The organism is Virgifigura deserti (assembly GCA_003576685.1).
GTDB lineage: Bacteria > Pseudomonadota > Alphaproteobacteria > Dongiales > Dongiaceae > Virgifigura > Virgifigura deserti.
Window position 1 is genome coordinate 170923 of record QOZR01000009.1, and the last position, 54629, is coordinate 225551.

Annotated in this window: 60 protein-coding genes and 1 pseudogene (1 of these 61 running past the window's edge); 30 read left to right on the forward strand and 31 right to left on the reverse strand. The window is 66.2% G+C overall.

Features of this window, described 5'->3' with window-relative positions:
• From ccrA to DT069_RS16620, 9 genes are all read left to right on the forward strand, one after another.
• Positions 1-148: the 3' end of a crotonyl-CoA carboxylase/reductase gene (ccrA, locus tag DT069_RS16580; RefSeq protein WP_119461420.1), read on the forward strand. It extends 1136 nt beyond the left edge of the window; the window shows 148 of its 1284 coding nt (coding positions 1137-1284); the start codon falls outside the window, past its left edge; the stop codon is at positions 146-148.
• A 90-nt stretch (positions 149-238) separates the two neighbouring features.
• Positions 239-1906, forward strand: a complete 1668-nt coding sequence (locus tag DT069_RS16585) for an acyl-CoA dehydrogenase family protein (RefSeq protein ID WP_119461421.1) — start codon at positions 239-241, stop codon at positions 1904-1906.
• A gap of 67 nt (positions 1907-1973) precedes the next feature.
• Positions 1974-2966: a chymotrypsin family serine protease gene (locus DT069_RS16590; RefSeq protein WP_119461422.1), complete on the forward strand. Its 993-nt coding sequence runs from the start codon at positions 1974-1976 to the stop codon at positions 2964-2966.
• A gap of 25 nt (positions 2967-2991) precedes the next feature.
• Positions 2992-3216 carry a hypothetical protein gene (locus DT069_RS16595; RefSeq protein WP_119461423.1) on the forward strand — a complete coding sequence of 75 codons (225 nt, stop codon included), beginning with the start codon at positions 2992-2994 and terminating at the stop codon, positions 3214-3216.
• Between the two features lie 55 nt (positions 3217-3271).
• Positions 3272-3466, forward strand: coding sequence for a twin transmembrane helix small protein (locus DT069_RS16600; RefSeq protein WP_119461424.1), 195 nt, complete (start codon positions 3272-3274; stop codon positions 3464-3466).
• A gap of 6 nt (positions 3467-3472) precedes the next feature.
• On the forward strand, positions 3473-4039 hold the full coding sequence (locus DT069_RS16605) for a cob(I)yrinic acid a,c-diamide adenosyltransferase (RefSeq protein ID WP_119461425.1): 567 nt from the start codon (positions 3473-3475) through the stop codon (positions 4037-4039).
• A gap of 185 nt (positions 4040-4224) precedes the next feature.
• Positions 4225-4974: an electron transfer flavoprotein subunit beta/FixA family protein gene (locus DT069_RS16610; RefSeq protein ID WP_119461426.1), complete on the forward strand. Its 750-nt coding sequence runs from the start codon at positions 4225-4227 to the stop codon at positions 4972-4974.
• Entirely contained in the window at positions 4974-5906 is a 933-nt protein-coding gene (locus DT069_RS16615; RefSeq protein WP_119461427.1) for an electron transfer flavoprotein subunit alpha/FixB family protein, read from the forward strand. Before DT069_RS16610 ends, DT069_RS16615 begins: the two co-directional genes overlap by 1 nt.
• Before the next feature lie 42 nt (positions 5907-5948).
• A complete protein-coding gene (locus DT069_RS16620; protein WP_119461428.1) occupies positions 5949-6821 on the forward strand; it encodes a 3-hydroxybutyryl-CoA dehydrogenase in 873 nt (290 codons plus the stop codon).
• Here the strand turns inward: DT069_RS16620 and DT069_RS16625 are convergent.
• Complete coding sequence (locus tag DT069_RS16625; protein WP_119461429.1) at positions 6818-7453, reverse strand: TlpA family protein disulfide reductase; 636 nt, start codon at positions 7451-7453, stop codon at positions 6818-6820. The genes DT069_RS16620 and DT069_RS16625 overlap by 4 nt on opposite strands.
• A 76-nt stretch (positions 7454-7529) precedes the next feature.
• Here DT069_RS16625 and argH point away from each other — a divergent pair, with 76 nt between their 5' ends.
• From argH to DT069_RS16640, 4 genes are read left to right on the forward strand one after another with little or no spacing between them, the layout of a single operon-like run.
• Positions 7530-8897: an argininosuccinate lyase gene (argH, locus tag DT069_RS16630; protein WP_119461508.1), complete on the forward strand. Its 1368-nt coding sequence runs from the start codon at positions 7530-7532 to the stop codon at positions 8895-8897.
• Positions 8894-9061, forward strand: a complete 168-nt coding sequence (locus DT069_RS24675; protein WP_162913234.1) for a hypothetical protein — start codon at positions 8894-8896, stop codon at positions 9059-9061. The genes argH and DT069_RS24675 overlap by 4 nt, the downstream gene beginning before the upstream one ends.
• A complete protein-coding gene (gene lysA, locus DT069_RS16635; RefSeq protein WP_119461430.1) occupies positions 9058-10353 on the forward strand; it encodes a diaminopimelate decarboxylase in 1296 nt (431 codons plus the stop codon). Before DT069_RS24675 ends, lysA begins: the two co-directional genes overlap by 4 nt.
• A 55-nt stretch (positions 10354-10408) precedes the next feature.
• Positions 10409-12898 (forward strand): TIGR02302 family protein, encoded by a 2490-nt coding sequence (locus tag DT069_RS16640; RefSeq protein WP_119461431.1) that lies wholly within the window; start codon positions 10409-10411, stop codon positions 12896-12898.
• Between the two features lie 84 nt (positions 12899-12982).
• On the opposite strand, the gene DT069_RS16645 is transcribed toward DT069_RS16640, so the two are convergent.
• From DT069_RS16645 to DT069_RS16650, 3 genes and pseudogenes are all read right to left on the reverse strand, one after another.
• Positions 12983-13369 (reverse strand): response regulator, encoded by a 387-nt coding sequence (locus DT069_RS16645; protein WP_119461432.1) that lies wholly within the window; start codon positions 13367-13369, stop codon positions 12983-12985.
• 443 nt (positions 13370-13812) lie between these two features.
• Positions 13813-14364 (reverse strand): DUF3426 domain-containing protein, encoded by a 552-nt coding sequence (locus DT069_RS25010; RefSeq protein ID WP_425450328.1) that lies wholly within the window; start codon positions 14362-14364, stop codon positions 13813-13815.
• A 6-nt stretch (positions 14365-14370) separates the two neighbouring features.
• Positions 14371-14469 (reverse strand): annotated as a pseudogene (locus DT069_RS16650) (MJ0042-type zinc finger domain-containing protein); the annotation flags it as partial.
• Between the two features lie 133 nt (positions 14470-14602).
• Here DT069_RS16650 and ftsE point away from each other — a divergent pair.
• The 6 genes from ftsE to DT069_RS16680 all read left to right on the forward strand — a co-directional run bounded on the left by ftsE (position 14603) and on the right by DT069_RS16680 (position 20529).
• Positions 14603-15304 (forward strand): cell division ATP-binding protein FtsE, encoded by a 702-nt coding sequence (gene ftsE / locus DT069_RS16655; protein WP_425450310.1) that lies wholly within the window; start codon positions 14603-14605, stop codon positions 15302-15304.
• Positions 15304-16182: a cell division protein FtsX gene (locus DT069_RS16660; RefSeq protein WP_119461434.1), complete on the forward strand. Its 879-nt coding sequence runs from the start codon at positions 15304-15306 to the stop codon at positions 16180-16182. Before ftsE ends, DT069_RS16660 begins: the two co-directional genes overlap by 1 nt.
• Before the next feature lie 18 nt (positions 16183-16200).
• Positions 16201-16881 carry a YdcF family protein gene (locus DT069_RS16665; protein ID WP_119461435.1) on the forward strand — a complete coding sequence of 227 codons (681 nt, stop codon included), beginning with the start codon at positions 16201-16203 and terminating at the stop codon, positions 16879-16881.
• A gap of 67 nt (positions 16882-16948) precedes the next feature.
• Positions 16949-17659, forward strand: coding sequence for a lysophospholipid acyltransferase family protein (locus tag DT069_RS16670; RefSeq protein ID WP_119461436.1), 711 nt, complete (start codon positions 16949-16951; stop codon positions 17657-17659).
• Between the two features lie 271 nt (positions 17660-17930).
• Entirely contained in the window at positions 17931-20288 is a 2358-nt protein-coding gene (locus tag DT069_RS16675) for an adenosylcobalamin-dependent ribonucleoside-diphosphate reductase (RefSeq protein ID WP_119461437.1), read from the forward strand.
• A 34-nt stretch (positions 20289-20322) separates the two neighbouring features.
• Positions 20323-20529: a hypothetical protein gene (locus DT069_RS16680; RefSeq protein ID WP_119461438.1), complete on the forward strand. Its 207-nt coding sequence runs from the start codon at positions 20323-20325 to the stop codon at positions 20527-20529.
• Here DT069_RS16680 and DT069_RS16685 read toward each other — a convergent pair.
• Together DT069_RS16685 and DT069_RS16690 are read right to left on the reverse strand one after the other, a co-directional pair.
• Positions 20519-21118: a gamma-glutamylcyclotransferase gene (locus DT069_RS16685; protein WP_119461439.1), complete on the reverse strand. Its 600-nt coding sequence runs from the start codon at positions 21116-21118 to the stop codon at positions 20519-20521. The two genes, DT069_RS16680 and DT069_RS16685, sit on opposite strands and share 11 nt — an antisense overlap.
• Complete coding sequence (locus DT069_RS16690; protein ID WP_119461440.1) at positions 21115-22002, reverse strand: DMT family transporter; 888 nt, start codon at positions 22000-22002, stop codon at positions 21115-21117. Before DT069_RS16690 ends, DT069_RS16685 begins: the two co-directional genes overlap by 4 nt.
• An 80-nt stretch (positions 22003-22082) precedes the next feature.
• On the opposite strand from DT069_RS16690, the gene DT069_RS16695 reads away from it, so the two are divergent.
• Both DT069_RS16695 and DT069_RS16700 read left to right on the forward strand, forming a co-directional pair.
• Positions 22083-23129 carry a DUF2125 domain-containing protein gene (locus tag DT069_RS16695; protein WP_119461441.1) on the forward strand — a complete coding sequence of 349 codons (1047 nt, stop codon included), beginning with the start codon at positions 22083-22085 and terminating at the stop codon, positions 23127-23129.
• 126 nt (positions 23130-23255) lie between these two features.
• On the forward strand, positions 23256-23723 hold the full coding sequence (locus DT069_RS16700) for a CreA family protein (RefSeq protein WP_119461442.1): 468 nt from the start codon (positions 23256-23258) through the stop codon (positions 23721-23723).
• A 33-nt stretch (positions 23724-23756) separates the two neighbouring features.
• Here the strand turns inward: DT069_RS16700 and DT069_RS16705 are convergent, their stop codons facing one another.
• The 7 genes from DT069_RS16705 to DT069_RS16730 all read right to left on the reverse strand — a co-directional run bounded on the left by DT069_RS16705 (position 23757) and on the right by DT069_RS16730 (position 30573).
• Complete coding sequence (locus DT069_RS16705; protein ID WP_425450311.1) at positions 23757-25181, reverse strand: homospermidine synthase; 1425 nt, start codon at positions 25179-25181, stop codon at positions 23757-23759.
• 56 nt (positions 25182-25237) lie between these two features.
• A complete protein-coding gene (locus DT069_RS16710; protein WP_119461444.1) occupies positions 25238-26371 on the reverse strand; it encodes a type III PLP-dependent enzyme in 1134 nt (377 codons plus the stop codon).
• 96 nt (positions 26372-26467) lie between these two features.
• The gene (locus tag DT069_RS24680; protein WP_162913247.1) at positions 26468-26623 is read right to left on the reverse strand and encodes a hypothetical protein; all 156 of its coding nucleotides are present in this window, start codon (positions 26621-26623) and stop codon (positions 26468-26470) included.
• Positions 26624-26834: 211 nt separating this feature from the next.
• Complete coding sequence (locus DT069_RS16715; protein WP_119461445.1) at positions 26835-27599, reverse strand: MOSC domain-containing protein; 765 nt, start codon at positions 27597-27599, stop codon at positions 26835-26837.
• A 48-nt stretch (positions 27600-27647) separates the two neighbouring features.
• Positions 27648-28535, reverse strand: coding sequence for a prephenate/arogenate dehydrogenase family protein (locus DT069_RS16720; RefSeq protein WP_119461446.1), 888 nt, complete (start codon positions 28533-28535; stop codon positions 27648-27650).
• Positions 28532-29656, reverse strand: a complete 1125-nt coding sequence (gene hisC / locus DT069_RS16725) for a histidinol-phosphate transaminase (protein WP_425450312.1) — start codon at positions 29654-29656, stop codon at positions 28532-28534. The genes DT069_RS16720 and hisC overlap by 4 nt, the downstream gene beginning before the upstream one ends.
• A 23-nt stretch (positions 29657-29679) precedes the next feature.
• Positions 29680-30573: a chorismate mutase gene (locus tag DT069_RS16730; protein WP_119461448.1), complete on the reverse strand. Its 894-nt coding sequence runs from the start codon at positions 30571-30573 to the stop codon at positions 29680-29682.
• A 142-nt stretch (positions 30574-30715) separates the two neighbouring features.
• Here DT069_RS16730 and metX point away from each other — a divergent pair, with 142 nt between their 5' ends.
• The 3 genes from metX to DT069_RS16745 all read left to right on the forward strand — a co-directional run bounded on the left by metX (position 30716) and on the right by DT069_RS16745 (position 33318).
• Complete coding sequence (gene metX, locus DT069_RS16735; protein WP_119461509.1) at positions 30716-31879, forward strand: homoserine O-acetyltransferase MetX; 1164 nt, start codon at positions 30716-30718, stop codon at positions 31877-31879.
• 16 nt (positions 31880-31895) lie between these two features.
• A complete protein-coding gene (gene metW, locus DT069_RS16740) occupies positions 31896-32513 on the forward strand; it encodes a methionine biosynthesis protein MetW (RefSeq protein WP_119461449.1) in 618 nt (205 codons plus the stop codon).
• 100 nt (positions 32514-32613) lie between these two features.
• Entirely contained in the window at positions 32614-33318 is a 705-nt protein-coding gene (locus tag DT069_RS16745) for a hypothetical protein (protein ID WP_119461450.1), read from the forward strand.
• A 44-nt stretch (positions 33319-33362) separates the two neighbouring features.
• On the opposite strand, the gene DT069_RS16750 is transcribed toward DT069_RS16745, so the two are convergent.
• Positions 33363-34112: a class I SAM-dependent methyltransferase gene (locus DT069_RS16750; RefSeq protein ID WP_119461451.1), complete on the reverse strand. Its 750-nt coding sequence runs from the start codon at positions 34110-34112 to the stop codon at positions 33363-33365.
• Positions 34113-34222: 110 nt separating this feature from the next.
• On the opposite strand from DT069_RS16750, the gene gloB reads away from it, so the two are divergent.
• Both gloB and DT069_RS16760 read left to right on the forward strand, forming a co-directional pair.
• Positions 34223-34993 carry a hydroxyacylglutathione hydrolase gene (gene gloB, locus DT069_RS16755; RefSeq protein ID WP_119461452.1) on the forward strand — a complete coding sequence of 257 codons (771 nt, stop codon included), beginning with the start codon at positions 34223-34225 and terminating at the stop codon, positions 34991-34993.
• Between the two features lie 28 nt (positions 34994-35021).
• Positions 35022-35630, forward strand: a complete 609-nt coding sequence (locus tag DT069_RS16760) for a glutathione S-transferase N-terminal domain-containing protein (RefSeq protein ID WP_119461453.1) — start codon at positions 35022-35024, stop codon at positions 35628-35630.
• Here DT069_RS16760 and yddG read toward each other — a convergent pair.
• From yddG to DT069_RS16780, 4 genes are all read right to left on the reverse strand, one after another.
• Positions 35627-36541, reverse strand: coding sequence for an aromatic amino acid exporter YddG (gene yddG / locus DT069_RS16765; protein WP_119461510.1), 915 nt, complete (start codon positions 36539-36541; stop codon positions 35627-35629). The two genes, DT069_RS16760 and yddG, sit on opposite strands and share 4 nt — an antisense overlap.
• Positions 36542-36817: 276 nt before the next feature.
• Positions 36818-37540, reverse strand: coding sequence for an acetoacetyl-CoA reductase (phbB, locus tag DT069_RS16770; protein ID WP_119461454.1), 723 nt, complete (start codon positions 37538-37540; stop codon positions 36818-36820).
• A gap of 139 nt (positions 37541-37679) precedes the next feature.
• Positions 37680-38855: an acetyl-CoA C-acetyltransferase gene (locus tag DT069_RS16775; RefSeq protein WP_119461455.1), complete on the reverse strand. Its 1176-nt coding sequence runs from the start codon at positions 38853-38855 to the stop codon at positions 37680-37682.
• A gap of 115 nt (positions 38856-38970) precedes the next feature.
• The gene (locus tag DT069_RS16780) at positions 38971-40272 is read right to left on the reverse strand and encodes an alpha/beta fold hydrolase (RefSeq protein ID WP_425450313.1); all 1302 of its coding nucleotides are present in this window, start codon (positions 40270-40272) and stop codon (positions 38971-38973) included.
• Between the two features lie 342 nt (positions 40273-40614).
• Between DT069_RS16780 and phaR the strand changes: the two genes are divergently transcribed.
• Complete coding sequence (gene phaR, locus DT069_RS16785) at positions 40615-41232, forward strand: polyhydroxyalkanoate synthesis repressor PhaR (protein WP_119461456.1); 618 nt, start codon at positions 40615-40617, stop codon at positions 41230-41232.
• Between the two features lie 15 nt (positions 41233-41247).
• Here the strand turns inward: phaR and DT069_RS16790 are convergent, their stop codons facing one another.
• From DT069_RS16790 to DT069_RS16810, 6 genes are all read right to left on the reverse strand, one after another.
• On the reverse strand, positions 41248-41745 hold the full coding sequence (locus tag DT069_RS16790) for a c-type cytochrome (RefSeq protein ID WP_119461457.1): 498 nt from the start codon (positions 41743-41745) through the stop codon (positions 41248-41250).
• The gene (locus tag DT069_RS25015) at positions 41742-41873 is read right to left on the reverse strand and encodes a hypothetical protein (RefSeq protein WP_425450314.1); all 132 of its coding nucleotides are present in this window, start codon (positions 41871-41873) and stop codon (positions 41742-41744) included. Before DT069_RS25015 ends, DT069_RS16790 begins: the two co-directional genes overlap by 4 nt.
• Before the next feature lie 45 nt (positions 41874-41918).
• Positions 41919-42353, reverse strand: a complete 435-nt coding sequence (locus DT069_RS16795; protein WP_119461458.1) for a DUF411 domain-containing protein — start codon at positions 42351-42353, stop codon at positions 41919-41921.
• Between the two features lie 31 nt (positions 42354-42384).
• Positions 42385-43839, reverse strand: coding sequence for a multicopper oxidase family protein (locus DT069_RS16800; protein ID WP_425450315.1), 1455 nt, complete (start codon positions 43837-43839; stop codon positions 42385-42387).
• Positions 43840-43930: 91 nt separating this feature from the next.
• The gene (locus tag DT069_RS16805; protein ID WP_119461459.1) at positions 43931-44299 is read right to left on the reverse strand and encodes a hypothetical protein; all 369 of its coding nucleotides are present in this window, start codon (positions 44297-44299) and stop codon (positions 43931-43933) included.
• Positions 44300-44371: 72 nt separating this feature from the next.
• On the reverse strand, positions 44372-46093 hold the full coding sequence (locus tag DT069_RS16810; protein ID WP_119461460.1) for a putative bifunctional diguanylate cyclase/phosphodiesterase: 1722 nt from the start codon (positions 46091-46093) through the stop codon (positions 44372-44374).
• Positions 46094-46352: 259 nt separating this feature from the next.
• On the opposite strand from DT069_RS16810, the gene DT069_RS16815 reads away from it, so the two are divergent.
• Complete coding sequence (locus DT069_RS16815) at positions 46353-46790, forward strand: hypothetical protein (RefSeq protein ID WP_119461461.1); 438 nt, start codon at positions 46353-46355, stop codon at positions 46788-46790.
• Between the two features lie 34 nt (positions 46791-46824).
• Here the strand turns inward: DT069_RS16815 and DT069_RS16820 are convergent, their stop codons facing one another.
• Both DT069_RS16820 and tmpA read right to left on the reverse strand, forming a co-directional pair.
• The gene (locus DT069_RS16820; protein ID WP_119461462.1) at positions 46825-47373 is read right to left on the reverse strand and encodes an HD domain-containing protein; all 549 of its coding nucleotides are present in this window, start codon (positions 47371-47373) and stop codon (positions 46825-46827) included.
• Positions 47370-48521, reverse strand: a complete 1152-nt coding sequence (gene tmpA / locus DT069_RS16825) for a 2-trimethylaminoethylphosphonate dioxygenase (RefSeq protein ID WP_425450316.1) — start codon at positions 48519-48521, stop codon at positions 47370-47372. Before tmpA ends, DT069_RS16820 begins: the two co-directional genes overlap by 4 nt.
• 128 nt (positions 48522-48649) lie before the next feature.
• On the opposite strand from tmpA, the gene DT069_RS16830 reads away from it, so the two are divergent.
• Complete coding sequence (locus tag DT069_RS16830; RefSeq protein WP_119461464.1) at positions 48650-49549, forward strand: LysR substrate-binding domain-containing protein; 900 nt, start codon at positions 48650-48652, stop codon at positions 49547-49549.
• Here the strand turns inward: DT069_RS16830 and DT069_RS16835 are convergent.
• Genes DT069_RS16835 through DT069_RS16855 form a run of 5 tightly spaced genes read right to left on the reverse strand, consistent with a single transcriptional unit; the run spans position 49530 to position 53716 of the window.
• A complete protein-coding gene (locus DT069_RS16835; protein WP_425450317.1) occupies positions 49530-50222 on the reverse strand; it encodes a fumarylacetoacetate hydrolase family protein in 693 nt (230 codons plus the stop codon). The two genes, DT069_RS16830 and DT069_RS16835, sit on opposite strands and share 20 nt — an antisense overlap.
• Positions 50223-50277: 55 nt before the next feature.
• Positions 50278-51030 carry an ABC transporter permease gene (locus DT069_RS16840; RefSeq protein WP_119461466.1) on the reverse strand — a complete coding sequence of 251 codons (753 nt, stop codon included), beginning with the start codon at positions 51028-51030 and terminating at the stop codon, positions 50278-50280.
• Positions 51031-51052: 22 nt separating this feature from the next.
• On the reverse strand, positions 51053-51859 hold the full coding sequence (locus tag DT069_RS16845) for an ABC transporter ATP-binding protein (protein ID WP_119461467.1): 807 nt from the start codon (positions 51857-51859) through the stop codon (positions 51053-51055).
• Positions 51860-51871: 12 nt separating this feature from the next.
• Positions 51872-52699 carry an ABC transporter permease gene (locus tag DT069_RS16850; RefSeq protein ID WP_119461468.1) on the reverse strand — a complete coding sequence of 276 codons (828 nt, stop codon included), beginning with the start codon at positions 52697-52699 and terminating at the stop codon, positions 51872-51874.
• A gap of 24 nt (positions 52700-52723) precedes the next feature.
• Positions 52724-53716, reverse strand: coding sequence for an ABC transporter substrate-binding protein (locus tag DT069_RS16855; protein ID WP_425450318.1), 993 nt, complete (start codon positions 53714-53716; stop codon positions 52724-52726).
• 174 nt (positions 53717-53890) lie between these two features.
• Between DT069_RS16855 and DT069_RS16860 the strand changes: the two genes are divergently transcribed.
• The gene (locus DT069_RS16860) at positions 53891-54601 is read left to right on the forward strand and encodes a FadR/GntR family transcriptional regulator (RefSeq protein ID WP_119461469.1); all 711 of its coding nucleotides are present in this window, start codon (positions 53891-53893) and stop codon (positions 54599-54601) included.
• Positions 54602-54629 lie beyond the last annotated feature (28 nt).

A 54629-nucleotide genomic window follows, 5' to 3' on the forward strand; every position in this document is an offset into this window, starting at 1 on the left:
CTGCATGTCGGAGGTCTTCGCCTGGGCCGACATCCCGCGCGCCCACACCAAGATGATGAAGAACCAGCACAAGCCGGGGAACATGGCCGTGCTGGTCCAGGCCAAGCGCCCCGGTATGCGCACCATCGAGGACGCGGTCGAGGCTTAGATCAGAAAGACAACCACAGAGGCACAGAGACACAGAGAAAAGCACCGAGGACAATTCAATCCTCTGTGTCTCTGTGGTCGTTTTGCTCTCATGACTCAAGCCATTGAATCATCGCTCCTGCTTCCCGATCTGCTGGCAACCTGTGGCGAGGCTCTATCGGCTGCCGAGAGCGTCACCGAGGCGGCGCGGGCGACAGTGCTTGGACTGGTCGGCCCGAGCGGCCGGATCGATGCGCAAGCCTTCGAGCGCGAGCAGTTCGCCGCGCATGGCTATGCCTGGCTCGCGACCTATGCCATGGCGCTGCGACAGACCCTGGCCTGGGCCGAGCGGCTGCAGGCGACCGGCCGTCTCGGCGAGCGGGAGGCGCTGATCTGTCAGGCAGCCTTCGGCGAGTATCTCGCTCAGATCCAGGGCGGTATCGCACTGAGCCAGGGTGAGATCGTGCGGCTCGCCGATCTCGGCGTCGACGCCGAGGCGACGGGCTTCGCCGACAGCAAGCCGGTGCGGGCGCTGATCGGACGCGGCCATACCAGCGCGGTGCGAATGCGCCTTGCCGAACTCATCGCCGAGGGCGATTTCGGCGAGGCGGGGCTCGACGACGAGACGCTGGCGATGATCCGCGACCAGTTCGCCCGGCTGGCCGCGGCTTACCGCGAGGCGGCGCATGAGTGGCACCGGGCCGACGTGCTGATCCCGATCGAGGTGATCGAGCAGCTCGCCGAGCTCGGCATCTTCGGCCTGACGATCCCTGAGGACTATGGCGGGCTCGGCCTCGGCAAACTGGCGATGTGCGTGGTGACCGAGGAGCTGTCGCGCGGCTATATCGGCCTCGGCTCGCTCGGCACCCGCTCCGAGATTGCCGGCGAGCTGATCCGCCTCGGCGGCACCGAGGAGCAGAAGCGATCCTGGCTGCCGCGGATCGCCAGCGGCGAGATCCTGCCGACCGCCGTCTTCACCGAGCCCGGCACCGGATCGGATCTGGGCTCGTTGAAGACCCGCGCGGTACGCGACGGCGAGGTCTATCGGATCACCGGCAACAAGACCTGGATCACCCACGCCGCGCGCAGCGACGTGATGACGCTGCTCGCCCGCACCAATGCCGACGAGCCCGGCTATGCCGGCCTCTCGATGTTCCTCGCCGAGAAGCCGCGCGGCACGGATGCCGCTCCCTTCCCCGCGCCCGGCATGAGCGGCGGCGAGATCAAGGTCCTGGGCTATCGCGGCATGAAGGAATATGAGCTCGCCTTCGACGGCTTCGCGGTGAAGGCGGAGAGTCTTCTGGGCGGCGTCGAGGGCCAGGGCTTCAAGCAGCTCATGGCGACCTTCGAGTCAGCCCGCATCCAGACCGCGGCGCGCGCGGTCGGCGTGGCCCAAAACGCCCTGGAGCTCGGCCTCGCCTATGCCCGCGAGCGGATCCAGTTCGGCAAGCCGATCTACGCCTTCCCGCGCGTCGCCGGCAAGCTAGCCTGGATGGCGGTCGAGACGATGGTCGCGCGGCAGCTCACCTGGTACGCGGCGCGGCAGAAGGACTCGGATCGGCGCTGCGACATCGAGGCCGGCATGGCCAAGCTGCTCGCCGCCCGCGTCGCCTGGTCGAACGCCGACAATGGCCTGCAGGTCCATGGCGGCAACGGCTATGCCGAGGAATATCCGATCTCCCGTGTGCTGTGCGACGCCCGCATCCTGAACATCTTCGAGGGCGCCGCCGAGATCCAGGCGCAAGTTATCGCACGGGGGCTGCTGTCGGGGCGGAACTGAGCCGGCCGTCGCCTCATTCCCTTCCCCCGTCTCCGCGTACAATCACCCCGACGCAGGGAGAGCTCTCATGGAAATCGATTCCGCACGCGAATTGAAGGCGCGCATCGATCGGCTGGTGTTGGCGCCCTTGGCCCGAAGGGAGGGACGGCGCATCGACCTTGCGGCGCAACCCTTCGGCACCACGGCCGAGCCGCATCGAACCGTCGCCGTCGGCATCGCCCCTTGTGCGGAGACAGGCTTCAGGCTGGCCGTCCGCATCCAGCGACGCGAGATGGAGGGCGGGATGCAGATCGAGAGGATCCGGAGTCTCGCAAAGGGTGAAATCGACGTCCGCTATATCGGGCGGATCGTCAAGCGCGTGCTGCCCTGGCATCGACGGCGCAACCGGCCGCTGCGCATCGGCGGATCGATCGGGCATTACGGCATCACGGCGGGCACGCTCGGCTGCTTTGTCCGGCGGCGCAGCGACGAGGCCCCAATGATCCTGTCGAACAACCATGTTCTCGCCGACGAGAATCGGGCGGAAATCGGCGACGCGATCCTCCAGCCCGGCCGCTATGACGGCGGCCGGCGCGGCCGCGACGCGATCGGCTATCTGGCGGACTTCGTGCGCCTGAAGCCGCGCGCGGCGAACGCGATGGACTGTGCCGTCGCCAACCTGAAACCCCGACTGGATTTCGACCCTGTGAAGCTGACCGGCCTAGGGCGGCTCGGCGGGCTCGCCGGCGACGGCCCGCCGGAAATTGCCGAGGTCGCCAAGGTCGGCCGCACGACCGGCCTGACGCGCGGCCGCATCACCGCCTTCGAGATCGACAATGTGATCGTCGGCTATGATTCCGGAAACTTGCGCTTCGACGACCAGATCGAGATCGAGGGCGCCGGCGACGGCCCATTCAGCGACGGCGGTGACAGCGGCTCGTTGATCGTCGACGCCGAACGGCGTGGCATCGCCCTGCTGTTCGCCGGCAGCGATCAGGGCGGCAGCAACGACCAGGGGCTGACCTACGCCAATCCGCTGCCCGCCGTGCTGCGCCGGCTGCGCGTCGATCTACTCACCTGACATCCCGCAACCTATATTGAGCGGCATGACCGCCGTTTCGATCGATCAGGCGCGCGCCGCCAAGGAGAAGGCGAAGGCGGCGTTCGCCCCGATGGCCACCGTCGTCGGCATCGGCATCGCCCGCTTCGAGGACGGCTATTGCCTCAAGGTCAATCTGCGGCAGGCGCCGGCCGATGACGTGATCCTGCCCGATGCTATCGACGGCGTCCCCGTTCGGTTGGAAATCGTCGGCCCGATCCGCAAGCGGTAACATCCGGGCGCAATTTCCGCTGGTCTCGGCCTTTCGGCTCGCTATATCGTAGCGAATGGATATTCTCTTCATTCTCGTGATCGTCGCCATGATCGCGACCCTGGGAGCCCTGTTCCTCGGTATGTTCAGCATGGCGCGCGGCGGCGAGTTCGCCCGCCGCAACAGCAACCGGTTCATGCGCTGGCGCGTCATTCTGCAAGGGACGGCGATCGGCCTGTTCATCCTGTTCGTGCTGCTATCGCAAGCGTAAGGCGGCATGGTTCAGCTCACCCGGATCTACACGCGCGGCGGCGACAAGGGGAAGACTTCGCTCGGCAATGGCCGGCGAGTGCCGAAGCATGACTCGCGCGTCGCCGCCTACGGCACCGTCGACGAGGCCAATGCGGTGATCGGCATCGCCCGCCTGCATACCGTGGAAGAAGCCGACGCGATGCTGGCCCGCATCCAGAACGATCTGTTCGATCTGGGGGCCGACCTCTGCACGCCCGAGGCGGAAGACGAGCAGCCGGGCGCGGCCCTGCGCATTGCGGCCGGCCAGGTCGAACGCCTGGAGCAGGAGATCGACCGCATGAATGCCGCACTGCAACCGCTGAACTCCTTCGTCCTACCCGGCGGGACGGCTGCGGCGGCGCAGCTCCACTTGGCCCGCACCGTGATTCGGCGTGCCGAGCGGGAGATGACCGCGCTGGCGGGCGAGCAGCCGGTGAATCCGCTGGCCATCCAGTACGTCAACCGGCTGTCGGACCATCTGTTCGTAATGGCCCGTCATCTTAATGACGGCGGCCGCGCCGACGTGCTATGGAAGCCCGGCGCCAATCGCTGAAGGCCTAATGGTTACGGCGGTTTGCCCCAGTTTTGGGCACGGTTTGGCGGCGTTGACACGTCTATGTCATCTACCTATTGTGCGACCGCACAATTTGAGAGCAATTCGGACGGCCGCCGAGCATTCGGTCGCGCCCCGCTACAGCCGCGGGATACCGTCCGTCAGGAGATCCGGGCAGGTTTGAGATGAAGGTCCTCGTCGCCGTCAAGCGGGTCATCGACGCCAATGTGAAAGTCCGCGTGAAGGCGGATGGAACGGGCGTCGAAACCACGAACGTCAAGATGTCGATGAACCCGTTCGACGAGATCGGGATCGAGGAGGCGATCCGCCTCAAGGAGGCCGGAAAGGCGACCGAGGTGATCGCCCTGTCGGCCGGCGTTCAGCAGTGCCAGGAGACGCTGCGCACCGCGCTGGCCATGGGTGCCGACCGCGGCATCCTGATCCAGACCGACGCCGAGCTGCAGCCGCTGGCGGTGGCCAAGCTGTTCAAGGCCGTCGTCGAGAAGGAGCAGCCGCAGCTCGTCATCCTCGGCAAGCAGGCGATCGACGACGACTGCAACCAGACGGGGCAGATGCTCTCGACGCTGCTGGGCTGGGCACAGGGCACCTTCGCCTCGAAGCTGGAGCCGAACGGCGACAGCCTGACCGTAACCCGCGAGGTCGATGGCGGGCTCGAGACGGTGGCGCTGAAGATGCCGGCGGTGATCACGACCGACCTGCGGCTGAACGAGCCGCGCTATGCCTCGCTGCCCAATATCATGAAGGCGAAGAAGAAGCCGATCGAGACGCTGACGCCGGATGAGCTGGGCGTCGACGTCAGCCCACGGCTGAAGACGCTGAAAGTGGTCGAGCCGCCGCCGCGCAAGTCCGGCGTGCGGGTATCAAGCGTGGCCGAACTGGTCGACAAGCTGCGCAACGAGGCGAAAGTAATCTGATGAGCGTCCTGGTCGTCGCTGAACACGACAATACGAACCTGAAGCCCGCCACCCTGAATGCGGTGACGGCGGCGGCGAAGCTCGGCGATGTGGCGGTGCTGGTCGCCGGATCCAACTGCCACGGCGTCGCCGAGGCAGCCGCGAAGATCGGCGGCGTCGCCAAGGTTTTGCTGGCGGACGATCCCGCCTACGAGCATCGCCTGGCCGAGAACCTCGCCGCGCTGGTGGCGAAACTGGCGCCGGGCTTCACCCATGTTCTCGCCACGGCGACGAGCGCCGGCAAGAACGTCATGCCGCGGGTCGCGGCCCTGCTCGACGTCGCGCAGATCTCCGACATCAGCGCCGTCGAAGGCGCCGACACCTTCGTGCGGCCGATCTATGCCGGCAACGCGCTGGCGACCGTACAGTCGAGCGACCCGATCAAGGTGATCACCGTCCGCGCGACCGGCTTCGATCCGGCGCCGGCCGAAGGCGGCTCCGCGGCGATCGAGACGGTTGACCCGGCCGGCGACAGCGGGCTGTCGCAGTTCGTCGGGCAGGCCCTGAGCAAGTCGGAGCGGCCGGAGCTGACCTCTGCGCGGGTCATCATCTCTGGCGGGCGTGGCATGCAGAGCGGCGAGAATTTCCACCTGCTGGAGAAGGTCGCCGACAAGCTGGGCGCCGCTGTCGGCGCGAGCCGGGCGGCCGTCGACGCCGGCTTCGTGCCGAATGATTATCAGGTCGGGCAGACCGGCAAGATCGTGGCGCCGGAGCTCTATATCGCGGTCGGCATCTCCGGCGCGATCCAACATCTGGCGGGCATGAAGGACAGCAAGGTGATCGTCGCCATCAACAAGGACGAGGACGCGCCGATCCTTCAGGTCGCCGACTACAGCCTCGTGGCGGACCTGTTCCAGGCGGTGCCGGAACTCGCCGCCGAGCTCGAAAAGTAGCGATCGCCGTCGACCGCAGACCAGCGAAGGGAAGCTCTCGTTATGGTGCAAACAATCGGCGTGATCGGCGCCGGCCAGATGGGCAACGGAATCGCCCATGTCTGCGCGCTGGCCGCCTACGACGTAAAGCTGGTCGATATCGACCCGAAGCGCCTCGACGATGCGCTCAGCCAGATCCATCAGAACATGGGCCGGCAGATCAAGCGGGGCCTGATCACCGAGGGCGAGCGGACGGCGGGGCTGGCGCGAATCGAAACCGGCAAGGACTATACCCTGTTCCGCGACTGCGACGTGGTCGTCGAGGCGGCGACCGAAAACGAGGACGTGAAGCGCGAGATCCTGAAGCAGCTTTGCCCAAACCTGAAGCCGAACGCGATCATCGCCTCCAATACCTCGTCGATCTCGATCACCCGGCTGGCCGCCTCGACGGACCGGCCGACCAAGTTCATCGGCATGCATTTCATGAATCCGGTGCCGGTGATGCAGCTCGTCGAGTTGATCCGCGGCCTGGCGACGGACGAGCAGACCTATGCGACGATCCGCGCACTGTCGGAGAAGCTCGGCAAGACGACGGCGATGGCGGAAGATTTTCCGGCCTTCATCGTCAACCGTATCCTGCTGCCGATGATCAACGAGGCCGTCTATACCCTTTATGAGGGCGTCGGGTCGGTCGAGGCGATCGACACGGCGATGAAGCTCGGCGCCAACCATCCGATGGGACCGCTCGAACTGGCCGACTTCATCGGCCTGGATACCTGCCTCGCGGTGATGCAGGTGCTCTATGAGGGGCTGGCCGACAGCAAGTATCGGCCCTGTCCGCTGCTGGTCAAATATGTCGAGGCAGGCTGGCTCGGCAAGAAGGTCGGCCGCGGCTTCTACGACTACAGCTCGGGCACGCCGATCCCGACGCGCTAACCGCCCGTCCGGATCAGCCCTTCATCCGCGGGCGCCCCACCCAGATAGTGCTCGATCAGGGCGACGGCTTCCGGCGAATCCCATTCGGCCGGGCCGGAGAGCGCGCCGACTGCCCGTCCCTCGCGATCGATCAGGATCGTGGTCGGCAGGCCCTGCACCGAGAAGCCGCGCAACGTTTCTCCCTTGGGGTCGAGATAGATGTCGAGATGCGCGAGGCCCAGCTTCTCGTAGAACGGCGGCACCTTCGCGGCGCCGTCGAAGTCCTGCGACAGGGCGACCACGGTGAAGTCGCGCCCGCCCAGCTTGGCCTGCAGCCGGTCGAGCGAGGGCATTTCCTCGACGCAAGGCGCGCACCAGGTGGCCCAGAAATTCAGCAGCACGACCTGACCACGGAAATCGGCGAGGCTGACGGGGTTTCCGGCCCCGTCGACGAACCCCCGCTGCGGCGCTGGCCGCGGCGGGTCGATCGGGGTAAAGTCCGCGACCGCGCCGGTCACAGGCGGCGCTCCGCGCCCCGCGCCGGCCTGATCGGCCCAGAGGCCGGCTTGGCTTGACAGCAGGCCGACAGCAATCGACAACAGGCCGGCGACCGCCAATGCGGCCAGCATCGACAAGGTGACACGTTTGACCATCAAGAACCCTCGCCTTCCTTCCGATACCGGTCAATCGCAGCCGGCCCCCAACTCGACCGACGAGACGGCCAACCGGATGTGGGGCGGCCGCTTCGCCGGCGGCCCGGCCGCGGTGATGGAACGGATCAACGCATCCATCGATTTCGACCGGCGCCTCTATGCCCAGGACATCGCCGGCTCCAAGGCGCACTGCGCCATGCTGGTGCGTCAGGGCATCATCGGTCAACAAGATGGGGACGCGATCCTCGCGGGGCTAGACCAGATCGAGCGCGAGATCGCCGAGGGCCGCTTCGCCTTCTCGACGGCGCTCGAGGACATTCACATGAATATCGAGGCGCGCCTGAAGGAGATCGCCGGCGAGGCGGCCGGTCGGCTGCATACGGCGCGCTCGCGCAACGACCAGGTCGCAACCGACTTCAAGCTCTGGGTCCGCGACGCGGTCGACGGGCTCGACCGCGACCTGCGTGACCTGCTCGCCGCCCTGCTCGATCAGGCGGAGCGGCACGCGGCGACGGTGATGCCGGGCATGACCCATCTGCAGCCGGCGCAGCCGGTGACCTTCGGCCACCACCTGATGGCCTATGTCGAGATGCTCTCCCGCGATCGCGGCCGGCTGGCCGACTGCCGGAAACGGCTGAACGAATGCCCGCTGGGCGCAGCGGCGCTCGCCGGCACCTCCTTCCAGATCGACCGGGCGATGACCAGCCGGACCCTCGGCTTCGACCGGCCGGCGGCAAACTCGCTCGACGCGGTTTCGGACCGCGACTTCGCCTGCGAATTCCTGTCGGCCGGCGCGATTCTGGCGGTGCATCTCTCGCGCCTCGCCGAGGAGATCGTCCTGTGGTGCAGCGACGGCTTCCGCTTCATCGGCCTGAGCGACGCCTTCACGACCGGCAGCTCGATCATGCCGCAGAAGCGCAATCCCGATGCGGCCGAGCTGATCCGCGCCAAGGCGGGCCGGGTGATCGGCGCGTTCAATGCGCTACTGATCGTTCTGAAGGGCCTGCCCTTGACCTATGGCAAGGACATGCAGGAGGACAAGGAGCCGACCTTCGAGGCGGCGGACAGCCTGTCGCTCTGCGTCGTCGCGATGACCGGGATGCTGCGCGACATGACGGTCAATGAAGAGGCGATGCGCCGCGCGACCGAAGCCGGCTTCATCACCGCCACCGATCTGGCCGACTGGCTGGTGCGGGCGCTCGGCCTGCCGTTCCGCGAGGCGCATCACGTCACCGGCGCGCTGGTCCGCCTCGCCGAAACCAAAGGCTGCGGCCTGGCCGAGCTGACGCTCGCCGACATGCGGACCGTCGAGCCCCGGCTGACCGAGGACGTCTATGACGTGCTCGGCGTCGACCGCTCGGTCGCGAGCCGGACCAGCTTCGGCGGCACCGCGCCGGACAATGTGCGACAGGCCGTCGCCGCAGCGCGGGAGCGTCTGCGATGAGCCGGGTGGCCCGCGCATGTCGCCACGCGGCGATACTGGCCGCTTTGCTGCTGCTTGGGCTGGCACCGGCCGCCTGCGGCAAAAAGGGCGATCTCAAGCCGCCGCCGGGCACCGAGAGCGACTTTCCCCGTCAATATCCAAATCCGAACCCGGACGAGCAATGAGCTTCTTCACCTATCAGGACGGCCAGATGCAGGCCGAAGGCGTCCCGCTGGCGCGAATCGCCGAGCAAGTCGGGACGCCGTTCTATTGCTACTCCAGCGCCGCGCTGACCGCCGCCTATCAGGCGTTCGCGGCTGCCTTCTCCGGACAGCCGGCAACCATATGCTATGCGTTGAAGGCGAACTCCAACCAAGCCGTGATCCGGACGCTGACGGCCTTGGGCGCCGGGGCGGACGTCGTCTCGGAGGGCGAGCTGCGCCGGGCGCTTCGGGCGGGCGTGCCGGCCTCGAAGATCGTCTTCGCCGGAGTCGGCAAGACGGCGGCGGAAATGGCGGCGGGGCTGGATGCCGGTATCCTGCAGTTCAATGTCGAATCGATGCCGGAGCTGCGCACCCTCAGCGCGGTTGCGGCGGCGCGCGGCCGGAACGCGAGCGTCAGCCTGCGCATCAATCCCGACGTCGACGCCAATACCCATGCGAAGATCTCCACCGGCAAGGCGGAGAACAAGTTCGGCATCGAGTTCGGCGCCGCCCGCGCCGCCTTTGCCGAGGCGGCGGCCCTGCCGGGAATCGAACCGGCCGGCATCGCCCTCCATATCGGGTCGCAGCTGACCGGTCTCGAGCCTTACCGCGCCGCCTTCACCCGCATGGCCGAGCTGACGGCGACGCTGCGCGCCGACGGCCACGCCATTCGTCGGCTGGATCTCGGCGGCGGTCTCGGCATCACCTATGGCGAGGAGCGCCCGCCTGCCATTCGTGACTATGCCGCCCTGGTGAAGGAGGTCATCGGCCCGCTCGGCTGCGATCTCATTCTTGAGCCGGGCCGACTGCTGACGGGGAACGCCGGCGTCCTCGTCACCCGCGTGATCTACGTCAAGGAAGGCACGAGCCGAAGCTTCGTGATCGTCGATGCGGCGATGAACGACCTGATCCGGCCCGCGCTCTATGACGCCTATCACGCCATCCTGCCGGTTGCGGAGCCGGCGTCCGACGCGGCGACGCGGCGGGTCGACATCGTCGGACCCGTCTGCGAGAGCGCCGACACCTTCGCGACGCAACGGCCGCTCCCGCCGGTTGCGGCGGGCGACCTGCTGACCATCTGTTCGGCGGGCGCCTATTCCGCGGTCATGGGCTCGACCTACAACACCCGGCTGCCGACGCCTGAGGTGATGGTGCGCGGCGGGGATTATGCGATTGTGAAGGCACGGCCGGATTACGACGCTATAATAGATCAGGACAGCCTGCCCGACTGGCTTGTCGACACGGGAGTGAGCCGGTCGCGCGGGGTGGCCTAAGGGGAGTAACCTGAGGGGGAGCGGCCCAGAGGAGAGCAGCCCGAGGGAGAACGATATGGGCGAACCGACACGGCGCGAACCGACACTGGGCGATCCCGAGTCCGCGGAGACGCGGACCGGTGTACGGACTTCCGGTCTTCCGAAGCTGCGCCTTCGGCTCGCCCGCTGGGCGATTCTGTGGGAGCGGCTCTGGCCGGCCCTGTGGCCGGCGACGTTCATCGCCGGCCTTTTCCTGCTTGTCGCCCTGTTCGACCTGTTCGCCGTTCTGCCGGGCTGGCTGCATCTGATCGCCCTGATCGGGTTCGTCGGCGCCTTTCTCGCTGCCCTGTCCAGGGGAATCGCGGAGGCGCGGCTTCCCGACGCGGCCGCGGGACGGCGGCGGGTCGAGCGGGAGAGCGGGCTGAGCCACCGGCCCTTGACGGCGCTCGACGATCGCCTGGCCGGCGGCGTGGCTGACCCCGAGGCCGCCGCATTGTGGCAGGCCTATCAGCGCCGCCTTCGCGGCAGCCTGCCGCGACTGCGCGTCGGCTTTCCGCGGGCCGGCTTGGCGCGACGTGACCCGTGGGGTCTGCGCGCCGCGCTCGGCCTGCTGCTGGTGATCGCCGTCACCGCCGGCTGGGGCGATGGTTGGAACAGGCTGTCACGGGCGGCGATGCCGGACCTTGCCGGAGCGGGTCAGGACCTTCCCCCCAAGCTCATCCTTTGGATCACCCCGCCGGCCTATACGAGGATCGCGCCGCTCTTCGTCGACACCGCGGAGGAGCTGAGGCCCACTTTGACGGTTCCGGAAGGCAGCACGGTTCTGGCCCAGGTCGAGGGTGGCCGCGGCACGCCGAGCTTGACGATCGGAGAGGCCGCCGTCGCCTTCGCGGAGATCGGCACCGGAACCTATCGGGTGGACGCGGCGGTCCTCACCGGCGATCGCCTCGCCGTCGAGCAAGGCGGCCGACAGCTGGGCGCCTGGCCGCTGAGAATCGTGCCGGACCAGCCGCCGACGGCGACATTCGCCACCCCGCCGACGGAAACCGAACGGACGGCCCTGCGCATCGAGTTCGAGGCGCAGGACGATTACGGCCTGAAAAAGGTCTGGGCGGTCATTCGGCGCGTGACCGGGGAGGGCGGAGCGGGAGGCAACCGCATTCTGTCCGCCGAGACGATCGAGCTGCCGCTGCCGCTGCCCGGGATCGACCAGCCCGAAGCACGCGCCGCGAGCTATCACGACCTGACCCCGCATCCCTGGGCAGGCCTTCCGGTCGAGATGCGATTGACGGCACAGGATTCGGCAGACCAGACCGGGCGGAGCGCGCCGATGACGCTGACGCTTCCGGAGCGCATCTTCCATCATCCGGTCGCGCGCGCCATCATCGAGCAGCGCAAGCGGCTGACCGTCGCCCCGGAAGACCGCGACGCCGTTGGCCGAGCCCTGGCCCGCATCGCCGCCGCGACGCAGGCCTATGATGGGGATATCGTCGTGACCCTGACGTTGCGCATCGCGCAGCGACGGCTGGAAACCGATCGGACCGGCGCCGAGCTGGCGAGCGTGCAAGACCTGCTCTGGGATACGGCGCTGCGCCTTGAGGACGGCAATCTGACCATCGCCGAGCGCGAGTTGCGCGCCGCGCAGCAGGCCCTTCAGGAGGCGCTCGCCAGGGAGGACACCACGGACGCGGAGATCGAGCGTCTGATGGACGAGCTGCAACAGGCACTCGATCAGTTCCTCGCCGCCCTTACAGAGCAGATGGAGCGGCAGCTGGCCGAAGGGCAGGAGCCGCAGCCGCTCGACCCCAACGCAACCATGCTGCAGCAGGAAGATCTGCAGCGGCTTCTCGATCAGGCGCGCGAAATGGCGCGTTCGGGCGCACGGGATGCCGCACGCGAGATGCTGGCCCAGCTCCAGGAGATGCTGGAAAACCTTCAGTCGGGCATGTTCGCCGGCGAGCCGCAACAGGGCGCGGCCGAAGCCATGCAGATGATGCAGGACCTCGAGGCGCTGACACAGCATCAGCAGGAACTTCTCGACCGCAGCTTCCGGCAGTCGCAGCAGATGCAGCCGGGCGAACAATCGTCGACCGACGGCGCCGGCGCCCGGGAACAGGAAGGGCTCCGCCGCGCCCTGGGCGACATCATGCGCCGATTCGGCGAGATGACCGGGGAGATTCCTGGAGAGCTGGGCCGAGGGGAGCGGGCGATGCGCGAGGCCGTGGATGCCCTAGAGCGGGGCGCGCCGGGAGAAGCCGTCGCGCCGCAGTCGCGGGCGCTCGACGAGCTGCAGCAGGCGATGGGCGCCATGGCCGAGACACTGGCGCAGCAGCTCGGTCGCCAGCCCGGCCAGGGGCAAGGCCAGTTCGGCCGGGCTCCGCTCGACCCGCTCGGCCGCAACCAGCCGGGCCAGGGCCTGATCGACACCGGCGATGTTGAGATTCCGGAAGAGGCCGACCTGCAGCGGGCGCGCGAGATTCTCGATGAACTGCGGCGGCGGGCCGGCGAGCTAGAGCGCCCCAGGCCGGAGCGCGAATATATCGATCGGCTGCTCAGGCGATTCTAAGAGGGCGATTCTGGCGATCCGTTTAGAGTACGATCCGATCAGGTTGCATCAACCTGATCGGTGAATCGTCCTCTCATTCAGGCCCTAGGCGCGCGGTCGCGGGGCGCGGCGCCCCTTGCGCAGCGTGTCGTTCACGGTCGCGCAGATTTCTTTGAGGCTGAAAGGCTTCGAGATGACTTGGCAGATCAGGGCATCGAGATTATGCGCCCGCTGCCGCTCTGCGGCGTAGCCCGTCATCATTAGCACCGGCATGTCCGGATATGCCTTTGCGGCCTTGAGCGCCAGCGCGATCCCGTCGAGGCCCGGCATCACGATATCCGTCAGCAGAAGATCGTAAGTCCGGGCATGCAGCGCCTCGAGCGCCTGCCCGCCATCGTCCACAGCGGTGACCTCGTGTCCCTGCAGGCTCAGAGCGCGAGACACGAACTGCCGAACCGCCTCATCGTCTTCCGCCACCAGAATTCGCGACATGCTATCCAACCGGCGTGATCCACCCACCGGTCATCAGCCCGCGCCCGCCCTCCTCGGCCATGAGGAAACACGCGACCCGATGCCTGGCCACCGTCTCCGGCACCATGCCGGCTCCGAGTGGCTTCCATAGCCTGAATCACACGATGCTCGGAAGCCAAGCGCTGCAATCAGACCACAAGGCACCGTACCGGAAATCGTCCGGTGGAGGCGTCAACCGCCCTTCGATAACGCCGGGTGGAGCCCCATTCCAAGAGCGGGGCGAGATCTGATCCTATCGAACCATCGGCCCCGTTTCGTATCGAAGGTCGGCGGAGAATGCGCAGTCCGCCGCAAAGAGTCAATCCTCGGCCATCGACCGATATTGACTATATGATCTGGAACGTTAGTGAAATTTAAGCTTCTGCCCCATTGCACCAATAGATGATGGCTTGAACGAAGAGCGCTTATTCAACAACATCCTCGATGAACGTTATCGATACCCGTTTCGACGCTTCCGGCGGATTGGGTATTGTCGTGCTGAAGCTCGCCGCCTCGCCGGGCTGCAATTCAGTCCGATCGGTTCGGAAGGTCCAGTCATCGAGCCACTGGTTCTGCTCGTTGCGCAATGTCGCCTGCAACGTCGGCAGGGCTTGGGGCTCGTTGGTCTCGTTGAAGATGCTACCTGTAATGATGACGACATCCTGGCCGTCGATACGGCGCCGCACCAGCTTGATATTGCTGAGCTCGAGGCCGGCGCCAAGCGCCGTGGACTCCACGCCGATAAAATCGTAGAACGCCTTCGCTTGCGGCCAACCCGAGACGATCCGCTCCTGACCGAAGTAGGCGAGACCGGCAACGAGTCCGACGAGAACGCCCAGCAACAGGACGTTGCCATATCGCGCGCGCCGACGCTCCGGCGGCATCAAGGCCGGAAGGCTGACTCGCCCCATCGGAGTCTCCTCGACCGGCGGCGGCACATGGACCTGCCAGGGCATGTCGCTGGGCGGCGTCTGCATCCAGGTGTGGCTGCACTTCGCGCAACGCACCATGCGGCCGGCGGTTCCCAGCGCCGCAGGATCAGTCAGATAGCGCGTTGAACATGCCGGACAGGTAAGGATCATGATGAGAGAAATCGACTAGGAACTTGAGGTTTATAGATGTTCGGCTCTGCCAAGGCAAGTATAGACGGGCTATGCTGGACGCGGGAAAGCCGCCTGTGCGATGGTGCGACGGCCATGGTGGGGCAGATTCCAGTTGAGCAGGGATAGCACGAGCGTGATCCTGTTTGAGAATACCGGCGTCCGTTACGACGACGGTCCGCCGATTCTGCGGAACATCTCCTTCACGCTGACGCCGGGATCCTTCCATTTTCTGGTCGGCCCAAGCGGTGCGGGCAAATCCTCCCTGCTACGCCTGATGTATCTGGCCCTGCGGCCGGTCGAGGGCCGGGTCAGCTTGTTCGGCCGCGACGTCAGCACCATCCGCCGCCGCGATATTCCGGCGCTGCGGCGCCGCATCGGCGTGGTTTTTCAGGATTTTCGCCTGCTCGATCACCTGTCGGCGATCGACAATGTGGCGCTGCCGTTGCGAGTCGCCGGCGTGCGGGAGGCGGAGATCAAGCGGCATGTCCCGGAACTGTTGAAATGGGTCGGCCTGGGCGATCATCTGAACGCGTTGCCGGCGACGTTGTCCGGCGGGCAGCAGCAGCGCGTCGCCATCGCCCGCGCGGTCATCAGCCGCCCGAGCCTGCTTCTGGCCGACGAGCCGACGGGAAATGTCGATGACGCCATTGCCGTCCGGCTGATGTACCTGTTCGAAGAACTCAACAAGCTCGGCACGACGGTGGTGATCGCAACTCATAATGACGGGCTGGTCAGCCGGTTCGACCATCGTCAGCTGCGCCTCGAGGATGGCGTCCTGCGCATCGTCGAGCCGGGGCCGCGGGACGCCGCCTGATGTCGTTCCTGCGCAGCGATCTTCCACTGAACCAGGATGCCTCGGGGCGGTTCCTTCCCTGGATCATCGGGTTCATGGTCTATTTCGCGGCTCTCGCTTTGGCGGCGACGATGGCGCTGGACGAGGCGCTGTCGCGCTGGCAGGCCGGGCTGACGGGAACGCTGACGGTCCAGATCACTCCTGCGCCGGCCGAGGACTTGGCCGTGCGGGTCGACCAGGTGGTCGGCCTGTTGAAGGGGACTCCCGCCGTCGCGGGCATCGAGCTGCTGAATGACGATGACGTCGCCCACCTCCTCGAGCCATGGCTCGGGCCGAGCGAGGCGCTCGCGGGCTTGCCGCTGCCGGCGCTGATCGCGGTCAATCTGCGGCCCGGCGCGACGGTCGATCTTGCGGCGCTCCAGCAGCGCCTCGCCGAAGCCGCACCGGGCACGACGGTCGACGATCACGGGCGCTGGCTCAGTGACCTCGTGACCTTGGCGCGTTCGGTGAAGCTGCTTGGCGCGATCATCCTGTCTCTGGTCGGCGCCGCGGCCGTCATTACCGTCATCTTCGTGACGCGCACCGGCCTGTCGATCCATCGCCGGGTCATCGAGCTGGTGCATCTCATCGGTGCCAGGGACGCCTATATCGCCCGGCAGTTCGAGACGCACGCGTTGCGTCTCGGTCTCGCCGGCGGCCTGCTCGGCGTCGCGCTCGCCGCGCTGACGCTGCTGGCTCTCGGCCAAATCGTCGGCGGTATCGAAAGCCCCCTGCTGCCGCCGCTGTCGCTTCGCCCGTGGCAGTGGCTGGTGCTGGGGCTACTGCCGGTCGCGGCCGCCGCCATCGCGATGCTGACCGCGCGCCTGACGGTGCTGCGCTCGTTGAACCGGGTCATGTGACGCGATGAGGGTCCTCCGATGAGCCGGAGAGCGGTCCTGTCGTCGCGATCCCGCCGGACGAACCGCCGGCGGTTCCACCGGCGGCTTCAATTGGGCGCTGCAGGCTTACTGCTCCTGCTCCTTTGGGCCGGCGGCCTCGTCCTGTTCGTCGGCAGCATTCCGCAGGAGGTGGAGTCTCCGGCCAGCTCGACCGACGCGATCGTGGTGCTGACCGGTGGTAGCGGGCGCCTGGAAGAAGGGTTGCGCCTGATTGCTGCGGATCGAGGGCGCAAGCTGTTCATCTCGGGCGTCTATCAGGGTGTCGACCTCGTCGAACTGCTGGACAGCATGAAACAGACAGCCGACAACGTTCCGACAGTGGAGCAGGTCGCCTGCTGCGTCGTTCTCGGACATAGCGCGGACGATACCGAGGGAAATGCGCGTGAAACCGCCGAATGGATGGCGGAGGAGAATTTCCGTTCGCTGCGCCTCGTCACCGCCGGCTACCACATGCCGCGCAGCTTGCTGGAGTTCCGGCGTGTCATGCCGGATCTCGCCATTCAGCCGCATCCGGTTTTTCCGGCGCAGGTGAATCAGGAGGCCTGGTGGCGCTCGCAGGGGACCGCGCTGCTCATGCTGAAGGAATACAACAAATATCTGGTGGCCTTGGCCCGAAGCCTGATCACGCGTCCCTCAACGGTCTACCTGCACGAGATGTAATCGGACCGGATCGATGGCTGCCCGACCGATGGACGCCCAATCAGCGGCAACAATGGCAATAACAGCGATGGCGACGTTGCGCTCGCTCGCCTTCAATATCGGCTTCTTCGCCTGGACCTCCATCGCGCTCCTGGCGGGATCGCCGGCTCTGCTGTTGCCACGCGCCGCGACCTATTTCGTCGGCCGCAACTGGGTGCGCGGCACCCTTGCCCTGCTGGCCGCCCTGGTTGGGCTGCGCCACCGGGTGCGCGGATTGGAGAATCGCCCGCCCGGCCCGGCGATCTTCGCGGTCAAGCATCAATCGACCTGGGACACGCTTATCTTCGCCTTGCTGCTCCATCAGCCGGCCTATGTGTTGAAGCGGGAGTTGATCCACATCCCGCTGTTCGGCTGGTATCTTCTGCGCGCCGGCATGATTCCCGTCGATCGGACCGCCGGCGCGACGGCGCTGAAGAAGATGGTGGCGGCGGCCCGAGCGGTCGCTGCCGCCGACCGGCCGATCCTGATCTTCCCCGAGGGTACGCGCACCGCGCCGGGAGAACACCGCCCCTATCAGCCGGGCGTCGCCGCGCTTTACGGTCAGCTTGGCCTGCCGGTGGTGCCGGTGGCGTTGAATTCCGGCCTGTTCTGGGGGCGGCGCCAGTTCACCAAGCGGCCCGGGACGATCACTGTCGAGTTTCTTCCCGCCATCCCGCCCGGTCTGCCGCGAAAGACCTTCCTCGCGGAACTGCAGCATCGGCTGGACAGCGCGTCCGATCGGCTCGCCGCCGAACCTTGACCGGGGCCCTGACGGGGATCTCCGCGGCCTCCTGCTCCGACTTTGGGGACAAGCTTGTGGACAAGGCCCAATTTATCCCCGATATGCCGATCCGCACCATGAGGATTATGGTGAAAACCAATATTATTATTGAATATCAATAATCTACGAGAAACCGGCTTGTGGAAACATAACAAGAACATCCGCTTGACGGCAACGCCGCCCGCTCTTAATTTGGAAGGGTGGGCACCGATATCGCCGGCCCGCCTTTCCGAGAAGGAACCGCCGTCCCATGCCGCAAGTCACCGCCATTTCCCAGCAGATCTGGGATATGAAATACCGTCTCAAGGCGCTGGACGGCGCGGCGGTCGACAAGACCATCGAGGATAGCTGGCGGCGCGTCGCAAGCGCGCTGGCCGAGCCCGAGAAGGATCAGGCGCTCTGGTCCGAGCGGTTCTACGAGGCGCTGAAGGATTTCAAGTTCCTGCCGGCGGGCCGGATCCTCGCCGGCGCTGGATCCGGCCGCAATGTCACGCTGTTCAATTGCTTCGTCATGGGAACGGTCCCGGACGATATGAGCGGCATCTTTGAGCATCTGCGCGAAGCCGCGCTGACGATGCAGCAGGGCGGCGGAATCGGCTATGATTTCTCGACGCTCCGGCCGCGCGGCGCGCCGGTCAAGGGTGTCGGCGCCGACGCCTCGGGGCCGCTCTCCTTCATGGATGTGTGGGACGCCATGTGCCGGACCATCATGAGCGCCGGCCATCGCCGCGGCGCGATGATGGCGACCATGCGCTGCGACCATCCGGATATCGAGGCCTTCATCGAGGCGAAGCGGGAGCCGGGCCGCCTGCGCATGTTCAATCTGTCGGTGCTCGCGACCGACACCTTCATGACGGCGGTCAAGGAAGACGCGCCCTGGGCGCTGACCTTCAACGGGACGACCTACAAGGTGCTGGCGGCGCGCGAGCTGTGGGACAAGATCATGCGCTCGACCTACGCCTATGCCGAGCCGGGCGTGATCTTCATCGACCGCATCAACCGGCGCAACAATCTCTATTACTGCGAGACGATCAGCGCGACCAACCCCTGCGGCGAGCAGCCCCTGCCCCCATACGGCGCCTGTCTTCTGGGCTCGGTCAATCTAGCGTCCCTGGTCCGGAAACCGTTCGACCCGGACGCCGCGATCGACATGGCGGAGCTCGACGGCCTAGTCCGCACCGCCGTGCGGATGCTAGACAATGCGATCGACGCGTCGCGCTTCCCCTTGCCGCAGCAGGAGGCCGAGGCGCGGGCGAAGCGGCGCATCGGGCTGGGCGTGACCGGCTTGGCCGATGCGCTGATCATGTGCAGCGCCCGCTACGGCAGCAGCGCCGCGGTGGCGCTGACAGAGCGCTGGATGAGCGCAATCCGGCGCTCGGCCTATCTGGCCTCGACCGAGCTGGCGGCCGAGAAGGGCGCGTTCCCGCTCTATGACGCGGAGCCTTATCTGGCTGGCGAGACGGTGAAGGAGCTGGACGAGGAAGTGCGGGCGGCGATCGCCAAATCCGGCATCCGCAACGCCCTGCTCACCTCGATCGCGCCGACCGGGACGATCTCGCTGTTCGCCGATAACGTATCCTCGGGGCTGGAGCCGGTATTCAGCTTCAAATACAGCCGCAACGTCCTGATGCCGGACGGCAGCCGGACGCAGGAGGAGGTCAGCGATCACGCCTACCGCCTGTTCCATCGCCGCGAGGGCGAGACCGCCGCGTTGCCGGACTCCTTCGTCGACGCGCAGCGGCTGAGCCCCGGCGATCATGTGGTGATGCAGGCCGCGGTCCAGAAATATGTCGACAGCTCGATCTCGAAGACTATCAACTGCCCGGTCGACCTGCCCTTCGAGACGTTCAAGGACGTCTATATCCAGGCCTATGAGCTCGGCTGCAAGGGCTGCACCACCTACCGGCCGAACGAGGTGACCGGTGCGGTGCTCGAGGTGAGGCCCGCCGGGCAGGCCACCACTCGGGATGCCGCGGCGCCGGCGGCCCAGCCGGAACTGCCGCTCGGCGCCCCGCCGGCGCAGGCCGAGGACGTGTACGAGGCCGGCGGCGTGATCTATATGACCCAGCCGCTCGACCGGCCCGAGGCCCTGCCTGGCCAGACCTACAAGATCCGCTGGCCGGAGAGCGACCATGCGCTCTACATCACGCTCAACGACATCGTGCAGGACGGGCGGCGGCGGCCGTTCGAGGTGTTCATCAACTCGAAGAACATGGAGCATTACGCCTGGACGGTCGGGTTGACGCGGATGATCAGCGCCGTGTTCCGCCGCGGCGGCGACGTGTCCTTCGTTGTCGAGGAGTTGAAGGCGGTGTTCGACCCGCGCGGCGGCTGCTGGATGGGCGGGCGTTATGTCCCGTCGCTGTTGGCCGCCATCGGCGAGGTCATCGAACGGCACATGATCGATATCGGCTTCCTGCCCGATCCGGCCCGCGAGCGGCGCGAAATGGCGGGTGCCCGCGCGCTGAAGGTGGTCAATCTGGACGGGAGTACCGGCGACGGACCGGCGACAGCGATGGCCCGCTGCCCGAAATGCAGCTCTCCCTCGCTGATCCGCCAGGAAGGCTGCGACCTCTGCACGTCCTGCGGCTACAGCAAGTGCGGTTGAGCCGCAGGAGAGCTTAGCTCAGGCAGGCTTCGATATGAGCCGTCCCTGCCGCCATTGTGGCGCCGCGATGAGCCGCATCGCCGAGCGGTGCCCGGAGTGCGGCGGCCGCAACGAGCCGGAGCGGCCCTGGTATATATATCTGGTTGGCGGCGCGATCGTGCTGCTGCTGTTCCTCTGGCTGGGCGACCTCCGCCCGCTCGTCAATATCATCGCCAATCTGATCGACGCATTCAGCGGCTGACGGCGCGCGGCTCCTCGCGCGTTGCCCGCGCCTCGACGAGTCGCAGCAGATCGTGCAGCGCGCCGTCGGCAATGCCGAGCTCGTCGAGATGGGCGACCGTGTTCTCGAGATAGGCGCGGTTGCTGCCGGCCTTGCCCTCGCCCTTCAGGATCATCTCGACGATCCGGTCGGGATCGAGCTTGCCGGTATATTGCTCGTGGTTGCGGTCGGCGACATAGGTGACCGCGTGGATCCGGCGGCCCTCGACATCGACCGGAAGCCAGCGCGGCTCGTAGACGCCGGTGACCATCTCGCGCTCATGCAGATAGATCGCGACCGCCTCGGCGTCCTGGGCGGCGACACGCAGCGCCCGGCCGCGACAGGCCCCGCCGCGGTCGAGACCGAGAACGAGGCCCGGCCGCTCGGGCGTGCCGCGATAGAGGACCGAATAGATGCAGAAGGCACGGTGATAGCCGCGCAGCAGCGCCGGCCGCGCCTCCAGGCAGGCAAAGCCCGGCCGCCAGATCAGCGAGCCATAGGCGAAGACCCAGAACTCCTCGCCCGGCGGCGGCTTCAACCGGCGGCTGGCGATGAGATCGAGATCGTTCATCGGCGAATGACCAGGGCGACGCCAACCACGGCGATCGCCATGCCGAGCAGCGCCAGAGGGCCCAGCGTCTCGCCGAAGATCAGATAGGATTCGATGGCCACGGCCGGCGGCACCAGATAGAAAAGGCTCGCCACCCGCGAGGCGGCACCGCGCCGGATCAGCCATGTAAGAAGACTGATCGCACCGATCGACAGCGCTATCACGAGCCAGGAGAGGGAGAACAGAAATTCCGGCGTCCAGGCCACTTCGCCCGCTCCAACGGCAGCGACGGCGGTGGCCGTGAAGAGGCTCGCGGCCGCGTATTGGATAACGGCCCCACTGCGCATATCCATCGCCCCGCAATAGCGTTTCTGATACATCGTGGCTGCGGTAATTCCAACCAGCGACAGAAGCGCGAAACCGAAGCCCCAGAGCGTGCCAACATCTATGCCGAGCTTGTTCCACAGCACGAGCGCCACGCCCGTGAATCCGAGTACCAAGCCAAGCCATTGGCGGGGACTCACCCGCTCGCCGAGAAACGGCCCGACTACCGTTGCGGTTAGCAACGGCTGCAGCCCCGCGATCAAGGCAGCGATGCCGGCCGGAATGCCCATAGCCATCGCCACATAATTCCCGCCGAGATAGAGCGCATGCAGCAGAACCCCGACCACAGCGATATGGCCTATCTGCGTCCAGGAGCTGGGCCAGGGCGCCCGCATCGCCAATGTGACGCCGAGCATCAGCACGGTCACCGCGACGAATCGCAGCAGCAGAAAAGTCAGGGGCGCGGCATAGAGCAGCCCGAGCTTCGCGAAGATGAAGCCGGTGCTCCACAGGAACACGAACAGGCCCGGCGTTACGGCCTGCCACGAAATGCCCAATGGCGCGGAAGATGTGCTCGACATGATTGGACCGGATATCGCCCTGCGGCCGCCATCTTATCGACGGTTGCCGGCAACACAAGTGACCGCGGGACAAGGGTGATATGCACCGGGGTGACATGCGCCGCCTGACCACCGCCGGCCTCCTCGGCCTGCTGCTGGTTGTCGTCGGCTACAGCATCTACTGGTATTTCGCCGCCCAGGCGCTCGAGGAGGGGATTACCCGCTGGGTCGCGGAGCGCCGCGCCGAAGGCTATCGGATCAGCGTCGCCGAACCACTAATCGGCGGCTTCCCCTTCCGGCTGACGGCGGAAATCGAGGCGCCGTTCATCGAGGCGCCGCCGGAAGAGGGGGCCTGGCGCTGGCAGGGTCCACGCATCGCCGGCTCGGCCGCGCCGTGGAATCCGCTGCGGATCGACCTGACCATGCCGGGACGGCACGCGCTGAGCGGCGCGATCGCCGGACAGGCGCTGACCCTGTATGCCGATGCGGGAGGCGCCGACGGACAGGTCGAGCTCGACAGGGCCGGCCGCCTCAAGGCGGTGGAGCTTGTGCTGGCGGATCTCGCGATCGCGGACGAAGCGGGAGATCGGATCACCATCGAGGCGGCGGATCTGGCGGCGACGCTGCACGACTCCGCATCGGATGATCGCGAAAACAGCATCGATTTCGACTTCTCCCTCGCCGGCCTGGTCCTGCCCGCCGACAACCCTCCCCCGCTCGGCCGCGAGATCGACCGGATCGAGGCGGAGGGCACGCTCGTGGGCACGATCCCGCCGGGGCCGCCGGCCCAGGCGCTTGGCGCCTGGCGCGACGCAGGGGGGACGCTGGAGGCCCGGCGACTGGAGATCGCCTGGGGACCGCTGACCCTCGCGGCCAACGGCACCTTCGCTCTCGATCAGGCGATGCAGCCCGTGGGCGCGATGACGGCGACTGTCAGCGGCCACGGCGAAACCATCGACGCGCTGGTCGCCGCCGACATCATCCGGCCGCGCGACGGCAGCATCGCCCAGCTTATCCTGGCTGCGATGTCGCAGCCCCCGGAGAACGGCGGCCGGCCCGAGATCAGGGTCCCCCTGACCGCCCAAGACGGATATCTCTCCGTCGGGCCGGTCAGGCTGATCCCGCTGCCGCCTATTCGCTGGGAATAAGAAGGCGGCATCGGGTCGAGTAACCGCCTCAGCAGGTATGTCGAGATCGCACTGCAGGTCGAATTGTCGAACTGTCCGACCTGCCGCAATATGCGACACTATCCCAACAAGGGAGCCCGTCCGGCCATGCGCAGCCTGATCCCCGGTCTTCTGCTTCTCATCGCCATGACCGCCGTCCCCGCTCACGCCCAGGAGCGAATCGGTGAGGTCGACACGACTTGGCGTCTCGCCAGCCCCGACGATAGAGTCGTGGTCGAGCGCTACGACGATCCCAAGGTCGAGAACGCCAGCTGCTATGTGAGCCGGGCCGAAACGGGGGGATGGTCGGGCTGGGTCGGGCTGGCCGAGGATCCCAGCCGATTCTCGATCGCCTGCCGCGCCACCGGCCCCGTGCGGATCCTAGAGGAGATCGAGACGGGGCCAGAGGGCGAGCTCGTCTTCAGCGAAAGAACCTCCGTTCTGTTCAAGCAGATGCGCGTCAGCCGCTTCCTCGACGAGGAGAAGGGCGTGCTCGTCTATCTCGTCTGGTCGACCAAGCTGATCGACGGCTCGCCCTACAACAGCGTCACCGCCATCCCCCTATCCGAACCATAGGACAGAGAGAGCGGCAGTGACGCTGTCGTATCATCAGTTCACCCGGAAGTTCTGGAACTGCCACGGGTCCTTGAGGTCGAGCCCCGGCTCCTCGAACAGCACCGAACGGTCCTTCAGCGGCGTCCAGTCGGAGCGCTCGGCGACGACGGGGCCGAGATAGGGTCGGCAGATATCGAGGATTTCCTCATGGTCGAGATCCTCCGGCTCGACCAGGCCGCGATCGGGATTCTTGATCATCCAGATCGCGCCGGCGATCACGGGCGCCGCGATCTGGATCGACGTCGCATTGAACTCCGGGCCGAGCAGCTCACGGGCCTCGTCGATGCCGAGCTGGGAGCCGTACCATAGGGCGCCATGGTCCCCCATCAGCAACGCGCCCAACTCGTCGATGCCTTCGACGATGTCTTCGCCCAGGATCCGGGCGTTCGGCTGAACTTTCCAGTTCGACATCACGAGCTCGCGGACGCTGAGCACCGCGTCGTCGCAGGGATGATAAGCGTAATGGACCGTCGGCCGGTAGACCGGGCGGTCCTCCTCCCAGACCGTCAGATAGTCGCTCAGCGTGATCGACTCGCCATGGGTGATGCAATAGCCGATCAGCGGCCCGCCTAGCGGCGTCCAGGAACGAACCTCGGTGATGCAGCCCGGCCGGTTAAGATAAATCGCGCTGCGCGTGCCGACCTGATGCAGCCGGGCGTCCTCGGGCAGGCGCTTCTCATGCGTGCCCCAGCCGAGTTCAGCCGGCTGCGCCCCTTCGCCCCAGAAGCCGGGCACGCTCCAGGTATTGACGAACTCGCCCGGGCGCTTCGGCCGGTTCGATATCTGAGTGTCGTGCTCGGCGACATGGATGACCTTCGTTCCGGTGGTCTGGGCCAGCTTCGCCCAGCCCTCCTTGGAGGTCGGCTTGTCGCCGTCGAGCCCCATATGGTCCGCGACTTCCAGAAGCGCTGCCTTGACGAAATGGCTGATCAACCCCGGATTGGCGCCATGGGTCACGAGCGCCGTGGGCGATCGCGACGGCCATGTCTTCGCATCCTCCAGCGCGGAGTAGCGCAGATGATAGTTCGTGCGCTCGTGCGCCGGCACCTTCGGATTGTTGTAGTAGCCGGCCCAGGGCTCGATGCAGGTGTCGAGATAGAGCGTGCCATGCGCCCGGCACCAGTTCATGACCGCGAAGCTGCTGACGTCGACGCTCAGATTCAGCACCATGCCGCCGGTCCCGACATGGGCCTCCAGTACCTCGGCCATGTTATCGGGGGTGATCGGCTTCAGGACGTAGTTCACGCCTAGCTTCCGGTAGGGCGCGATCTCGGCACTGTGGTCATCGGCGTCGACAACGGTGATGCGGTCGAGAGGCATGTCGAAATGCCGGACGAGCAACGGCATGGTGCAATGACCGACCGAACCGAAGCCGATCATCAGAATCCGGCCGTTGAATGGAACCTTCTCAACCATCATTCACCTCGCGAACTGTCGTTTATTGCCTGCGGCATGTCTGCGTTCATCCGCCGGGCTCAAATGCAGTAGGTCTTCAGCGGCCCGAAGCCGTTGAAGCCGACCGATGCGTAACTGCTGGTGTAGGCACCGGCACTGAGGATCTCCACCTTGTCGCCGACCTGGAGGTCGAGCGGCATCAGGTAGTGCGCCTTCTCGTACAGGATATCGGCGCTGTCGCAGGTCGGACCGGCGAGGATCACCGGGCCGACATCGCCCCCGTCACGGCCGGTCTGGATCGGATATTTGATGCTCTCGTCCATCGTCTCAGCGAGTCCGCCGAACTTGCCGATATCGAGATAGACCCACCGCTTGCGGTCGGTATAGCTCTTGCGCGAGATCAGCACGACCTCGGCCTGGATCACGCCGGCATTGCCGGCGAGGACGCGGCCGGGCTCGATCACCATCTCCGGCAGGTCGTTGCCGAAATGCCGCGTCATCGCCGTCATCATCGCGGCGGCGTGATCGGCGATCGAGGTCGGCGCTGCCTGCCGGTAGGGCGCCGGGAATCCGCCGCCGAGATTGATCATGCGCAGATCGAGGCCGTCGGCGCTCAGTCGCTTGGACAGCCGCGCCACCGCGCGCACCGCGACGTCCCAGGGCTTCGAGCTGGTCTGCTGCGAGCCGATATGGAAGGACAGGCCGCAAGGGTCCAGCCCGCGCTCACGCGCGCGCAGCATCAGGGCGGCGGCCATCGTCGGCGTGCAGCCGAACTTCCGCGACAGGGGCCAGTCGGCGCCGTCGCAATCCATCAGGATGCGGCAGAAGACGCCGGCGCCGGGCGCCGCCTCGGCCAGCTTGTCGAGCTCGGCATCGCTGTCGAAGGCGAAGAGCCGGACGCCACGCTCATAGGCGTAGGCGATGTCGCGCTGCTTCTTGATGGTGTTGCCGAACGAAATCCGCTCGGGCATGGCCCCGGCGGCCAGGCACAGATCGACCTCGCCGGCGCTGGCGGCATCGAAATACGCGCCCAGCCGGGCGAGGCAGGCGAGGATCTCGGGCGCGGGATTGGCCTTCACGGCATAATAGATGCGGGCCAGCGGGAGCAGGCGCTCCAGCTCCCGGTAATTTGATTCGACGACGTCCAGATCGACGACGAGGCACGGCGTCGCCGGACGCTGCTGCGTGAGGAAATCGAAAATGCGTACGGTCATTTGCCCCTCCAGTCCGCGGCGGGCGCGGGGCTAACGGTGACTCAAACGTGATGATGAGGGAGAAAGCCCGGCGAGGGCTTTATCCGAGGGCGTCGCTCAGCGGCGCCCGCTCAGACTGGAAAGCGGATTTTCCCGATCGATCAGCAGCAGATAGGCCCGGCCGACCACGCAATAGTCGCCGCGCGGGCAAACACGGTCAGCGAACTGAAGGACCTTGCTGTGGGGCAGATGCCCCTTCCGGTCAGCAATCATAGACAGCTCCCTCTCGGCACCGGCAACCCGACCGGCAGAATCCAAACAGGATGGGCCAAAAAGGACGCGTTCCGTCGTTGCATAACCACGAGGGGCCATAGGCACGTGCGTGTGCGTCGATGGGCCGGAACATAGAAATTTTTCCGTCCGGCGCAAGCGAAAATTTCGTGACGGGTATCGAGCTGCGGGCCCTGGCCCGCGAAAGGTCAGCTTAAGCGAGCGCCAGCCCGTCTCCGGTCGCGATCGCACCGCCCTCAACGACCTTGGCATAGACCCCGAAATCGGCGTGGCGATAGCGCCGGACGAGGAATCCGGGGATGTTCAGGTCGCGCTCGGCCGTGTCGGGATTGACGTTGGTGGCGGCGCACCTCTGGATGCGCTCGACGACACGCAGCCGGGCCTGCCCGATCCGCAACTCGCGGCCGGGCCAGTCGAGTTCCTGCCACGGCTCAAGCCCCTCGACAACCAGATTGCCGCGAAACCGCCGGATGTCGATGCCGGCCCCCAGCCTCGTCCCCAGCTCCTCTGCCGAGGCGAGGCTCAGGATCGAAACATACTTCGTCTCCATGTCCGTGAACATGACGCCGGGCGCCTCGACGAGCCTGAGCGGCCCGCGATCGTCGGGGCCAAGCTGCGCGGCGATGAAGCGGTCCGCCGCGGCACGACCGGCCGGCGCCTCGATGGACTCACGGAACAGCTCCTGCCCGTCGCGCCGGATGGTCAGGACGCCCGTCGCCTCATCATAGCCCGTCTGCAGGGCAGCCAGACGCGGCTCATGAGCCAGCACCAGGAACTCCCGCCGTTGCTGCCAGCCGGGGTTTTCGACGTCGAACCGGCTGGCCCCGTGAGCCAAGGCAAAGCGACGATCGCCGGGAAGGCCTTCTCCGGTACCCAAGGTAACCCGATCGAGCGGCTCCGCGCTGAGCCCCTTTACGGGGTAGCGGAAGATGTCCGCGATCTGCGTTCCAATGGTCATATTCCCCTACCCAGACCCGGAGCCACCCAGACCTGGAGCTGTCGAGTCTCAGGCCTGCTTCGCCTCGATGATGCCGCGGCGGACGGCGCGGGTGCGGACGAACAGTTCCTCGAGCTTGTCGCCCTCGCCCCAGCGGATCGCCCGTTGCAGGGCGGTAAGATCCTCAGTGAAGCGGCCCAGCATTTCGAGCACCGCCTCGCGGTTGTTGAGGAAGACGTCCCGCCACATCACGGGATCGGAGGCGGCGATGCGGGTGAAGTCGCGGAAGCCGCCGGCCGAGAACTTGATGACTTCCTTCTCGGTCGCATCCTCGAGATCGGTCGCCGTTCCAACGATCGTATAGGCGATCAGATGCGGCAAATGCGAGGTGATGGCGAGCACGGCGTCGTGATGGGCCGGCTCCATCACCTCGACGTGGCTGCCGCAGCGGCGCCAGAACTCGGCGAGCCTCTCGACCACACCGGCGTCGGTACCAGGCGGCGGGGTCAGGATGCACCAGCGGCCGTCGAACAGCTCCGCGAAGCCCGCCTCGGGCCCGGAATGCTCGGTGCCGGCGACGGGGTGGCCGGGGACGAAGTGGACGCCGTCGGGAACATGCGGCCCCAGATCGCGGATCACCGCTTGCTTCACCGATCCGACGTCGCTCAGGATCGCACCTGCCTCGAGATGCGGGCCGATCGCCGCGCCGAGATCGGCATAGGCGCCGACCGGCGCGCAGAGCACGATCAGATCGGCGCCCGCCACCGCGGCGACCGGATCGGCATGGATGCTGTCGACCAGCCCGAGCGCGACGGCCGCCTCGCGGGTCCGCTCGCTGCGGGCATGGCCGGCGATATGACCGGCAAGCCCGCCCCGGCGTATCGCCCGGGCGAGCGACGAGCCGATCAGGCCGATGCCGATCAGCGCGACGCGCCGGAACAGCGGCGTCTCGGTCATCGCCCGCCCCGTCCTTGGACCGTCGATAGGCTGCCCTGATCGGCAAAGGCGGTCAACGCATCGACCACCGCGCGCATCTCCTCCTCGAGGCCGATCGTGATGCGCAGCCAGTCGCCGAGCCCATAGGCACCCATCCGCCGCGGGATGATCCCGCGCTGGTTGAGGAACTCGCAGGCCGCCGCGGCGTCCGCCCCCGACTCGGCCGGGAAGTGGACCAGAACGAAATTACCGACGCTCGGGTTCGACGCGATGCCGATGCCCGCCAACGCATCGCGGAACCAGGGCAGCCAACGGTCGTTGTGGGCCCGTGCCCGCTCGACATGGCCGGTGTCGGCCAGGGCCGCCACGCCCGCCGCTTGCGCCGGCGCCGGAACGTTGAAGGGGCCGCGTAGGCGATTCAGCACATCGGCCACCGCTGGGGGGCAATAGGCCCAGCCCAGCCGCAGCGCTGCCAGCCCGAAAATCTTCGAGAAGGTCCGCGTCATCACCACATTGTCGTGCGCCGCCACCAGGGTGCTGCCGGGTTCGTAGTCGCCGCGGCCGACATATTCGGCATAGGCGGCATCGATCACCAACAGCACGTCCGGTGGCAATCCTTCATGCAGGCGCCGCAACGCCGCCGCCGGCAGATAGCTGCCCGTCGGATTGTTCGGGTTGGCGAGGAAGACGATGCGCGTCCGCGGACCCACCCGCTCCAGCAAGGCATCAACATCGGCCGTGAGGTCGGTCTCCGGCGCGCTGACCGGCACGGCGCCGACCGACTGCGCCGCGATCGCGTACATCAGGAAGCCATGGCGGCTGTACAGAACCTCATCGCCGGGACCGGCATAGGCGCGCGTCAGAAGGCCGATCAGCTCGTCCGAGCCGGCACCGCAGACGATCGCGGCCGGATCGAGCCCGAACCGCCGGCCGATCGCCTCCCGCAGCCTAGTCGCGCCGCCGTCGGGGTAACGGTGCAGGGTCGCCGCCGCCTGACGATAGGCCTCGACCGCCTGCGGGCTCGCGCCGAGCGCCCCCTCATTCGAAGCGAGGCGGATCACGCGGCCCTGTCCGGCAAGCGACGATTCGCCGCCGACATAGGGCGCGATATCGAGAATTCCGGGTCTAACGGTAAGCGCCATGATCTTGATCTATGCCCGAGAACCTATGTCCTGAGATCCAGCTCGGCTGGCGTGAACGGTACGGCATAGCCGCCGAGCGGCCAGATCTGGCGCAGACTCTCGCCCAGGCGCCGGGCGACGGCGCCGAGCCGCTCGTCGGTCGGCGCCAGGAAACCGTCGATCTCGATCAGATGCAGCCAGGTTTCCGGGTTGCTGGAGTCACGCCAGACATGGATATAGACGGTCTCCAGCGCCGCCGCCTCGAGCGCGGCCCGCAAGCCGCTACGGCTCACCTCGGTCGTCGCCTCGAACACGACCAGGCTGCGATCCTTGCCCGTCTCCTCCTGGACGACCCGGCCCACCGCGAGCGCCTCAACCGCGCCGCCGAACAGCGTCGCGGGCGCGCCGAAGGGCAGCCGCGCGATGACGCGCGGGATGCGTGCATCATTACTCAGCATATAGCGCCACCAGGGCTCGCCGTCGTCCTGCTGCGGCAGCGGCAGGACGCCGACGGTGGCCTGACCGTCGATCACGGCGCGCAGCACCTGACCGGAGGAGTCATGCATGGTGATCGGGGTCAGGCTGCCGAAATGATCATGCGCCAGATCCCAGTAGCCGGAGACCTGATCCGGGGCATACACAGCCACCGCAAACGGCCCCTGCAGGCGCACCAGCGCCGACATCATCTCGCGCCACATGCGGATGATCGTGGCCTTGGGAAGATTCCCCCGATGCCGCTCGATCAGCCGGCGCAGCACCACCGCCTCCCGCCCCGGCCGCAGGAAGGGCGATTCGGCCGCATCGCCGCCGCCGTTCCCCTTGAACATGCCGATCTGCACGGCGATCTCGGATCGCCGCATCAGCAACTCATGCAGGGCGGTATCGATCTCGTCGATTTGCCGGCGCAGATCGTCGAGCGGAGAATCGGCTGAATCCATCGTTCAGGAACCACGCTTCGGGAGCGGTCTAGTGATAGTCGCAGCCGCCCTCAAAAGCAAAGAAAACATTGACAGTCGCGACTGCAGATACCTAGCTATGCTCGCCTTCTACAATCGCTTTTTGGCGCCCGGAAACACCCTTATGAACCCGCCGCAGCAAAGCGCCGCCGGCACCTTGCCGGACTCCGCCAGCCACCACGCCGTCTTCGGCGAGGACCGGCCGCTGCGCCTCGACTGCGGGGTCGATCTGGGCCCGTTCTCCGTCGCCTACCAGACCTATGGGACGCTCAACCGGGACCGGTCGAACGCCATCCTCGTCTGCCATGCGCTGACCGGCGACCAGTTCCTGGCCGGACCGCATCCGGTGACGGGCCGGCCGGGCTGGTGGAACCTGATGGTGGGACCCGGCCTGCCGCTCGACACGAACCGCTATTTCGTCGTCTGCGCCAACGTGCTCGGCGGCTGCATGGGGACGACCGGCCCGAAGGAGATCAATCCGCGGACCGGCGCGCCCTATGGGCTGAGCTTCCCGGTGATCACGATCGCCGACATGGTGCGAGTGCAAAAGCTCCTAATTGACCATCTGGGCATCGACAAGCTGTTCTGCGTAATCGGCGGCTCGATGGGCGGCATGCAGGTCCTGCAGTGGGCGTCGAGCTTCCCCGAACGTGTCTTCGCCGCGGTGCCGATCGCCGCCGCCGCCCGACATTCGGCGCAGAACATCGCCTTTCACGAGGTCGGTCGCCAGGCGATCGTCGCCGATCCGGACTGGTGTGGCGGCGACTATCTGCGCCAGGGGCGGAAGCCGAGCCGCGGCCTGTCGGTGGCGCGCATGGCGGCGCACATCACCTACCTGTCGGAAGCGGCGCTGCATCGGAAGTTCGGCCGCAACCTGCAGGATCGGAAGACGGTGACCTACGGCTTCGACGCCGATTTCCAGGTCGAAAGCTATCTGCGCTATCAGGGGTCGACCTTCGTCGAGCGATTCGACGCCAATTCCTACCTCTACATCACCCGCGCCATGGATTACTTCGACCTGGCAGCAGAGCATGGCGGGGTGCTGGCCAGCGCGTTCCGCGACACGCCCGTCCGGTTCTGCCTCGTCTCCTTCACCAGCGACTGGCTGTTCCCGACACCGGAGAGCCGGGCGGTCGTGCACGCGCTCAACGCCGTCGCCGCCAATGTCAGCTTCGTCGAGATCGAGAGCGACAAGGGGCACGACGCCTTCCTCCTCGACGAGCCGGAGTTCGCGGCAACGCTCAGCGGGTTCCTGAATGGCTGCGCCGAACATCGCGGTCTGTCCTGAAAGGCGACCGCCCGGCATGAAACGCGACCACGTTCCCATTCGCGTCGACCTGCAGCTCATCGCCGACATGGTCGAGCCGAACGCGCGCGTCCTCGACATCGGCTGCGGCGACGGAGCGCTGCTCGATCATCTGGTTCATCTGAAGCAAGTGGACGGCCGCGGCATCGAACTGAGCCAGGCCGGCGTGAACGCCTGCGTGAGCCAGGGTCTCAGCGTCATCCAAGGAGACGCCGACACCGACCTCAAGAACTACCCGTCGAACGCGTTCGATTACGTCGTCTTGAGCCAGACGCTGCAGGCGACCCGCGATCCCAAGGGCGTGGTCGCGCAGATGATCAGGATCGGCCGCCGGGCCATCGTCTCGTTCCCGAATTTCGGGCATTGGCAGGTGCGATGGCACCTGCTGACGCAGGGACGCATGCCGGTGACCCATTCGCTGCCGCTGAAATGGTACAACACGCCGAACATCCACCTTTGCACCATCATGGATTTCGTCGGCCTGTGCGAGGAGCTCGACATCGTCGTGGAGCGCGCGATGAGTATCAATGGCGGCGGCAAGACCGGCGAAATCCACTCGCTGCGGCGCGCGAACCTGTTCGGCGAGCAAGGGATGTTCCTGCTGCGCCGGCGATAGCGATAGCGGCCGCATTTATGTTGTTGGGAGATAGGATTTATCTATCCTCCGATACTGATCCTTTTCAGTAAAGAGCCGTAAAGCAGGGGGAACATCGCTCATGGCGAAATATGATCGGGACTATTCGGTAACCGAGATCAAGAGCATGATTGCCATCTCGGAGGCAAAGCCTCACCCCTTCAATCCACCGCACAAGGGGCATGCTTTCTCTCTGCATCACGGAATCAGCGATTCCGATCTGATCGCCAAGAACAAGTCAGCCTTCATCATTTCAGCGGATACGAACAGCTATTTGGATACGCTTGATCCCGCCGACCTCCTGAATGGCGGCATGGATCTTGCGCGGCGTCAGGCTCTCCGCATCCGCGCACGGACCGTCTTCGACCAGCCGTTCATGGTCGCGGCGATTCTGAATTCACCCTTCGGCCAGGCAGCCTTGCGTCTTCTCAATGTCGCGATGGGAGCCCGGGTGACCATTCACGCGAAGCCGATGAATTCCCCAATGGGAAGCTTCCGCATGCGCCAGAACGTTGGCGGAGCCGTCGATTCGAGCGGCGCAGTCCAGCATGTCGTCATCATTATCGATAATGGCGGCCGGGATGCGGGAAAGGATTACCTCCACTTCGTGACCGCCTACCCGACCAACAGCCCGACATACAAATTCAAGTTCAGTCCCCAGGCCAATTTCCCGCAGACACACCCCGGCGTCGAGTTCTACACGGATAATGGCCGGAAATCCTTGTATCGATGGCAATCCGAAAACCAGTCGGCCGACAGCAGTCTGCAGCTCCTGTTCACAGCCTGATCGGTTGTTTGCCGCCGCAACGTAATCTTATCTTCGGGCAGCCCTCAATCCGCCGGTTCCCGATTCACCCGTGTGGCCGTTTGCGGGAACGGCAGGATGACAGCGGGCCGCCGGCGCCGGGGCTGCCGCACCAGGGTTCCGCCATAGAGTTGCTTGCTGGCCTCGACGATCGTCACCCCTGCGAAAGCCTGGAACCAGCGGTCGCCGATCCTCTCCCAGGCGGGCGCGGCGCTGAGAAGCGCGCTCGAGCGGGTCGGCGGAATATAGAGTGCCCGGGCCGTCTGCGTCGGGGTGAAGGAGGTGTCGCGCAGCAGCCGCGACAGTTGCGACGGCGAATAGGGATGGCCCTGGCCGAACGGCGTGCGATCGGTCCGCGCCCAGATGCCGCGCCGGTTCGGCACCACCACCAGGAGCCGGCCGCTGCCCGACATCACCCGCCAGATCTCGCGCAGCATGTCGCGCAGATGCTCGCTCTGCTCGAGCCCGTGGACCAGCAGGACCCGGTCGATGGAATAGGTCGGCAGCGGCAGCTCCGTCTCGTCGGTCAGCGCCACCAGATTGGGGCCCTCCGGCGGCCAGCGGATCACCCCCTGGGCCGCCGGCATGAGGGCCAGCACCCGCTCTGCCTCGTCCCGGAACTGGCGCAGGTAGGGGGTCGCGTAGCCGAGCCCCAGCAGCGACTGCCCCCGCAGGTCGGGCCAGAGCGCGCGGATCCGCCGGCGGATCAGGTGACGGGTCACTTGCCCGAGCCGGGAGTCGTAGAATTCCCTCAGATCGACGACGTCGCTCCACATGATGCCACTATGCTAACACAAAATCGGAACGAAATCCCGGCCCCGTGGCGCAGCCCTCTCGGAGATGTTAACTTGCCGGCCATCATCTGCCCGTTTGCGCGAGGAGGGCCATGTCTGCGCTGAAGATCGATCTCGTCCCCCTGCTCAAGGACAATTACGGCTATCTGGCCCATGATCCGGAGACGGCGATGACGGCCGCCGTCGACCCGTCGGTGGCGGAGCCGATGCTTGCCGCGGCCGAGGCGCGGGGCTGGCGCATCAGCCATGTCCTCAACACCCACCACCATGCCGATCACACCGGCGGCAATCTTGAGATCAAGCGGGCGACCGGCTGCACCATCGTCGGGCCGAGGCCGGACGAAGCGCGCATCCCCGGCATCGACGTCGCCCTGGATGAGGGCGACAGCTTCCGGATGGGCGCGGCCGAGGCACAGATCTTCTTCATTCCCGGCCATACCCGCGGCCACATCGCCTTCTGGTTCCCCGATAGCCGGGCGCTGTTCTGCGGCGATACCCTGTTCGCGCTCGGCTGCGGCCGGCTGTTCGAAGGCACGCCGTCGCAGATGTGGTCGTCGCTCGGCAAGCTCCGCGACCTGCCCGGCGACACCCGCGTCTATTGCGGCCATGAATACACCCAGGCGAACGCCCGCTTCGCCCGCACGGTCGATCCGGAGAATGACACGCTCGCGGACCGGGCGGTGCGGATCGACGCGCTCCGGGCCGAGAGCCGGCCGACCATACCCTCGACCATGGCAGAAGAACGGGTGACGAATCCGTTCCTGCGCGCCGACGATCCGGCGCTTGCGGCCGCCGTTGGCCTCGCCGGCGCCGATCCGGTTTCGGTATTCGCGGAGGTTCGCCGCCGCAAGGATGAATTCTAAAAAGCGATAGGGGAAAGGACCGGCGTCGATGAAGCTGCGCTACTCGCCGACAAGCCCATATGTCCGGAAGGTCAATGTCGTCGCCATAGAAACCGGCCTGCAGGACCGGATCGAACGGGTGCCGACAGTCACCGCCGATCCGGCCAGCGGCCTCGCCAAGGACAATCCGCTCGGCAAGGTGCCGGTGCTGATCACCGACGACGGGATGCGATTCTATGACTCACCTGTGATCTGCGAATATCTCGACAGCCTGCATGGGCGGCCGAAGCTGATCCCGTCGGAGGGCATGGCGCGCTGGACGGTGCTGCGCCAGCAGGCGCTGGCCGACGGAGTTCTGGACGCAGCCGTGCTGCGTCTGCTCGAAACCCGCCGGCCGTCGACACAGCAATCGACGGACTGGATCGAGAAGCAGCGCGGCGTCATCCTCCGCAGCCTGGACGCGCTGGAGGCGGAAGCGAAGGATCTGAACGGCCCAGCGACCATGGGACAGATCGCGATTGCCGTCGCGCTCGGCTATGTCGACTTCCGGTTCGCCGGCGACAAATGGCGCGACCGGCGGCCGACGCTCGCGGGCTGGTACGAGACCTTCTCGCAGCGGCCGTCAATGACGGCGACGGTGCCGAGAGACCCGAGCTAGCTCCGACGACGCCAGATATCGCGGGAGGCCAGGATGGCGCCGCCGACGATCAGGAGACAGGCGGCGCCGATCGTCCAACTCGGTTCGGCACGGCCGAAGACGACGAGCAGCAGCGTCGAGAGCAGCGGCGCGGCATAGGAGAAAGCGCCGAGCGCCTTAATATCTCCGTGCTTCACGCCGTAGTCCCAGACGAAGAAGGCAGCGCCGACCGGCCCAAGACCGAGCGCGAGAACGGCGAGCCAACCCGGCCCGTCGGGCCAGCGGGTCTCCTCGAAGGCGAGATGGCATAGCAGCCCCAGCAGCGCGGTCGCACCGCAGAAGCCGCCGACCACGTCGGTCGGCACGCGCCCGAACCGCCGGCTCAGCACGGAATAGCCCGACCAGGTCAGAGCGCAGGCGGCAGCGGCGAGATAGCCGAGCACGAATTCCGGCCGCATCGACAGGCCGCCGGCGTTGCGGGTGATCAGCAGGGCCGCGCCGGCAAGACCCGCGAGCGCCCCCAGAAGATGGAACCAGCGCAGCCGCTCGCCCGGGAGCAACGCCGAGAACAGCACGATCAGCAAGGGCCAAAGAAAGGCGATCAGGCTGGCATCGACCGCCGGGGCATTGCCCAGCGCGACGAAATAGAAGAAGTGATAGCCGAACAGCCCGCCGACGCCGAGCAGCCAGACTGCCGCCGGCTGGCGCAGCCGATCGAGAACCGGCACGCCGTTGGCGGCGTCGAAGACCCATTTGCCGAGCGCCAGCAGGAAGGCGACCGTGAAGGTCAGCGCGACAAGCTGGAACGGCGGCATCGGCGCCGTCGCGGTCGTGAGCAGCGCAAGAGTCGCCCAGAGCAGCACCGCGACCCCGCCGATCAGCGTCGCGCGCAGCCGCGCCGGCGCGGCGGTGGGGAGGGTCGATTCGGCCATGGCCTGGAGCGATAGCGCAGAGCAGCGGCGGCTGTCCAGAGGGATGAACAGCCGGTGGACCAAGACCGAGTGGACCAAGACTACGTGCGAATGCCTCCGGAATCCGAATCTCGTTGTCATTGCCGGGTCAAGCCCGGCAATCCATGACCCTTGGCGAGGGCTTTGCCAGCCGCGTTCTGGATGCCCGGATCAAGTCCGGGCATGCCAAAAAGGAAGCCCCAAGGGCACTAGCAATCCGCTTTAGCTTCGCCCCCCGTCAGCCCGACCTGGACGCAATCAGTAGATATGCTGGCCGCCGTTGATGGAAAGCGTCGATCCGGTGACGAAGCCCGCTTCGTCGGCGGCGAGGAAGACGACCGCGCGGGCCACCTCCTCCGGCTCTCCGAGGCGGCCGACCGGGATGCGGGCGACGATCTTCTCGAGCACTGGCGCGGGCACGGCGCGCACCATGTCGGTGCTGATATAGCCGGGCGCGATGCAGTTTACGGTGATGCCCTTGGCCGCCCCCTCGAGCGCAAGCGCCTTGGTGAAGCCCTGCATCCCGCATTTCGCCGCCGAGTAGTTGGTCTGGCCGAGCTGCCCGGCCTGGCCGTTGATCGAGCCGATATTGATGATCCGGCCGAAGCCGCGGCCCCGCATCGATTCGATGACGCAGCGCGACATGTTGAAGCAGGAGGTCAGGTTGGTCTGCATGACCTCCATCCACTGCTCGGCGGTCATTCGGTGCAGGGTGACGTCGCGGGTGATCCCGGCATTGTTCACCAGCACGTCGACCGGGCCGAGATCTTCGGTGATCTTTTTGATTCCGGCTTCGCAGGCGGCGAGGTCGGCCACATCGAACTTGTAGGTCGGGATGCCGGTCTCCTCGCGGAACGCCTGGGCCGCGACGTCGTTGCCGCCATAATTGGCGGCGACGGCATAGCCCGCATCCTTCAGCGCTACCGAAATGGCCCCGCCGATGCCCCGCGTTCCACCCGTGACGACTGCGATACGTGCCATGCTGTCCTCCCTGTTGGCGATCCTTTATCGGGGGCACCACCACCGCGGCCAGCACCCTTATGTTTAGATAATAGTATCGTGAGCCGTCACACCTGTCCCTGCGACAGATCAGCCGTCAAGCAAGATCACCGAAAGAAGGTCAGCGCTCGACGCACATGGCGATGCCCATGCCGCCACCGATGCACAGGGTGGCCAAGCCCCGCTTGGCGTCCCGCCGGATCATCTCATGCAGCAGGGTGACGAGGATGCGCGCGCCGGAGGCGCCGATCGGGTGGCCGATGGCGATGGCGCCGCCATTGACATTGACTTTGCCGGTGTCCCAGCCGAGGTCTTTGTTCACGGCACAGGCCTGCGCGGCGAAAGCCTCGTTCGCCTCGATGAGGTGAACATCCTCATGGCTCCAGCCGGCCTTGGCCAGGGCCGCCCGACTCGCCGGAATCGGGCCGGAGCCCATCAGCGCCGGATCGACGCCCGCCGTCGCCCAGGAGACGATGCGGGCAAGCGGCGCGACGCCCCGCTTCGCCGCCGCGGCATCGGTCATCAGCACCACGGCCGCGGCGCCGTCATTGATCCCTGACGCATTTCCGGCCGTAACCGTGCCGTTCTCGCGGATGAAGGCGGGGCGCAGCTTCTGCAGATTTTCCGCCGTCGTGCCATGCTTCGGATATTCGTCGGTGTCGACCGTCACGTCGCCCTTGCGGCCGCTGATCACGACGGGGACGATCTCGTCCTTGAAGCGGCCGGCCTTCTGCGCCGCCTCCGCCTTCTGCTGCGAGGCGGCGGCGAACTGGTCCTGCTGCTCGCGGGTGATCTGCCACTTCTGGGCGACGTTCTCGGCCGTGTTGCCCATGTGATAGCCGTTGAAGGCGTCCCACAGCCCGTCCTTGATCATGGTGTCGACCATCTCGGCCGGCCCCATCTTGACGCCGTTGCGCAAATGCACGCAGTGCGGCGCCAGACTCATGCTCTCCTGCCCACCGGCGACGACGATGTCGCTGTCGCCGCACAGGATCGCCTGATAGCCGAGCGCGACCGCGCGCAGGCCGGAGCCGCAGAGCTGGTTGATCTGATAGGCGGTCCGCTCGACCGGGATGCCCGCGCCGATCGCCGCCTGTCGGGCGGGATTCTGGCCGGCGCCGGCTGTCAGGATCTGGCCCAGCACGACCTCGCTCACTTCGCCCGGCTCGACCGTCGCCCGCTCCAGCGCCGCCTTGATCGCGACCTGCCCCAGCGTGGAGGCGGGAACGCTGCTGAGGGATCCGTTGAATGCGCCGACCGGAGTCCGCGCTGCGCCGGCGATAACGACATCGGTCATGACTGGCTCCTTCCGAGGTTTGCGGCTCCAGAGTTTCCGGCCTTCGGGCCGTGCGAGCCTGATCTTTCGTTAAAGCACGATAGTCGCAGCCATATTGCACTGCAAGATAACCGATTCAATTCCCGAGATTCGCTAGCCAGTCGGCGAGCGGTTGCCAAAGCCGTGCCTCGGCGCCGCGGCCGACGATCATGCCAATATGGCCGGCGGCGGGCCTGAGTTGGACTGCCTGCGGCAGGGCGCGCGCCAAGGCCTGCGCGGAAGCCGGCGGAACGATGCGGTCGCGGTCGGGCAGGACGACGAGGCTCGGCAGCGTCAGCCTTTCGGGCAGAACCGGCCGGCCGGCCACGCGCCACGAACCCCGGGCCGGCGTGTTTGCCGCGTACCAACCCGCCAGGCACTCCCGCGCGACCGAGGCCGCGAGAGACACGCCATCGTTCAGCCAATCCTCAAGCGCCACAAATCGCCGCGCCTGCGGGGAGTCGACCTCGAGAGCGGCGAAACCGCGGAACTTGCGGACCACGCCGAAGGGATCGATCACAGTGAACAGCGCCTGGATCAGGTCCACCGGCAGTTCCTGCAAGGTCTGCAGCAACGGATCGAGCGAACCGGCGACCGCGCCGGCAAGTCGGGCTTGACCGGGCTGCCCGGCATGAAAGTCGCCCGCATGAAAATCCCAGGGCGTGGCGAGGCAGGCCAAGCCGGTAAGGTCCTCGGCTCGCCGCAACGCCAGCGCCAGCGCCAGCAGCCCGCCCATGCAATAGCCGACCACTGCCACCGGCCCGCCCGTTGCGCCGATAACGGCGTCGAGCGCGCGCTCCAGCCGGCCGGCGATGTAGTCGGTGAGCGTGAAGCTGCGCTCCGCCGGTCCGGGACGATCCCAGTCGACCAGGATCGGGCGGAGCCCGCGGCGCGCCAGATAGCGCATCAGGCTCTGCTCGGCGGTGAGGTCGAGGATCTGCGCCCGATTGACCAGCGATGGGATGACGAGGAGAGCGGGTTCGCCGCGCCGAGCGGTGCGGAGGCCGTCAACAGCGCCATAGTCGAGCAGGCGGGTGGTGCCCTCGCGCCACAGGACCGGCGGGTCGACAAGCGTCCGGCGATAGGGGTGACGGCGATACCGATCGACGCCGGTCAGGAACGCGGCGAAGCGCCGTCGCGCCTCGGCCTCGACGGCGGCGGCGAGGGCTTCAGGATCGGCGTTTCGGAGTTCGGCCCGAAGGGCGCTGACCTGCGGAGCGTCCGCCGCCGCTTTCGAGACGAGCGATCCGCTCTTCAAGAGCGCCAAGCCGGCGCTCGAGCTCAGCCATGCCGTCGCCGCCAGCGCCAGATGCTGAGGAAGCGGTCGCGGCCCGAGACGGTGCCTCGGACGACTCTGCGCCTTTGGCGACTCGGTCATCGGCAGGCGCCGACCCGTCATGCTCCTCGTTCTCCCGCGCCTTGGCCCCTGCGGCCGCCCCGGCCGCTATTGCCATCTGTTGAAAGAACCGGCCCATCTGTTCAGCCAGCTCGGCATTGTCAACCAGCGCCGCCATCTGATCCTCCCACAAGTCAAGATAGCGGTGTGCCAAGCTTTCAAGGTCCGGTGCTTCAGCCATGGGGCCACTATACGAAAGCAGGAGCCAGCGCGCCACCCGCGGAACGGATGATCCATGGAACCTGTCGCGCCGCAGCAACAGCGTCAACGCATTGTTTCGCGGAAGCGAAATGCTGCTATGCTCAGAGGTGGTAGGTGGATCACAACATCGGTAGGCACGATCTCATGGCGGAACAGGGCCCGGCTGACAAAGCGCCGATCACGATCAAAAAATACGCGAACCGCCGACTCTACAATACCGCGACGAGTAGTTATGTGACGCTCGACCATCTCTGCCAGATGGTTAAGGAGGGTGTCGACTTCGTCGTCTATGACGCCAAGACCGGCGACGACATCACGCGCTCCGTCCTGACCCAGATCATCGTCGAGGAGGAGGCGAAAGGGCAGAACCTGCTGCCGATCGCCTTTCTTCGCCAGCTGATCAGCTTCTACGGCGACAATCTGCAGTTCCTGGTCCCGCGCTATCTCGAGCACTCCATGGAATCCTTCGCCCGGAACCAGGAGCAGATGCGGACCTATATCCAGGACACCTTCGGCGGTATGTTCCCGTTCGGCCGCTTCGAGGAGATGGGCAAGCAGAACATCGCCTTCTTCGAGCGCGCGATGAAGATGTTCTCCCCGATTCACAACGGGGATGAAACGACGCCGCGCGGCGATGCGGCGCGCCAGGACCAGAGGCCGGGGAACAGCAAGCCGGACGCGCTCGGCGATTTGAAGACCCAGCTCGAGGCGCTGCAGAAGCAGGTCGAGGCGCTAAGCCGAGACAAGACCGGCGAGAAGTAGCCCGATCGTCAGGGATCAGGGCTCGGCAGTGCCGCGAACCTCTCCCCGGGCCTCCTGGCGCCGCCGGATCTCGGGCGGCCAAGTATTCTTGATGAAGGCGATGACAGCCGCGATCTCGCGGTTCGTTAGCACGTCCTCGAAGGCGGGCATGTCGCTTTCATAGCCCGGCACGATCCCCGATACACCCTTCTTCGTGAGTTCGACGAGCTGCGCATCCGAGTGGTGCCAGGTATGCCCCGAGGCGTCATGCGGCGGTGCCGGCAAGCGACCGTCGGGCTTGCGCTCCCGCCAGTTCGGCTGCCCTTCGAGATTGGCGCCGTGGCAGGCTGCGCAATGCGTGGCGTAGACCTGTTGACCCAAGGCGACCTGCGCCGGATCGTCGGGATCGATCGCCACCTCCGGCGCGGTTCCCGGCAGGCCGAACCAGCCGAGCGCGAGCGCCGCCACACTGCCCGCCCCGACCAGACCGGCGAGCGCGGCGACGATCAGCAGCGAACGTCGCCACGGTCTCATTGTCGGCGCCCGCCGAACAGATATTTGAGGAGCGCCGCGGCGGCGAGCAGCAGCACGACGACGGCCAGGAGGCCGATCGCGATCATCAGCCACATCATGCCGCCGCCCATCATCATGTCGTGCATCATCGGCGCCCCTCGCCGGAGCGCCGGCCGGCGCGGCTCACGACCCGGCTATTCGACCGCATAGACCTTCGCCTCGTCGGAAAGCTCGTAGATGGTGAAGGGCTCGGTCTTCGGCCCACTCATGCCCGGCGAGCCCGTCGGCATCCCGGGTAGCGAGATCCCTTTTATGGCAGGGCGCTCGGCCAGCAGCCGGTCGAGCGTGGTCACGGGCACATGGCCCTCGACGACATAACCGTCGACCAGCGTCGTGTGGCAGCCCTCCAGCGCCGTCGGCACGCTGTGCTGCTGCTTGACGAGGGGAAGGTCGTGCGTGGCGACGACCTCCACCTCATAGCCGTTGGCCCGGAGATAGTCGGCATAGGACTCGCAGCAGCCGCATTGCGGGCTCTTATAGAGGGTCGCCTGCGTCGCGCTTTCCTCTGCAAGGGCGGGCGCCGACAGCGCGAGGCCGGCACCGAGAACGAGAGTGGCCAGGATACGCATGGTTCATCTCCATGGTTGTCGGTTGTTCGGTTCAAGCGATGCGGACGACGCCCATCATGCCGCCGGCCTGATGCTCCAGAATGTGGCAGTGGAGCATCCAGTCGCCGGGATTGTCGGCGACAAAGGCGATCTCCGCAGTCTCGCGCGGGCTGAGAAGGACGGTGTCCTGCCATTCGCGATATCGGGTCGGCGCGCCGTCGCGCGTGATGACGCGGAAGGCGTGGCCGTGCAGATGGATTGGGTGCCACCAAGCGGTCTCGTTCCTGAGCGTGAGGATGCAGGACCGGCCGCGCGCCAAGGTGATCAGCGGTTCGTGAACATGGCCCGTCGCGGCGACGCCGTTCACCGTCCAGGCCATGCCGTGCCGCATCATCTCCCGCATATCCATGTGCCGGCCGTCCATCATGGACGACATCATCCCGCCCATCATGCCACCGCCGAACAGGATCTCGTGGCGCTCGGCGGCGGCGAGATCCGGCTCGGCCAGCGGGTTGGCGGACAGGCGCACCGGTGCGTCGAGTGGCGTCTCCCGGAGGGGCGGCGCGTCGGTGTAGGCGATATCGAGCAGGCGATATTCGAGCCCTTCATAGAAGCCGTCGATCACGCGGAACCGTCCGCCCGGCCTGCCGGTCATGTCCAGGATCAGGTCGATTCGCATGGCCGGCCCGAGAACGACACGGCCGCCTTCGGGCGCGTGGGGCGCGACGGGCTGGCCGTCGAGGGCGATCACCATGGGCGCGTGGCCCTCGAACGCCAGCCCGAAGATGCGCGCATTGGCGGCGTTGACCAGCCGCAGGCGGATGCGCTCACCCGCCCGCACGGCGAAGCGGTCGGGCACCCGTCCGTTGACGGTCGCCGTATTGCCGACCCGGCCGGCATGCGAGACATCGTGAAGGTTGCCGAAATCGTCGCTGATCGCGGCCGTCTCGAGCAGGCGCCAGTCGTCCAGGACCCAGGTGACGTCGCGGTCAACCGGGATCGGCTCGGGCTCCTCGATGATCAGGGCACCATAGAGCCCGCGTCCGACCTGCTCGAAGCTCCGCTGGTGCGGGTGGTACCAGAACGTGCCGGCATCCGGGACATCGAATTCATAGGTGAAGGTCTCGCCCGGCGCGATCGGCGCCTGGGTCAGGTGCGGCACGCCGTCCATGGCGTTCGGCACCCGCAAGCCATGCCAGTGAACCGTCGTCTCTTCATCGAGCTGGTTCTCGACGGCGATCCGCAGCCGGTCGCCCTGGCGCACGCGGAGCTCCGGGCCCGGCACCCGGCCGCCATAGCACCAGACGTCGGTTTCCGGATAGGGCGCGCCGACCAGCGGCACGCGCCCGCGTTCGGCGACGAGACTGTACGCTCGGACGGCCGGCGACGTCCCGGCCGCGTGGCCTGTCCCGGGCAGCCGCAGCGCATAGAGCGCGACCGCCGCCCCGCCTCCGAGCATCACCGACCGGCGGCCGACCGCCGACGCAAAGGCAGGTTTCGATATCATGGTCCCTCTCCCGTGACCGTCACCGGCCGGCCGTTACGGCCGGGCAAGCGACGAATGGATCTTGGGGACGGCCCGCGACCAGCAGGCCGTCTTAAGTCAGGGAGACCGGTCTGGGAGGGAGCGGTTCGGGTGCGATCGGAATGCCGATCCCTGCGCGCGGCGGCATCCCAGATGATATGGCGCGCCCGGCAGCATCAAGACCTAGCGTCGCCGCGGGCAAGGCCGCAAAACCGGCGGCGCAGAACGCTGCGCAGTCCATACCCGCCACAGCCTTCTGCAGGTCGCCGCAGCCATCGCAGGACGAGGACATCGGGCTTCCGGAGCCTTCAGCGTCGCCGTCAAGGGCGGCCATGGCATCACCACCCATCAACAGGCTCATGCTCGCCTGAATTGGCAGGGCGGACAGAAGCGCGACGAGGGCGATAAGCCCGACGATTCGGCGGAAATCGAACAGTCGCATGCAAAAAGAATAGCATCGACCGTCTCGGCTGCAAACCATCGCCTGGTTCTGCAGAGCCTGCGGTAGGAGAGTCTACGCCACCCCGACGACGCGTTGCGACTTCTTCAGCCAGGGACGCTGCGTGTCCGGCCGGCCGAAATAATAGCCCTGAAGGTACTGCACACCTTCGCCGAGCAGGAAGGCCACCTCCGACTCGGTCTCGACGCATTCGGCGACCGTTTCCAGATTGAAGGCGTCGGCAACGCCGAGCATGTTGCGGATGAAGAGCTGGTTGTTGACGTTTTCCGCCAGATTGCGAACGAAGGAGCCGTCGAGCTTGACGATGTCGACCGCCAGCGCCTTCAGGTGGCGGAAGGAGGTGAAGCCGGCGCCGAAATCATCGACCGCGACGCGACAGCCGAGGTCGCGCACCGCGGTCACGAACCGCGCCGACTCGTCGATGTCGTGAAGCGCGGTGGTCTCGGTGATCTCGACGATCAGCCGGCTGGCGATCTCCGGCTTGCCCTTGAGCAGCGCAATCAGCGCCCGTAGCCAAGCCTGATCGGTCGCCGTAATGCCGGAGATGTTGATCGCCAACGTGACGTCGCGGCTCTCATGCAGTTCGCGGACAGCGAGGTCCAGGACATGGCGGTCCATGCGCCGGACCAGCCCGAGCTGTTCCATGACCGGTACGAAGGCCGAGGCCGGTATCAGGTCCTTGCCCGGTTCATCGCCCTCGCCCCGCATGCGCAGCAGGCATTCATAAAAGGCGGCCTGCCGGTTGCACCCTTTCACGACCGGCTGAAAGGCGAACAGCAGACGGTCGTCGCGGATTGCCTGCTGGACCTGCGCGCCGATATCGAGGCTGCGGCGGTGGAGCCGGTCCTGATGGTCTGAAGTCTGGTAGAGGACGAAGCAGTCGCGCCCGGCGACCTTCGCCTCCTTCAGCGCAGTCTCGGCCTTGGCGATCGCATCGTAGGAAGTGCTGGAAGATTGGGGGACGAGAATCCCGCCGATCGAAACCGTGACATCGATCTTGCCATCCGGCGTCTCGATCGGCTGCTCGCGCATCGCCTGGAGGATGCGCTCTGCCGCGCGCGCGAGCTGGTCGGCCGAAGACTGTCCGATCACGATGCCGAACCGGTCGGCGTCGATGCGGCCGACGATGTCGGTCGTGCGTAGGCAGCGGTCGAGTCGCTGCCCGACGGCGATGAGGGCGGCGTCGCCGGCCTGATAGCCAAAGGCGTTGTTGATCATCGCCAGCTTGTCGAGGCCAACGACGAGGAGGCCCCCCGTCAGGTTGAACCGATGGCAGGAGGCCAGCGCATGCTCGAGTGCATCCCGCAGCCTGATCTTGTTGAGATGGCCGGTCAGCTCGTCGAAATTGGCGAGCCGCTCGAGGCGCACCTCGTTCTGCTTGCGGGCGGTGATCAGGCGGAGGCTACCGATCAGCCGTTCCGGCGTGCCAGCCGCCGAGAAGCGCGCCTGCCCGCGATCGTTCACCCAGGAATAGCTGCCGGAACCGGTACGGACACGATATTCGCAGTCATAGGGCGCCCCTTCGCTGAGGTGATCGGAAAGTGCCTTGAGGCGGACCGGCAGATCCTCGGGATGGATGCGCTTGTTGAACCTGTCGCTGGTTGACAGCGCCGCGATCGCGACCGCTCCGAAGATGCCGGTCGGATGCCCCGCCCAGAGAATGGAGTTCCCGACGAGGTCCCATTCATAGACGAGATCGCCCGAGGCCTCGATGGCGCCGCGCACCCAGTCATAGGGGGTCAGGCTCGCCACCGCCTCCTGCCGACTCAGGATCATGGAAACCTCCTACCTGAAGGCGGATGCGACAGATCATCGTCTACCCGCGTCGCCCAATCTTCCGAGGTTAGGAGCCCAGCCGTTAACAATTTGTAAAATGGGAGTCCCAGCTAATGCCTGAAGAATGATGCCGGATATTTGAACATTATGGTGAATACAGAGAAGCGCCCTCTATAATCCAGGCACTGTACCGACTATAGGTTTCGGTGTAATAAAAATTGATTTCAAAGCGTAGGAAAATCGATATAACTTCCGACTGATGACGAACACGCCCGGCATACTCCTTCTTCCGCCGCCCGCGGCACCGGTCGCAACAGCGACCAAGGCGGATCGAGCGGCGGCCTTGCTGCCGATTGCGCCGGCGCAGCCGCTGCGCGCGGACAAGGACAGGGATGTCGCGTCCGATCATCTGGGATTCCGACAATCCGATTCTTCGGCTCGCAACGGGGCGGCCGCGGCGAAGCAAGCTGGCGGAGGAGAGCGCTGGCTGCCGGCCAGCCTAGTCGAGGCCGAGCCGCAGGAAACGGGCAGCCGTCGCGCCGAACTGCCGTTCCTGGCACAGCAGATCGCCCAGGAAGCACTGTCGTCGGGATTGCACCGGGAACCGTGGGAGGCCGGACTGGCAGCCTATCGACGCGCGGGCGGCGAACCGCCGCTTCCGGCGAGCGAGCCCCCTCTCGTTCGGTTATCCGCCTGACGGGGGCTTCGGCTCAAGGTATGGGATGCGGGCGTCAGACTGCGCCCCGCCCCTCCTCGAGCAGCCGCCCCAGACGAGAGCGGTAGCGGGCGAAGTCCGGCACCGTCAGGCCGGGCTCCTTGCCGCCGTCGTCCCAGCGGCGCAGACGCACGGCCGCCTCGGCGAACGGCTGGGCGGCGAAGGCCGCCATCTCCGCCGGAGACATCGGCCCACCCTGCTTCGACAGGGTGTAGACAGACGCCGGCGATAGCCTAGCCAGATAGTACGGCTCCACGGCGCAGAGATAGCGCTTGGCGGCGACATGGAGGCGCGCCGGCTCGCTGACCTCGGGGCCGAAATGGCGCGCGAGCCAGTCGCCGCCCGAATGGTCGTGCTTGTGATAGCCGTAGGAATCATCGCGCTGCTGCAGGAAATGGCCAATGTCGTGGAGCAAGGCGGCGATGACGAGCCTGTCATCGGCCCCCTCGCCTTCGGCCAGCGCGGCGCTTTGGAGCGCATGCTGCGCCATCGTCACGCCTTCGCCATAGACGTTGTCGCCATGCATGGCATAGAGGGCTTCGATCTCTTCCAGGACCGGATTCATAGGGACGCCTCTAGGACGCGCAGTCTGCTCAACAGGCCGTCCTTGTCCGCATAGGTCCCCTGGAGATGCCGCCGGCCCTTGCCGAAACCGCGCCGGCCATGCAGCACCCGCTGATTGTCGACGATGAAGAGGTCGCCGGCGCCGAGCCTGAAGCTGACGATCGCCGCCGGGTCATGCAGCAGCCGGCCGAAGCGGCGATAGGCCTGGTAGAACGGCACCACGGTCTCTTCAGGCAGATCGAAGGGTGCCGCCGACCGGTTGTTGTAGCGGACGGCGCGCAAGTCCCCTTCGCTGTCCAGCTCGATCAGCGGTGCGGCGGCCCGGAGGTCGACGGCGCCCTTCTCCACATAGCGGAAGGGCACCGCATATCGCGTCAGCAGGTTGAAGGCTTCCGGCGCCTCGCGCCGGAGCCGTTCGGCGGCGAAGAAGCCGTCGACCACGACCGATTCGCCACCCTCCTCGGCCGCCTGCAGGCAGTGGAGGAGCTGAAGCTGCGGCACGGGGTCGCGATAGGGATTGTCGGTATGGTTGCCGAGCGCCAAGCCGGTGAAAGCGAGGTTGTTCGGCTTCTCGACCGAGATCACGTCGAACAGCCGCCCGTAGTTCGTCTCCCGCACATAGCCGAACAGCTCGACCACGCGGCAGACCATGCCGTCCTCCGCCGGCACGCCGGACAGCAGTGCGAACCCGTAATCGCGGATATGCGCCAGCCAGTCGGCAAGCGCCCTGCCCCCCTTCACGACCTCGGCGTAAGCGGCAGTCGGAGGGTTGGCCGCCAGCCCCTTATCCCATAGGTGCTTGTCGAGACGGCGCTCGGCCCGCGAGGCCGGGTCGAGCGCATGATCGCGCAGCCATGCGCCGCTGAAGACCGTCGCGACGCTGTTCGGGGCGAAGGTTACGGCGACATCACCCTCGCCGGTCAATTCAACCGAAGCGATCCCGACCTCGTCGGGCAGCTCGGCGACGTCGAACAGGCGCTGCCCGTCCGGCCCATGCCGGCCGTCCGGCCGGTTGTCGAAGAGCCAGATCGCGGCGAACCGGCTCTCACGGCCGTCGGCCCAGCCGATCGTCAGCGTCTCCGCGTCCTGTCGCAAACCGGCGATCCCTGGCCGCGCCAGGCGCGCCGCCACCGCCTGCATCCTGCTCATGCTGGGCACCTCTCCGCCATTCGATCTTCGACAGGATGGTGGCGCTCACGGCATCTTTAATCAAATTGATATTTTGATGAGGAAATCATAAGAGAATTTATAGTGGAATTGGTACCGGGAGCCGACCGATGTGGAGCGTGAACTATACGCAGCTCCGGGCCTTCAACGCGGTCGCCCGGGCGCGCAGCTTCTCCAAGGCAGCCAGTTTGCTGGGCATCACGCAGCCGGCGGTGACGGTTCAGGTGAAAGCCCTGGAGACCGCCTATGCGGTCCATCTGTTTCAGCGCCAGGGACGGAGCGTCGTTCCGACCGAATCGGGACAGGCGCTATTCGCGCTCACGCAGCAGATGTTCCTGGCCGAGGAGCGGATCGGCGAGTTCCTGACAAGCTCGACGACATTGGAGGCCGGCAGTCTGGCGCTTGCCGCCGACGGGCCGCATATTGCACTGGACGTCGTCTCGCGCTTCGCGCGGCGCTATCCGCGCGTCCAGGTTTCCGTGCGCCTGGGCAATACCGCCGCGGCGGTTCAGGAGCTGCTGGAACAGCGCGTCGATGCGGCCGTCGTCGCCAATCCGAAGACGGATCCGCGCACGATCATCGTTCCGATCCATCGACGCGGGATGCTCGCGCTCGTGCCGCGCGATCATCCGCTGGCGACGCAATCTCGGCTGAAGCTGCGGGACATCGCTGGCCACCCGGTCATCCTGCGGGAAATCGGCTCGACCACGCGGCGGCTCCTCGACGAGGCGGCCCGACGCGCGAATGTCGCGCTCGCCCCGACCCTGGAACTGGGGAGCCGCGAGGCGATGCGCGAAGCGGTCGCCCGCGGCCTCGGAATCGGCTTCCTGTTCGAGCGCGAGAACGAGGGCGACGACAGAACCGTTGCCGTCCCCCTCCAGGGGCTCTCGGACATCAATGTCGACACGGTGACGTGCCTGAAAAGCAACCGACGCAGCGCCGTGGTCCGCGCGGTGATCGAAATCGCCGAAGAGATCGCGGCCCGGCCGCTCACGCCTTCTCGATCGTGACCACGAGATCCCCGACGCCGTCGACATGGCCTTCCATCCGGTCTCCCGGCACGACCGCGCCGACGCCCTCGGGCGTGCCCGTGAGGATGAGATCGCCCGGCGCAAGCGTGACGAAGCCGGACAGATAGGCGATCGTCTCCGGCACCGTCCAGATCTGCTGGGCAAGGTCGCCGCTCTGCTTGGTCTCGCCATTGACCTTCAGCCAGATCGCCCCATCGGCGGGATGGCCGATCTTGCTGGCCGGCTGGACCGCGGAGCAGGGTGCCGACTGGTCGAACCCTTTCCCCATGTCCCACGGCCGCGCCGTCTTCTTGGCCTCGTTCTGAAGGTCCCGCCGGGTCAGGTCGATGCCGACGGCATAGCCATAAACGTGGTCGAGAGCGCTTTCCGCCGGAATATCGCGCCCGCCCTTTCCGATCACGACGACCAGCTCGATCTCGTAATGCAGGTTGGCGGTCCGCGGCGGATAGGGAATCGATGCGCCGCTCGGCACAATGGCATCCGCCGGCTTCATGAAGAAGAACGGCGGCTCGCGATCCGGATCCGACCCCATCTCGCGCGCATGCGCCGCATAGTTGCGCCCGACGCAATAGATGCGGTGGATCGGGACCGTCTCTTCGCTGCCGACGACAGGAAGGGTGGGTTCGGCCGCAGGGGGAAATACGTGAGTCACGGCGTTCTCTTTCTTTGTTCTTGCATTCAGGTGATGGGGCCGGTGCGTGCTGGCGTTAGCGCGTGCTGGCGTAATATTCGATTCGCCGCTCGACATAGGCGACCGTTTCCGAGATCGCGAAGGCGAAGGCGAAAACCATGATGACGAGCGCCCAGAACTCCTCCATCAGGAAGTTCCGGGAATAGAGCTCGAACAGCTCGCCGACGCCGACGATGGCCACCAAAAGCTGACCGATCACGACCCCCTTCACCCCGCGGATCAGGCCGAGCCGGACGCCGGCGAGGATTTCCGGCAGCGCCGCGAAGAAGAGGATCTTCGTATAGAGGGCGAACCGGCTCGCCCCGAAGGACCGCCCCATCTCGAGCAGGGATGCGTTCGCGTGCTTCGCCCCAACCTGGACGTCGAGCGCGATGACCCAGACTGAGAACAGGAACACGGTGGTGATGATCGTCGCCTGGCCGAATCCCAGCAGCGCCATCAGCACCGGGATGACGGCCGTGAGCGGCGAGCTTTCGAAGATGTTGACCCACATCCCCATCAACTGGCCGATCGCCTTCACGCGGCCCATCAGGATGCCGAGCGGAATCCCGACGAGAAGCGAGAGGCCCATGCCGGCCAGAAAGGCGGTCATGGTGATCGTAATGGCATCGTGGAACTTCTGGCTCGGCAGCATGGTGATGCCGGCGGCGATCACGCCGCTGAAGGGCGGGATCAGGATGGTCAGGTCAAGCTGGCCGACGATCTCCCAGACGACGAACCACGCCAGGAGCGAGAACATCATGGGGATCCGGTAACCGAGGACGGTCATGTCTCGTCAAGCTCCCGGACTATTACACGAGATACTGCTTCAGGGTCTGCCAGATCTCGTCGACGCAGTCCAAATAGGCCTTGTCGCGGCGAGCCGCTTCGAGATCGGTAGAGTGATCGAGATTCGGCCGGATAATGCGCGAGACGGTCCCGGGCCGGCGCGACAGAAGGACGATCTGGTCCGAGACATAGACGGCCTCCTCGATGCTGTGCGTCACGAAGATCACGGTCTTCTTCTCGATCTGCAGGAGCTGCAGCAGATCTTCCTGCAGCTTGCGCCGCGTCTGCTCGTCGATCGAGGCGAAGGGCTCGTCCATCAGCAGGATGTCGGCGTCGACGGCGAGCGCCCGCGCCACGCCGACCCGCTGCCGCATGCCGCCCGACAGCTCATGCGGATAGCTCTGCTCGAAACCGGTCAGCCCGACCTCGGTGATATATTTCCGCGCGGTCGCCTCGCGCTCGGCCTTCGCCACGCCGCGCAGCTCCAGCCCGAAGGCGACGTTGCGGAGGACGGTGGCCCAGGGCATCAGCGCGAAATCCTGGAACACGAAGGCGCGGTCGGGCCCGGGTCCATGGACCTGCTTGCCCTTGACCCGGATTTGCCCTTTCGAGGGATCGAGCAGCCCGGCGATAATCTTCAGCAGCGTCGTCTTGCCGCAGCCGCTGGGCCCCAGAAGGGTCGTCAACTCGCCCGCGGGAAAATCGAGCGTCACGTCCTTCAGAGCCTCGACGCCGCCGGGATAACGCTTGCCGATGCCTTCGACCTGGACGGCCGCCTCGGGGGTGCCCGAGGCCTGCCCGTTCCGGGCGCTCAAAACAGTATTCAGCATGATGGGTCCTGCTTACGTCTCCGGACGGAACAGCGCGGTTTCTGCTCGCTGCAGAAGCGTCACGGCCACGGAGGAGAAGATGATGATGGAGAGGATCGACGCGAACATGTGGGGATATTCGGCGACGGACCGGTAGTAGGTAATCAGGTCGCCCACGCCGGTCGGGGTGATCAGCAGCTCGGCGAGGACGACACCGGTGACGCCGGCCGCCACGCCCAGCCGCAGGCCGGCGAAGATCAGGCCGCTGGCGCTCGGCAGGATGATCTTCACGATCTGCTGACGCCGCGTCGCCATGAAGGATCGACTCATGTCCAGCAGCGAGGGACTCGTGTTGCGGATGCCCTTATAGGAGTTCAGCACGATGATCGGCGCGCTCATCAGCATCACAGCGACCACTTTCGCAGTCAGGCCGATGCCGTACAGAAACGTGATCAGCGGAATCAGCGCCGCCATGGGCGCCGCCTGCAGGATGATGAAGATCGGCAGGCTGAACCACTCCACCGTCCGCGAGAGACCCATGCCGACCCCGAACAGCACCGCCATCACGCTGCAGAGCAGCATGCCGAGAATGAGCGGCTGCACGGTCTCGGCATAAGCCCCGGCGAGCGTCCCGTCGAGGAGCATCTCGCCCAGCGCGACGATCGTGGCGCTGAAGGTTGGAAAGGAGGGGCTGACCGGAATGCGGCCGGCGATTTCCCAGCCCCCGAAAACGACGGCAAAGGAGATCAGGCGCCAGAGCCATTGCCGGTCCGAGGGCACCCGCTCGACGATCTGGTGACCGCCGGCGCCGGCAACCTCTTCGCTTAAACCCCTTCGCGACGCTGCGGTTCGGTCAGCCATGACTTCATACGCCCCTTGATCCGCTCAGCCGCCGACGGCCGCCTGGGCCTTTTCAAGCGGTTCGAGATACCAGAAGTCTTCCACCTTCAGCTCCTCCGGCGACCCTTCGAGCTGTCCCGCGGCGGTATAGAAGTCAAAATCGGCTTTCACGCCTTCCGCGCTGCCGCCATTCTGAGGGAAGAGCTGCGCCTCCACTGCCTGCTCGAAATAGGGCTGGATCTCGGCCGCGAGGTCCTCGGGCAGGTCTGCGAGCAATCCCAGACGCTCGCGTTCGGCCGCCACGTAGCCCGGGTCCTCGTTGATCGCGCGGGTCACCTTCAGCAACTCCTCGATCAGGATCTGCACGGTTTCCTGATTCTCATCGAGCCAGTCAGTCCGGGCGAACAATGCCTCGTCGGTGCCCTCGAGATCGCCCATCGGCAGGAGGTGGAATTCGCCCGGCGCCTTCGCCATGACGAAATCGGTATTGGCGATGTCAAGGAAGGTCGCGTCGACGCTGTCGTTCAGAAGCGCCAGCGCGCGGACCTCGGAGCCGGGGACGTAGCTGATGTTCTTGTAGGTAATGCCGTGCTTGTCGGCCATGATGTTGGCTGCCGCTTCCGTTCCCGACCCGCGCGAATGAACGGCGATCTCCTCACCGTCCAGGTCTTCCCAGCTCTCGTACTTCTTGTCGACGACGGGGAAGAAGCGCAGCTCGCTGAGCCGGTAGAACATGCGGATCGGCGCATCCACCTTCTGGATCACCGGGTAAGGGACGCCGACGCCGATGTCGGCCTGGCCATTGACCACGGCCTGATTGGCGATGTCCTCGGACTTGAAGGCCGTCAGCTCGATATCGACGCCACGCTCTTTCGCATGTTCGAGCGCGATCAAAAGATTGAGGGTTTCGACGGAGGCGATATCGCCCAGGGCGATCCGCGCCGTCATGTCATCCTGCGCGCCAGCCTCCCCGGCCACGGCCAGGATCATGGCCGCTGGCATGAGAAACTGAAATGTCAGCTTCGACAGGTTCCGCATTTCTTCCTCCCGATTGGAAACGCCCGAATCGACTTCGAACGCCGGCCTTATTGCCGACCAATTTTCAACCAATCAAAAAATGGTATCAATCGGTCGCCAGAAGAGTCAAGCTTTACGAGAAGAATTTGTTTCGTTATAAAGGCCACTCTCAAACCAATTAGTGAATTGGTGCCGATGTCTGACCGAACTCACCAGCGGAATGACCAAGACGACAGCCAGGGAGCACTGGCACAGCTGCAGGCGTTTCTGGCGGCGAAGGAATATCCCCTCAACACGCGCCTGCCGCCCGAGCGCAGCCTCTGCGCGGAGCTCGGGGTCAACCGCACTGCCTTGCGCAAAGCGCTGGCGGTGCTCGAGGCGGAGGGGCAGATCTGGCGCCATGTCGGGCGCGGCACCTTCATCGGCACGAAGCCCGTCGACAACATCAACGATGTCGGATTCATTAGCCGGCGGACGAATCCGGCGGAAGTGATGGAAGCGCGATTGCTGATCGAGCCGGAGCTCGCTCGGCTGGCGGCGCTGAGCGCGACCTCCGCCGACATCGCCGAGATGCAGCACTGCATCCGCAAGACCAAGACGGCCTCCGAATGGCGCGTCTATGAGGCATGGGACAACAAGCTGCATCGGGCGATCGCCCAGGCGACGCGCAACAACCTTCTGCTCGCGCTCTTCGACACTTTGAACATGGTCCGCCGGGCGACGGTCTGGGGCCGGCTGCGGACCGCCAAGCCGACGCCGGACCCCGGCCATCACAGCTTCGCGGAGCACGATGCCCTGGTCGCGGCGATCGCGAACCGGGACATGGACCTTGCCGCCGCCTGCATGCGCCGGCATCTGGAGACGGTCCGACGGAAACTGCTCGGTTCCACCGAGAACGGCGGCTGAACCGACGCTTTTGAAGTAGAGGACGATT

Excerpts from the sequence above, each read along its gene's own strand:
- DT069_RS25015 (WP_425450314.1), bottom strand. The coding sequence starts at position 41,873 with ATGATGCACGACATGATGATGGGCGGCGGCATGATGTGGCTGATGATC.
- DT069_RS16665 (WP_119461435.1), top strand. The coding sequence starts at position 16,201 with ATGAGCCGGAGAGCGGTCCTGTCGTCGCGATCCCGCCGGACGAACCGC.
- DT069_RS16855 (WP_425450318.1), bottom strand. The coding sequence starts at position 53,716 with ATGCGGAACCTGTCGAAGCTGACATTTCAGTTTCTCATGCCAGCGGCC.
- DT069_RS16830 (WP_119461464.1), top strand. The coding sequence starts at position 48,650 with ATGTGGAGCGTGAACTATACGCAGCTCCGGGCCTTCAACGCGGTCGCC.
- DT069_RS16690 (WP_119461440.1), bottom strand. The coding sequence starts at position 22,002 with ATGTCGAGCACATCTTCCGCGCCATTGGGCATTTCGTGGCAGGCCGTA.
- DT069_RS16730 (WP_119461448.1), bottom strand. The coding sequence starts at position 30,573 with ATGGATTCAGCCGATTCTCCGCTCGACGATCTGCGCCGGCAAATCGAC.
- DT069_RS16705 (WP_425450311.1), bottom strand. The coding sequence starts at position 25,181 with ATGATGGTTGAGAAGGTTCCATTCAACGGCCGGATTCTGATGATCGGC.
- DT069_RS16615 (WP_119461427.1), top strand. The coding sequence starts at position 4,974 with ATGAGCGTCCTGGTCGTCGCTGAACACGACAATACGAACCTGAAGCCC.
- DT069_RS16790 (WP_119461457.1), bottom strand. The coding sequence starts at position 41,745 with ATGAGACCGTGGCGACGTTCGCTGCTGATCGTCGCCGCGCTCGCCGGT.
- DT069_RS25010 (WP_425450328.1), bottom strand. The coding sequence starts at position 14,364 with ATGCAGACGCCGCCCAGCGACATGCCCTGGCAGGTCCATGTGCCGCCG.
- phaR (WP_119461456.1), top strand. The coding sequence starts at position 40,615 with ATGGCGGAACAGGGCCCGGCTGACAAAGCGCCGATCACGATCAAAAAA.
- DT069_RS16620 (WP_119461428.1), top strand. The coding sequence starts at position 5,949 with ATGGTGCAAACAATCGGCGTGATCGGCGCCGGCCAGATGGGCAACGGA.
- DT069_RS16680 (WP_119461438.1), top strand. The coding sequence starts at position 20,323 with ATGAGCCGTCCCTGCCGCCATTGTGGCGCCGCGATGAGCCGCATCGCC.
- DT069_RS16670 (WP_119461436.1), top strand. The coding sequence starts at position 16,949 with ATGGCGACGTTGCGCTCGCTCGCCTTCAATATCGGCTTCTTCGCCTGG.
- DT069_RS24675 (WP_162913234.1), top strand. The coding sequence starts at position 8,894 with ATGAGCCGGGTGGCCCGCGCATGTCGCCACGCGGCGATACTGGCCGCT.
- DT069_RS16800 (WP_425450315.1), bottom strand. The coding sequence starts at position 43,839 with ATGATATCGAAACCTGCCTTTGCGTCGGCGGTCGGCCGCCGGTCGGTG.
- DT069_RS16760 (WP_119461453.1), top strand. The coding sequence starts at position 35,022 with ATGAAGCTGCGCTACTCGCCGACAAGCCCATATGTCCGGAAGGTCAAT.
- DT069_RS16595 (WP_119461423.1), top strand. The coding sequence starts at position 2,992 with ATGACCGCCGTTTCGATCGATCAGGCGCGCGCCGCCAAGGAGAAGGCG.
- DT069_RS16660 (WP_119461434.1), top strand. The coding sequence starts at position 15,304 with ATGTCGTTCCTGCGCAGCGATCTTCCACTGAACCAGGATGCCTCGGGG.
- DT069_RS16695 (WP_119461441.1), top strand. The coding sequence starts at position 22,083 with ATGCACCGGGGTGACATGCGCCGCCTGACCACCGCCGGCCTCCTCGGC.
- DT069_RS16700 (WP_119461442.1), top strand. The coding sequence starts at position 23,256 with ATGCGCAGCCTGATCCCCGGTCTTCTGCTTCTCATCGCCATGACCGCC.
- metX (WP_119461509.1), top strand. The coding sequence starts at position 30,716 with ATGAACCCGCCGCAGCAAAGCGCCGCCGGCACCTTGCCGGACTCCGCC.
- phbB (WP_119461454.1), bottom strand. The coding sequence starts at position 37,540 with ATGGCACGTATCGCAGTCGTCACGGGTGGAACGCGGGGCATCGGCGGG.
- hisC (WP_425450312.1), bottom strand. The coding sequence starts at position 29,656 with ATGGCGCTTACCGTTAGACCCGGAATTCTCGATATCGCGCCCTATGTC.
- DT069_RS16850 (WP_119461468.1), bottom strand. The coding sequence starts at position 52,699 with ATGGCTGACCGAACCGCAGCGTCGCGAAGGGGTTTAAGCGAAGAGGTT.
- DT069_RS16625 (WP_119461429.1), bottom strand. The coding sequence starts at position 7,453 with ATGGTCAAACGTGTCACCTTGTCGATGCTGGCCGCATTGGCGGTCGCC.
- DT069_RS16780 (WP_425450313.1), bottom strand. The coding sequence starts at position 40,272 with ATGACGGGTCGGCGCCTGCCGATGACCGAGTCGCCAAAGGCGCAGAGT.
- DT069_RS16775 (WP_119461455.1), bottom strand. The coding sequence starts at position 38,855 with ATGACCGATGTCGTTATCGCCGGCGCAGCGCGGACTCCGGTCGGCGCA.
- argH (WP_119461508.1), top strand. The coding sequence starts at position 7,530 with ATGTGGGGCGGCCGCTTCGCCGGCGGCCCGGCCGCGGTGATGGAACGG.
- DT069_RS16610 (WP_119461426.1), top strand. The coding sequence starts at position 4,225 with ATGAAGGTCCTCGTCGCCGTCAAGCGGGTCATCGACGCCAATGTGAAA.
- DT069_RS24680 (WP_162913247.1), bottom strand. The coding sequence starts at position 26,623 with ATGATTGCTGACCGGAAGGGGCATCTGCCCCACAGCAAGGTCCTTCAG.
- DT069_RS16600 (WP_119461424.1), top strand. The coding sequence starts at position 3,272 with ATGGATATTCTCTTCATTCTCGTGATCGTCGCCATGATCGCGACCCTG.
- tmpA (WP_425450316.1), bottom strand. The coding sequence starts at position 48,521 with ATGAGCAGGATGCAGGCGGTGGCGGCGCGCCTGGCGCGGCCAGGGATC.
- DT069_RS16840 (WP_119461466.1), bottom strand. The coding sequence starts at position 51,030 with ATGACCGTCCTCGGTTACCGGATCCCCATGATGTTCTCGCTCCTGGCG.
- yddG (WP_119461510.1), bottom strand. The coding sequence starts at position 36,541 with ATGGCCGAATCGACCCTCCCCACCGCCGCGCCGGCGCGGCTGCGCGCG.
- DT069_RS16805 (WP_119461459.1), bottom strand. The coding sequence starts at position 44,299 with ATGCGACTGTTCGATTTCCGCCGAATCGTCGGGCTTATCGCCCTCGTC.
- DT069_RS16585 (WP_119461421.1), top strand. The coding sequence starts at position 239 with ATGACTCAAGCCATTGAATCATCGCTCCTGCTTCCCGATCTGCTGGCA.
- DT069_RS16710 (WP_119461444.1), bottom strand. The coding sequence starts at position 26,371 with ATGACCGTACGCATTTTCGATTTCCTCACGCAGCAGCGTCCGGCGACG.
- DT069_RS16820 (WP_119461462.1), bottom strand. The coding sequence starts at position 47,373 with ATGAATCCGGTCCTGGAAGAGATCGAAGCCCTCTATGCCATGCATGGC.
- DT069_RS16815 (WP_119461461.1), top strand. The coding sequence starts at position 46,353 with ATGACGAACACGCCCGGCATACTCCTTCTTCCGCCGCCCGCGGCACCG.
- gloB (WP_119461452.1), top strand. The coding sequence starts at position 34,223 with ATGTCTGCGCTGAAGATCGATCTCGTCCCCCTGCTCAAGGACAATTAC.
- DT069_RS16845 (WP_119461467.1), bottom strand. The coding sequence starts at position 51,859 with ATGCTGAATACTGTTTTGAGCGCCCGGAACGGGCAGGCCTCGGGCACC.
- DT069_RS16860 (WP_119461469.1), top strand. The coding sequence starts at position 53,891 with ATGTCTGACCGAACTCACCAGCGGAATGACCAAGACGACAGCCAGGGA.
- DT069_RS16745 (WP_119461450.1), top strand. The coding sequence starts at position 32,614 with ATGGCGAAATATGATCGGGACTATTCGGTAACCGAGATCAAGAGCATG.
- DT069_RS16590 (WP_119461422.1), top strand. The coding sequence starts at position 1,974 with ATGGAAATCGATTCCGCACGCGAATTGAAGGCGCGCATCGATCGGCTG.
- DT069_RS16720 (WP_119461446.1), bottom strand. The coding sequence starts at position 28,535 with ATGACCGAGACGCCGCTGTTCCGGCGCGTCGCGCTGATCGGCATCGGC.
- DT069_RS16750 (WP_119461451.1), bottom strand. The coding sequence starts at position 34,112 with ATGTGGAGCGACGTCGTCGATCTGAGGGAATTCTACGACTCCCGGCTC.
- DT069_RS16810 (WP_119461460.1), bottom strand. The coding sequence starts at position 46,093 with ATGATCCTGAGTCGGCAGGAGGCGGTGGCGAGCCTGACCCCCTATGAC.
- DT069_RS16795 (WP_119461458.1), bottom strand. The coding sequence starts at position 42,353 with ATGCGTATCCTGGCCACTCTCGTTCTCGGTGCCGGCCTCGCGCTGTCG.
- DT069_RS16675 (WP_119461437.1), top strand. The coding sequence starts at position 17,931 with ATGCCGCAAGTCACCGCCATTTCCCAGCAGATCTGGGATATGAAATAC.
- metW (WP_119461449.1), top strand. The coding sequence starts at position 31,896 with ATGAAACGCGACCACGTTCCCATTCGCGTCGACCTGCAGCTCATCGCC.
- DT069_RS16715 (WP_119461445.1), bottom strand. The coding sequence starts at position 27,599 with ATGACCATTGGAACGCAGATCGCGGACATCTTCCGCTACCCCGTAAAG.
- DT069_RS16645 (WP_119461432.1), bottom strand. The coding sequence starts at position 13,369 with ATGTCGCGAATTCTGGTGGCGGAAGACGATGAGGCGGTTCGGCAGTTC.
- DT069_RS16685 (WP_119461439.1), bottom strand. The coding sequence starts at position 21,118 with ATGAACGATCTCGATCTCATCGCCAGCCGCCGGTTGAAGCCGCCGCCG.
- DT069_RS16605 (WP_119461425.1), top strand. The coding sequence starts at position 3,473 with ATGGTTCAGCTCACCCGGATCTACACGCGCGGCGGCGACAAGGGGAAG.
- lysA (WP_119461430.1), top strand. The coding sequence starts at position 9,058 with ATGAGCTTCTTCACCTATCAGGACGGCCAGATGCAGGCCGAAGGCGTC.
- DT069_RS16640 (WP_119461431.1), top strand. The coding sequence starts at position 10,409 with ATGGGCGAACCGACACGGCGCGAACCGACACTGGGCGATCCCGAGTCC.